38 protein-coding genes and 1 tRNA gene (1 of these 39 only partly in view) are annotated in these 46580 nt (G+C 59.8%); 19 read left to right on the plus strand and 20 right to left on the minus strand.

From position 1 onward, the window contains the following. Positions 1 to 951: the 3' portion of a 4Fe-4S binding protein gene (locus tag QM649_RS06390; RefSeq protein WP_415198186.1), read on the plus strand. Its footprint begins 138 nt before the window's first position; 951 of the gene's 1089 nt are visible here — the last part of the coding sequence; its start codon lies beyond the left edge, outside the window; its stop codon occupies positions 949 to 951. Positions 952 to 957: 6 nt separating this feature from the next. On the opposite strand, the gene QM649_RS06395 is transcribed toward QM649_RS06390, so the two are convergent. Next, positions 958 to 2022 carry an SDR family oxidoreductase gene (locus QM649_RS06395; RefSeq protein WP_415198187.1) on the minus strand — a complete coding sequence of 355 codons (1065 nt, stop codon included), beginning with the start codon at positions 2020 to 2022 and terminating at the stop codon, positions 958 to 960. Positions 2023 to 2270: 248 nt separating this feature from the next. Between QM649_RS06395 and QM649_RS06400 the strand changes: the two genes are divergently transcribed. After that, on the plus strand, positions 2271 to 3725 hold the full coding sequence (locus QM649_RS06400; RefSeq protein ID WP_415198188.1) for an amino acid permease: 1455 nt from the start codon (positions 2271 to 2273) through the stop codon (positions 3723 to 3725). Here the strand turns inward: QM649_RS06400 and QM649_RS06405 are convergent. Both QM649_RS06405 and QM649_RS06410 read right to left on the minus strand, forming a co-directional pair. Then, complete coding sequence (locus QM649_RS06405; protein ID WP_415198189.1) at positions 3722 to 4948, minus strand: Gfo/Idh/MocA family protein; 1227 nt, start codon at positions 4946 to 4948, stop codon at positions 3722 to 3724. The genes QM649_RS06400 and QM649_RS06405 overlap by 4 nt on opposite strands. Positions 4949 to 4993: 45 nt before the next feature. Next, entirely contained in the window at positions 4994 to 6049 is a 1056-nt protein-coding gene (locus QM649_RS06410; protein ID WP_415198190.1) for an FAD:protein FMN transferase, read from the minus strand. A 1100-nt stretch (positions 6050 to 7149) separates the two neighbouring features. Between QM649_RS06410 and QM649_RS06415 the strand changes: the two genes are divergently transcribed. From QM649_RS06415 to QM649_RS06455, 9 genes are all read left to right on the plus strand, one after another. Further along, positions 7150 to 7902: a dienelactone hydrolase family protein gene (locus QM649_RS06415; protein ID WP_415198191.1), complete on the plus strand. Its 753-nt coding sequence runs from the start codon at positions 7150 to 7152 to the stop codon at positions 7900 to 7902. Between the two features lie 74 nt (positions 7903 to 7976). Next, positions 7977 to 9326: an Hsp70 family protein gene (locus QM649_RS06420; RefSeq protein ID WP_415198192.1), complete on the plus strand. Its 1350-nt coding sequence runs from the start codon at positions 7977 to 7979 to the stop codon at positions 9324 to 9326. A 228-nt stretch (positions 9327 to 9554) separates the two neighbouring features. Continuing rightward, complete coding sequence (locus tag QM649_RS06425) at positions 9555 to 10244, plus strand: hypothetical protein (protein WP_415198193.1); 690 nt, start codon at positions 9555 to 9557, stop codon at positions 10242 to 10244. A gap of 442 nt (positions 10245 to 10686) precedes the next feature. Beyond that, positions 10687 to 10980, plus strand: coding sequence for a hypothetical protein (locus QM649_RS06430; RefSeq protein WP_415198194.1), 294 nt, complete (start codon positions 10687 to 10689; stop codon positions 10978 to 10980). Positions 10981 to 11236: 256 nt separating this feature from the next. Continuing rightward, a complete protein-coding gene (locus QM649_RS06435; protein ID WP_415198195.1) occupies positions 11237 to 12559 on the plus strand; it encodes a tyrosine-type recombinase/integrase in 1323 nt (440 codons plus the stop codon). Positions 12560 to 12583: 24 nt separating this feature from the next. Further along, a complete protein-coding gene (locus QM649_RS06440) occupies positions 12584 to 13933 on the plus strand; it encodes a tyrosine-type recombinase/integrase (RefSeq protein ID WP_415198196.1) in 1350 nt (449 codons plus the stop codon). A gap of 110 nt (positions 13934 to 14043) precedes the next feature. Next, a complete protein-coding gene (locus QM649_RS06445) occupies positions 14044 to 14253 on the plus strand; it encodes a hypothetical protein (RefSeq protein ID WP_415198197.1) in 210 nt (69 codons plus the stop codon). Positions 14254 to 14255: 2 nt separating this feature from the next. Continuing rightward, the gene (locus QM649_RS06450; protein WP_415198223.1) at positions 14256 to 14531 is read left to right on the plus strand and encodes an SOS response-associated peptidase family protein; all 276 of its coding nucleotides are present in this window, start codon (positions 14256 to 14258) and stop codon (positions 14529 to 14531) included. 156 nt (positions 14532 to 14687) lie between these two features. Continuing rightward, entirely contained in the window at positions 14688 to 15533 is an 846-nt protein-coding gene (locus QM649_RS06455) for a hypothetical protein (RefSeq protein ID WP_415198198.1), read from the plus strand. A 202-nt stretch (positions 15534 to 15735) separates the two neighbouring features. Here the strand turns inward: QM649_RS06455 and QM649_RS06460 are convergent, their stop codons facing one another. The 7 genes from QM649_RS06460 to QM649_RS06490 form a co-directional block, all read right to left on the minus strand. Continuing rightward, positions 15736 to 15936 (minus strand): hypothetical protein, encoded by a 201-nt coding sequence (locus tag QM649_RS06460; protein WP_415198199.1) that lies wholly within the window; start codon positions 15934 to 15936, stop codon positions 15736 to 15738. A gap of 157 nt (positions 15937 to 16093) precedes the next feature. Further along, positions 16094 to 19312, minus strand: coding sequence for an error-prone DNA polymerase (locus QM649_RS06465; RefSeq protein ID WP_415198200.1), 3219 nt, complete (start codon positions 19310 to 19312; stop codon positions 16094 to 16096). Continuing rightward, on the minus strand, positions 19305 to 20819 hold the full coding sequence (locus tag QM649_RS06470) for a DNA polymerase Y family protein (protein WP_415198201.1): 1515 nt from the start codon (positions 20817 to 20819) through the stop codon (positions 19305 to 19307). Before QM649_RS06470 ends, QM649_RS06465 begins: the two co-directional genes overlap by 8 nt. Continuing rightward, entirely contained in the window at positions 20803 to 21810 is a 1008-nt protein-coding gene (locus QM649_RS06475; protein WP_415198202.1) for a recombinase RecA, read from the minus strand. Before QM649_RS06475 ends, QM649_RS06470 begins: the two co-directional genes overlap by 17 nt. Before the next feature lie 187 nt (positions 21811 to 21997). Next, on the minus strand, positions 21998 to 22513 hold the full coding sequence (locus tag QM649_RS06480; protein ID WP_415198203.1) for a hypothetical protein: 516 nt from the start codon (positions 22511 to 22513) through the stop codon (positions 21998 to 22000). A 263-nt stretch (positions 22514 to 22776) separates the two neighbouring features. Continuing rightward, positions 22777 to 25539, minus strand: coding sequence for an ADOP family duplicated permease (locus QM649_RS06485; RefSeq protein WP_415198204.1), 2763 nt, complete (start codon positions 25537 to 25539; stop codon positions 22777 to 22779). A 32-nt stretch (positions 25540 to 25571) separates the two neighbouring features. Continuing rightward, positions 25572 to 25916 carry a PadR family transcriptional regulator gene (locus QM649_RS06490; RefSeq protein ID WP_415198205.1) on the minus strand — a complete coding sequence of 115 codons (345 nt, stop codon included), beginning with the start codon at positions 25914 to 25916 and terminating at the stop codon, positions 25572 to 25574. Between the two features lie 629 nt (positions 25917 to 26545). On the opposite strand from QM649_RS06490, the gene QM649_RS06495 reads away from it, so the two are divergent. Next, positions 26546 to 27241 (plus strand): DUF4157 domain-containing protein, encoded by a 696-nt coding sequence (locus tag QM649_RS06495; protein ID WP_415198206.1) that lies wholly within the window; start codon positions 26546 to 26548, stop codon positions 27239 to 27241. Positions 27242 to 27607: 366 nt separating this feature from the next. On the opposite strand, the gene QM649_RS06500 is transcribed toward QM649_RS06495, so the two are convergent. Continuing rightward, a complete protein-coding gene (locus QM649_RS06500; RefSeq protein ID WP_415198207.1) occupies positions 27608 to 27802 on the minus strand; it encodes a hypothetical protein in 195 nt (64 codons plus the stop codon). 102 nt (positions 27803 to 27904) lie between these two features. On the opposite strand from QM649_RS06500, the gene QM649_RS06505 reads away from it, so the two are divergent. After that, complete coding sequence (locus QM649_RS06505; RefSeq protein WP_415198224.1) at positions 27905 to 28573, plus strand: FRG domain-containing protein; 669 nt, start codon at positions 27905 to 27907, stop codon at positions 28571 to 28573. Between the two features lie 396 nt (positions 28574 to 28969). On the opposite strand, the gene QM649_RS06510 is transcribed toward QM649_RS06505, so the two are convergent. The 6 genes from QM649_RS06510 to QM649_RS06535 all read right to left on the minus strand — a co-directional run bounded on the left by QM649_RS06510 (position 28970) and on the right by QM649_RS06535 (position 35595). Further along, positions 28970 to 29458, minus strand: a complete 489-nt coding sequence (locus QM649_RS06510; RefSeq protein WP_415198208.1) for a hypothetical protein — start codon at positions 29456 to 29458, stop codon at positions 28970 to 28972. A 3-nt stretch (positions 29459 to 29461) separates the two neighbouring features. Next, positions 29462 to 31243, minus strand: coding sequence for a hypothetical protein (locus tag QM649_RS06515; RefSeq protein WP_415198209.1), 1782 nt, complete (start codon positions 31241 to 31243; stop codon positions 29462 to 29464). Continuing rightward, positions 31243 to 32928 (minus strand): hypothetical protein, encoded by a 1686-nt coding sequence (locus QM649_RS06520; RefSeq protein ID WP_415198210.1) that lies wholly within the window; start codon positions 32926 to 32928, stop codon positions 31243 to 31245. Before QM649_RS06520 ends, QM649_RS06515 begins: the two co-directional genes overlap by 1 nt. 86 nt (positions 32929 to 33014) lie before the next feature. Continuing rightward, positions 33015 to 33410, minus strand: coding sequence for a hypothetical protein (locus tag QM649_RS06525; protein ID WP_415198211.1), 396 nt, complete (start codon positions 33408 to 33410; stop codon positions 33015 to 33017). After that, positions 33398 to 34732, minus strand: coding sequence for a replicative DNA helicase (locus tag QM649_RS06530; RefSeq protein ID WP_415198212.1), 1335 nt, complete (start codon positions 34730 to 34732; stop codon positions 33398 to 33400). Before QM649_RS06530 ends, QM649_RS06525 begins: the two co-directional genes overlap by 13 nt. Next, positions 34729 to 35595 carry a hypothetical protein gene (locus tag QM649_RS06535; RefSeq protein WP_415198213.1) on the minus strand — a complete coding sequence of 289 codons (867 nt, stop codon included), beginning with the start codon at positions 35593 to 35595 and terminating at the stop codon, positions 34729 to 34731. Before QM649_RS06535 ends, QM649_RS06530 begins: the two co-directional genes overlap by 4 nt. Before the next feature lie 562 nt (positions 35596 to 36157). On the opposite strand from QM649_RS06535, the gene QM649_RS06540 reads away from it, so the two are divergent. Together QM649_RS06540 and QM649_RS06545 are read left to right on the plus strand one after the other, a co-directional pair. Beyond that, entirely contained in the window at positions 36158 to 36778 is a 621-nt protein-coding gene (locus tag QM649_RS06540; RefSeq protein ID WP_415198214.1) for a hypothetical protein, read from the plus strand. A 33-nt stretch (positions 36779 to 36811) separates the two neighbouring features. Beyond that, positions 36812 to 37921, plus strand: coding sequence for a tyrosine-type recombinase/integrase (locus QM649_RS06545; protein ID WP_415198215.1), 1110 nt, complete (start codon positions 36812 to 36814; stop codon positions 37919 to 37921). 59 nt (positions 37922 to 37980) lie between these two features. On the opposite strand, the gene QM649_RS06550 is transcribed toward QM649_RS06545, so the two are convergent. The 3 genes from QM649_RS06550 to QM649_RS06560 all read right to left on the minus strand — a co-directional run bounded on the left by QM649_RS06550 (position 37981) and on the right by QM649_RS06560 (position 41706). Next, positions 37981 to 38056, minus strand: a tRNA-Lys gene (locus QM649_RS06550). A 141-nt stretch (positions 38057 to 38197) separates the two neighbouring features. Further along, complete coding sequence (locus QM649_RS06555; protein ID WP_415198216.1) at positions 38198 to 39889, minus strand: carboxypeptidase-like regulatory domain-containing protein; 1692 nt, start codon at positions 39887 to 39889, stop codon at positions 38198 to 38200. Positions 39890 to 39984: 95 nt separating this feature from the next. Further along, positions 39985 to 41706, minus strand: a complete 1722-nt coding sequence (locus QM649_RS06560; RefSeq protein ID WP_415198217.1) for a GWxTD domain-containing protein — start codon at positions 41704 to 41706, stop codon at positions 39985 to 39987. Between the two features lie 374 nt (positions 41707 to 42080). Here QM649_RS06560 and QM649_RS06565 point away from each other — a divergent pair, with 374 nt between their 5' ends. The 4 genes from QM649_RS06565 to QM649_RS06580 all read left to right on the plus strand — a co-directional run. After that, complete coding sequence (locus QM649_RS06565) at positions 42081 to 43460, plus strand: efflux RND transporter periplasmic adaptor subunit (RefSeq protein ID WP_415198218.1); 1380 nt, start codon at positions 42081 to 42083, stop codon at positions 43458 to 43460. Between the two features lie 54 nt (positions 43461 to 43514). Next, complete coding sequence (locus tag QM649_RS06570; RefSeq protein ID WP_415198219.1) at positions 43515 to 44282, plus strand: ABC transporter ATP-binding protein; 768 nt, start codon at positions 43515 to 43517, stop codon at positions 44280 to 44282. Between the two features lie 72 nt (positions 44283 to 44354). Next, the gene (locus tag QM649_RS06575; RefSeq protein WP_415198220.1) at positions 44355 to 45425 is read left to right on the plus strand and encodes a sigma-54-dependent transcriptional regulator; all 1071 of its coding nucleotides are present in this window, start codon (positions 44355 to 44357) and stop codon (positions 45423 to 45425) included. A gap of 306 nt (positions 45426 to 45731) precedes the next feature. Beyond that, a partial coding sequence (locus QM649_RS06580; RefSeq protein WP_415198221.1) for a DUF885 domain-containing protein occupies positions 45732 to 46580 on the plus strand: 849 nt, incomplete at its 3' end.

The raw sequence follows: 46580 nt of genomic DNA on the forward strand, positions 1-46580 counted from the left end.
TTCCTGCTCTGGGTCCGGGCCCATGAGCGTCCGGCGGTGGGATATTCCGTCTCGCGGCCGCCCGGCGTCGAAGGATGGCTCCCAATCGCCGGTCTGATGAACACCAAGTATCTTCTCGCCACCGGCAGAATGCCCGCCATCCACCCCGCGGCCATGTTTCTCTTTATCGCCTTTCTGGCGATGTGCCTGCTGCTCAAAAAGAGCTTCTGCTCATGGCTCTGTCCCGTCGGGACACTCTCGGAGTACCTCTGGAAGGCTGGACAGCGCATCTTCGGGCGCAATCTTCATCTGCCGAAGTGGCTGGATATCCCGCTGCGCGGCGTGAAGTACCTGCTCTTCGGCTTCTTCGCCTTCATCATCGGCACCATGTCGGCGGAGATGCTTGGCGACTTCATGGCCTCGCCTTACGGCATCGTCGCTGATGTGCGGATGCTGAACTTCTTTCGCTACCTCGGCGCCGGAGGAGCCATGGTGCTGATCGGTCTCGCCGTTCTCTCCATGCTCGTACAGAATTTCTGGTGCCGTTATCTCTGCCCCTACGGCGCGCTTCTCGGCCTGGCATCGCTCCTCAGTCCGGTGAGAATCCGGCGCGACGAGGGAACCTGTATTGATTGCGGGAAGTGCGCACGGCAGTGTCCTGCGAATCTTTCCGTCGATACACTGGTGCAGATCCGCTCCGTCGAATGCAGCGCATGCATGGCCTGCATCGCAGTGTGCCCCGCAGAGGACGCGCTGCAATTCGCTCTTCCGGCAAGAGCAGCAGACACCGCGAAAGAGCGGTGGCGCGGACGGGTGCTGAAACCCGCCCGCGTGGTCATCGCACTGGCTCTTCTCTTCGGGGGAGCCGTCTTCTACGCCAGGATCACGCATCACTGGCGGTCGGATATTCCGGAGGAGATGTACCGGCAGCTCATACCGGAGGCAAGCCGCGTCCATCATCCGGGAGTTTAGAGCCTGCTATGGAATCAGCCGCGCCTCACGCAGGCGGCCAAAGAGGGCAAAAAAGGCCTCGTCGGTCGCCTGGTAGGCCGTAAACCCGAGGCGGCGGCTCTTCGACATGTCCGTGACCACCTCGATCGGCCGCCCCAGGTCCGCATCGGTATGCCACGCGGAAATCAGCCGGTCGATGTTGCCCTCCGCCAGCCCATACTTCTCGGCGATCTGCTTCCAGACCGGCGCCGCATCCTGCAGTTGCTCCTCCAGCGGCGTACCTTCTCCGATCAGCTCCTCTGTACGGGCTCCAAACCACTCCGCCAGCCGCGGCCACATCCACTTCCAGCGGAAGACATCGCCATTCACCACGTTGAAAGCCTTATTCCGCGCTCCGGGCGTGGTTGCCGCCCATAGCTGATGCTGCGCCAGCAGGCGGGCGTCGGTCATATCCGTAAGGCCGTTCCACTGCACGGAGGAGCCTGGGAAGCGCATCGGCTGCCCCAACTCCCTGCAGATGCTGGCATAGACCGCCAGCGTCACGCCCATATTCATGGCGTTGCCCACCGCATAGCCGATGATGGTGTGCGGACGATGCACGCTCCATCCGAATCCCTGGCGCTCGGAGGCGGCAAAGACCTCGTCCTCCTGCGCGTAATAAAAGTTCTCGAGATTGAGGCGCGACTGCTCCTCGCGGAAGGGCGTGGGCGGCAGCGTCCCCTTGCCATAGGCCTCGAAGGGCCCGAGATAGTGCTTGAGGCCGGTCACCAGCGCGACGTGCCGGACAGAACTTCCCGGCTCGACGGCATCGAGCACATTCCGCACCATGGCGGCGTTTACGCGGATATTCTCAGCCTCGGTCGGCTGGCGAAGCCAGGTATTGAAGAAAATATGGGTCGGCTTGACCCCGGCCAGCGCCGACTTTACCGCCTCTGCCTCCCGCAGATCGACGGCAATCGGCGTCACCCCAGTCCGCTCTCCCGGATTACGGGCCACTCCGGAGATCTCCCAGCCACCTTCCGCCGTCAAAAGCTCCGCCAGATTCCCGCCTACAATCCCCGATATGCCTACGATCAACGCTCGATTGCTCATGCCCGTCCTTTAGAAAAAGATCGCCGCGCCGGAGCGGCTCCTAGAAAGGATGTCGAAGGAGACAAAAAGGCGCTTCAACTGCATCAGGAAAGCATGCAAAGCGGAACCCCTCCCCTGATAAACTCCCGAAAGAACCCGCCAAGAGGAGTAGGAACCTGCCGCGCCAAGCCTTTGCCTGTAAATCGATCGACAAGCTCATCCGGGAATCGGAAAACCCCGAGAACAGCCTGAAGAAGACGCTGGGACCGGTGTCACTGACCTCTCTCGGCATCGGCGCCGTCATCGGCTCCGGTATCTTCACCGTGGTCGGCACGGCAATCTCCGGCGAGAAGTTCGACACCTCCTCCATCCTCAACACCCCGTTTCTCGACTATCTCGTCCATCACACCGCGCTGGTCGGCCGTCCGGGCGCCGGTCCGGCGCTGGCGCTCTCGCTGATCCTGGTCGCCATCGTCTGCGCCTTCACCGGCCTCTGTTACGCCGAGCTGGCCTCGATGATCCCCATCGCCGGCTCCGCCTACACCTATACCTACGCGACGCTCGGCGAGCTGATCGCCTGGATCATCGGCTGGGATCTCATCCTCGAGTATGCGGTTTCGAACATGGCCGTCTCGGTGGGCTTCGCCGAGCACGCCGTCGGCTTTCTCGACTGGTTCGGCATCCATCCCAGCCTGCGATGGATCTCGCCCGCCTACCTGCCCTCCGGACTGACCGATCTCCAGGGCAACACGCTTTATAACCCGGGCTGGCACTTCGGTTTCAATATTCCGGCCTTCCTCGTCGTCATGCTGCTGACCATGGTGCTGGTGCGCGGCATCCGCGAGTCGGCCAGCACGAACAACGCCATGGTGCTGCTGAAGATCGCCGCCATCCTGGCCTTTGTCTTCGTCGGCGCGCACTTCGTTCACCCCTCGAACTGGAAGCCGTTCTACCCGAATGGCTGGTCCGGCGTGCTCACCGGCGGATCGATCATCTTCTTCACCTACATCGGATTCGATTCGGTCTCAACGGCCGCCGAGGAGTGCAAGAACCCGCAGCGCGATGTACCGATTGGCATCATCGCGACGCTGATCATCTGCACCATCCTCTACATCGGCGTAGCCGTGGTGCTCACCGGACTCATCAAGTGGGACGCGCTGGTCGACGACGCCGCGCCCGTGGTAAACACGCTCAAGAAGGTCTACCTCGCGCATCCCAGCGGAGCGCTCAACTGGACCCGTCTCGCCATCCTCATCGGCGCGATGCTGGGCATGATCTCCTCGATCCTTGTCTTCCAGATCGGCCAGGCGCGTGTCTGGTTCGCCATGTCACGCGACCGCCTGCTGCCCTCGGTCTTCGGCAGGGTGCATCCCCGCTTCAGGACTCCCGCCATCTCCACCTGGGTCGCGGGCATCGTCGTCGGCGTGCCCGCAGGCCTGCTCGACATCGGCACCTTCTCCGATCTCTCGAATATCGGAACGCTCTTCGCCTTCGTGCTGGTCTCGGCCGGCGTGCTGATCCTGCGCTACAAGGAGCCCAACCGCCATCGCAGCTTCCGCTGCCCCGGCGGCCCGGTATTCCCTGTCCTCAGCATCCTCTTCTGCGTGCTGCTGATGGCCGGTCTGCCGATCATGACCTGGCTGCGGTTCTTCGTGTGGCTGGCCATCGGCTTGGTGATCTACTTCTTCTACAGCCGCAAGCGCAGCGAGTTCGCGAAGAGCTAACTCTCCAGCCCCGGAATCGCGTACGACTTCTCCTCGTACAACGCCTGGTTGCCGATCACCGAAGCAATCGCCGCCGCGTATCCCACGCGCACATCGGCAACCGGCTTCTTGCCGTTGCGGATGCAATCGAGAAACGCACGGCAGCAGGCCAGCGTCGGGTCTTCGGCATCCGGCGTCGCCAGCCGCTCGCCTTCCCCGCGATACGGCATCTCTCCGCGCGGCGAATACGATGCCCCCGTCGTGACACCCCGCTCGACGACCTCTGCGCCTGTGGGCACGGCCTTCGGCTTCTTCGGCTCGTAGTAGAAGGTCGCGTCTTCGATGGTGAACTGCGCCGTGCCCTCCGTACCGTAGACCCAGAGCTGGTTGCCCATTTCGGCGTTATCCGTCAGCGAGCTGAAAAACATCCGCCGTCCCTTCGAATAGCTGAAGATCGCCTGCACGTTGTCACCGACGGTGCGTCCGTCATTCCAGCGAACGATGCTGGTCGTGCCGGTGACGCGCGCCGCCTGCTCGCCGAAGACCCAATTCGCGATGTCGATCTGATGTGAGCCCAGTTCGGTAAGCAATCCACCCGAGGTCTCGCGATAAAGCCGCCAGTTGATAAGGTGCTCGAGCTTCTTGTCCGGGTCCGGGCTGGGCACCGGCCTGCGCCAGTCATTATTGCGGTGCCAGTAGGCATAGACGTGCGTTGGCTCGCCGATATGTCCGGCAAGGATGCGCCGCACGCCCTCCTGCACCCAGGCCGCGTAGCGATACTCAAAGCCCATCTGGAAAACATGTCCGCCTGCCTCGGCGGTCTTCACCTGGTCACGGCATTCCTCGGCCGTAAAGGCCAGGGCCTTCTCGCAGTACACCGGACGGCCCGAGCGCACCGCAGCCTGCGCATGCTCGGCGTGCAGTGAGACCGGCGTAGCAATCACGATCGCATCGAGATCGGTGCGCGCCAGCAGCTCGCGGTAATCCCTGTAGTGCGGAACGCTGCGTCCCACCAGCTTGTCCACCTGCGCATAGCGCGGTTCGTAGATATCGGCCACCGCTGCGATCTCATTGCCCGGCAGATGCAGGAGCTGGCGGATCAGTTCCTGCCCGCGGCTACCCGGCCCAATGACGCCGATACGAATGCGATCGTTGGGAGCTGCGTACGCCTTGCGGCCAAGGCTATCGAGAAGCAGGGCCGACGAAGCGGCCGCGGCGGGAACAAACTGCCTGCGATTCAGCAAAAGAAGCACTCCTCAGGGGTTGGAGTTCGAACGGTGTAACTGGATTTACGGTGTAGCCGGATCTACGGTGCAGCGCTTCGTATCGATGGTATCGCGCCAGCGCATGGGATGGCACGCGGCAGTTGCATCCGGAGCAGGCGAGCCCGTGATCACCAGCGCATGATCCTCCGGCAGCCTCTTCAGCAATTGCACGCTCGCCTTCACCGGCTCGACGAACAACACATTCGAGAGCGCGTCGCTATTCGTAGCCGAGGGATCGACGATCGTGACCTGCAGCATGCCTTCGACCGGCCGCAACTTCGCCGGGTCCATGATGTGGCAATAGAGATGGCCTGCAAGGATGAAGTGCTTCTCCGCGCAGCTCGCGCTCGAAAGCGAAGTGTCGCGCAGCGTGATCGTCGAGAGCGTCTCGCCTGCGTGAAGCGGATCGGGCACGATGACCTTCCACCCCTGCTCGCCCCTGGGCGCATCCGGCGGCGTGCCCAGCGCGTAAATCGTGCTCGAGCCCGCAGAGAGCATCGCCGCCTGCACATGCTCGTCGCGCAGGATCGCCACAGCCTTGTCGACCGCAAAGCCCTTGCCGATACCGCCGGGATCGAGCTCGACACCCGGCGCGGTGAAGCGTACGGTGCGGTTCGCGGGATCGAGGATCATCTTCTGCCAGCCCGTCTCGGCTCGTAGCTGATTGAGTTCCACCTCTGACGGGATGCGCCCCTCATGACGAAAAAATCCCCAGCCCTTCATCAGCTTGCCGACAGTGATGTCGAAGGCCCCGTGACTCTCGTCGCTCCAGTGCTGCGCCGCCGCGAGAAACGCAAAAGTCTCTGGATCGGTCGTGACGGGCCCCGCATAAGCCTCACGATTGATCCGCGAAAGCTCGCTCGAAGGCTTGTAGTTGCTCAGCAGATACTCGATGCGATCGATCTCGTCGAAAACAGGCTCGGCCTCGGCCTCAGCCTGCGCGCGATCCGCTGCGTAGATATAGAGCGTGAAGGTCGTGCCCATCGCCGGATGGTCCAGCGTGAAGAGCTGCTGCGCGGTCTCCGCCCACGCAGCGACTGTCGCAAGAAAAGAGAGCACCATCGCGGCGAGAAAACGCATCGCCAACCAGAGTAGAGGCCGTCCGTCGCAAACTGCAAGATAGGATGGCGCGCATTCGGAGGTCAGCCGGAATCCGAAGTCGCGGTTGATGTCATTTGCGCCTCTTGGTTACGAGGCCAAAGAGCGCTCTTCACTCGCATTGCTGGCTATAAGCCGACTTCACGGGAGTGATAAAGTTCTGTCGTGCGCCGCGTCACGTTCTTGAATGTCTTTACGCTCTGCTGGCTGCTGCTGACTTGTGCGATTCACGATCACGCGCAATCAAGAACAGACGGGTTCTATAGCCGTGAAGCCGAGCCGATCTGGGACCGCATCTCAGGTTCGTCCTCGCCCTTGGCCATCCCTTCCCCGGATGGGCAGTCAACCGTGATTGCGAAATACGTGGAGAGAGACGGAGAAGGACGAGTAGTCCTGCAGATTCAGGGTCATTTAGGGGTTGCATCTATCGACCTTGGTGCTGGAGTGGGCTCTGAGCTTCTGTGGGCGCCGGACTCGGACGCGCTCTTCGTGACTAGCAGCGATCAAGGAGCCAACGGCTCTTATCGGGCCCTCGTTATCGCTCGGTTTGCGGGCCAGATCAGATCGCGTGACCTAACGCCTCTCGTGGTGAAAAGCTTCGGTCATCCTGTCCGATGCGAGCTGCCGGAGGATCCCAACGTTGGTGGGGTGTTCTGGAATCCTGATTCGAAGAGCCTCTTTGTGGCAGCGGAAATTGTGAATCACAGCAATTGCGATAGTGCGGGTACATTCCGTCTCTTTCAAGTGGCCCCATGGACAATGACCGTTTCCCGGTCCTTCGGACAACTAGAAGCTAAACGGCGATTTGGCTCCAAGCTGGGCGCTGAGTTGTCCGCCGCGTCTGACGAATGCATCCGTCACCCTGCGAAGTGCCGGGTGGCCAGTCACTAGGCGCACTGTCGATTAGTACCGATAAACGCCGATCGCGGTAGCAATCCCGCAGCGCAGTAGTCACGCATAAGCATGCCCTTTCTCACGCCCCGAAATCGCACTTGAAAATCCATCAAGTGGCTTTCATAAAGAGCTTCGAGGCTATGGGGTTCAACGGCTACTCGACCGCACGCAGTAAGATTTAAGACGCGATGATCATCCTAGACAACGAATTCGTCGACCTGCCTACGCCTTTCGGCCCGATGCGCACCCACATCTTCCGCCCCAAGGCCGGGGGCAAGTATCCGGGCATTGTGTATTACAGCGAGATCTTCCAGGTCACCGCGCCCATCCGCCGCATGGCCTCGCAGCTGGCCGGGCAGGGATACATCGTGGCCGTGCCCGAGGTCTATCACGAGTTCGAGCCCGCGGGCACGGTGCTCGGCTATGACCAGGCTGGATCCGACCGCGGCAACGAGCTCAAGATCACCAAGGAACTCGTCAGCTTCGACGCCGACGCGAAGGTCGCGCTCGACCATCTCGCCTCGCGGCCCGATTGCACCGGCCGCCTCGGCGCCATGGGCATCTGCCTCGGCGGCCATCTCGCCTATCGCGCAGCCATGGATCCCAGGGTGCGCGGCACCGTCTGCTTCTACGCGACCGACATCCACAAGGGCAGCCTGGCCAAGGGCATGCACGACGATTCACTCGCGCGCACCAGCGACATCAAGGGCGAGCTGATGATGGTGTGGGGACGGCAGGATCCGCATATCTCGCTCGAAGGCCGCATGACCGTGCTCAACCGCCTCAACGAAGCTGGTGTCACCTTCAACTGGCACGAGGTCAACGGAGCTCATGCCTTCCTGCGCGACGAAGGCCCGCGCTACGATCCGCAGCTCGCGCACTCGCTGCTCGGCCTCGCCTACACCTTCTTCCATCGCCGCCTGGGCCAGGGCGACGAGTAGATATTTCACTTGTTCACAGAAACGGGCATCTCCACAGATGCCCGTCTGGCCCTCCTCTTGCGACAATAGAAAGAGTGCAGAACGAAACACGCGACATTATCGGCATCGACTTTGGCACCACGAACAGCTCGGTAGCGTTCGCCGCTCCGCAAAGCCAGGGCGGCCAGGTTCAAATGGTGTCCTTCCCTCTTGCGGCAGGCGGCGATACCTTCTCTTCGCGCTCGCTCCTCTACCTCGAGCGGCAGATGCACGCAGCCCGCAAGCCCGTCTCTGCCTGGACCGGGCCGCAGGGCATTGAGAAATATCTCGCGCACGACAGCTTCAGCGACGAGACGCAGGGCCGTCTCATCCAGTCGCTCAAGAGCTACCTCTCCGCGCGCACGCTCACCGGCACCGAGATCTTCGGCAAGCAGTATCGCTTCGAGGATCTTGTCGCCCGCATCCTCACCAATCTTCGCCTGCGCGCCAGCGAGGCCCTCGGCTTCGAGGTAAAGCGCGCCATCGCCGGACGCCCCGTCATGTTCGTCGGCGCGGACAATGACGACGACAACGCCTTCGCGGAAAATCGTCTGCGCGCGGCCTTCGAACAGGCCGGATTCACGGACGTGACCTTCGCCATGGAGCCGGTCGCCGCGGCCTATGCCTACGAGTCCACCGTGCAGCGCGACGAGCTCGTTCTGATCGGCGACTTCGGCGGCGGCACCACGGATTTTTCACTCCTGCGGGTCGGCCCCTCGGCACGCAACTGGAATACGAATAGGGGCGAATTGCAGGTGCTGGGCAACAGCGGTGTCGGCATCGCCGGGGACGCCTTCGACGCGCGCATCGTCCGCCGACTCATCTCACCCGCGCTCGGCTCGGAGTCAGTCGCCATCTCTGCCGGCAAGAAGCTGCCCGTGCTACCCGCCTGGGTCTACGCCAACCTCGAGCGCTGGCACACGCTCTCCTTCCTGCGCACGCACACCACCATGGACATGCTGCGCATGGCGGAAAAACGCGCCGCCGCCAAGAAAGCGCCGGAGCGCGAACAGATCGCCTCGCTCATTACCATCGTCGAGCACGATCTCGGCTATCGTCTCCACCAGGCCGTGCAGCGCGTCAAGGTCGAGCTCTCGCACCACGATCAGGCAGAGTTCGTCCTCAATGCCGATATGCTCCATCTTCGCGCCGCCGTCACCCGCGCCCAGTTTGAAGAATGGATCTCGCCCGAGCTCGAACGCATGTCCGAAAGCCTCGACGGTCTGCTCCGCGATACCGGCATCGCCGCAAATCAGGTCGACCGCGTCTTCCTCACCGGAGGCACCTCTCTCGTACCCGCGGTGCGGCGCATCTTTACCTCAAGGTTTGGGGGAAACCGCGTGCAGAGCGGCGAAGCCTTCACATCCGTAGCGTATGGACTGGCGCTGATGGCGGCCGGTAAGTAGCGCGTCACCCGAGTTAGCGCCGAGATACAGTATCCCGCAGCAAGTTATCTGCGGCAGGATGACGGCCCTGTTTTCCCATTACGGAACAGCGACGATCGCAAGCGAGAGATATTTCACAAAGCAATTGCGTAAGCGGCAATAACCCTTTAGATTCAACTTCATAACACCTACAAAAACTTGTTTTGGTCGCACCCCCAGCGGCCTTCGAACCTCCCGGAGGAGAGTACGTTGCGCCTTCTGAGTTCCTTGTCGCGTGCCATCTTTTTGGCCGCCGTCTTCATTCTGTCTATCCAGTCCCAACTTTACGGACAAGCCACTTCGGCTCCGAACCCACAGTTCCCACCCGCATCCCGCCTGGACGTCGATCTGCTCTATAGCTATCTCGGCATCCATTCGGCGATCACCACAAAATACCCCTACGGCGTCACTGAGCACTTTGCCCGCATCCCCTACGGAGCAGTGCTCGGCGTCAGTTACTACCTCACCCAGAACTGGGGTATCGCCGCGGAATACGGCAACCATCCCGACGGTTCCAATGATGGCCTGCAGACGCTGGAAGCAGGCATAAATTACCGTCGGCCCAGCATCCACTGGACCCCGTTTGCTCACGCGCTGGGCGGGCGCACCCGCATGGGAGGCCCCAATGTCCCGTCCCAGACTGCGGGCACTTACAGCCTCTATCACGACTACACCTGGGGCCCTGCCGCGACCCTCGGCGGAGGGCTGGACTATAAGCCTTACCCCAGCCGTTGTTTCGGGGTGCGCATCATCCAGGTGGATTACGAGTACCTGCGGGCGGTTTACCCCTACGACGCAGGACAGCTCAGTGGCGGTACGGCGAACGTGAACACTTACCGCATCAGCAGCGGTATCAACTTTACCTTCAGCCACATTCCTATTCCGCAGCCGCATATTTAGCTGGTAAAACCAGCAAGGCCGGGCGCCCTCAGGGTGCCCGGCCTTGCTCATTTCGCAGCAAAAATGAAGCATGAATTGCTCGCGCCTCAGGACGGGCCGAAGCTATGTCATGGTCAGAATTTTGAAGGGAAGAGTATCAAGGACATGGTGGACGCGGAAGGAATCGAACCTTCAACCTGTCGATTAAGAGTCGTAGAAATCCTATTTACCTCAATTACCACTCCGTACCACACAACGCCATAATCCCTATAAACACTGGGAAAAACAGAATTCAAGCGTTACCCCCAATTTCCCCCACCGAACCTATAGCCTCCCCACAAATATCCCCACACTACCCCGAATTTCCTTGACCTGCCGGTTTCATTCGGTAGATAGTAAAACGCGTCGGCCCGGTGCTACCAACACCGAACCGACGCTGACCAAATCGCCTGTATTGGAGGCAATGATGGCTAATCGCCACAATAGCACCCCTGCGCTTATTTTCTTGGAGACCGGGAGCATTCCGACATGCGCTCCCGTCTCAACTCTCCATAGACGCACCCGAGATTCGGGCGTCCTCACCTCGGGCGAACAACTGCTGGAGCTCTGCCAGCAGGCGCGCCGCATCGCCGATCGCCTGGTCGGCCCCAATCAAAATCCGCAACTCTGGGACGCGACCTATCGCAGCACTCGCGACGAGATCATCGCGTTTCACTGCAAGTCGGAAACGGTCGGAGGTGCGGCATGGAAGCACTAACGACTGGTTCTGTAGCTCTTCATGGCCAGCTCTCACTCCTCGACGACCAAGACCCAGAACTGCAACGAGCCAAATTCCACGAGCGCGTCCCGGCCCACATTCAGCGAATCGGCCTGCCTCCGCCCAATGCTCATCCCGACTGCAGTAGCGAACTGCGCAGCTAGGGCACACCTTGACGCGCAATCGCTCGATAGATGGCGTCGTTGCCAGCTTGGCGGTGCATGCAGTTCCGCAATAAACCCAAGAGGAGATGGAAATGGAGAGCACTTCCCTGCGTCCCGAAATGACTTTCGCCGAGGCAGCACGAATTTGGATTGAGATCAAAGCCCCCATGGTCAATGGGCAGATCTTGCCCGGGCACATCCGTCGCCAAACCAGGCGGGGATATGTGAACGGCCTCAAAAGCGCGGCCCTGTTCTTCGGAGATATCCGGCTTTGCGATATCAGGCTGGACCAGCTCAAGCGATATCAGCGCCTCCGAGTCTCCGGAGAAGAACCGTTCGTGCGGTATCGGCGCCCTCAAGACGCCATGCCTAGAAAAAACAGAGCTGGAGAGATCATCGCTCCCGCGAAAGGCAAAACTCCTTGCCCGGTAAAGCCGATGCAGGTAAATCAGGAGCTCATGCTGGTCACCACGATTCTCCGCGATGTGGGTCTTTGGCCAGAGGAGAGGAGTAGGCTCTACGAACCGTTAATCCTGTCGATATCTGAGATGCCGAGGGCGCTAAGCCGGCAAGAACAGCAACGCTGGCTTAATACTGCACGAAGCCAAACTCGCTGGCATCTGGTCTATTGGTATTCACTTTTAGCCTTCGACACCTGCATGGGCACCAACGAGATTCGCGGGCTGCGCCTCGGGGACCTTGACCTGCAACGGTATTCGATTCGGGTCCCGATCGGAGCTGCAAAGAACGTCCACAGGCATCGCGATATCGCCATAGCCAATCCAGATGCAAAATGGGCTCTGGATCGGCTTATTGAAAGAGCAGCGGGCCTCGGTGTATGTGAGCCGCAGCACTACCTCTTCCCGTTTGGTAAACGCGGAGGCCATAGCTATGTGCTGAATCAGCCTATGACTCAGACGGGCTTAGTGAAATCCTGGAACGAGGTCCGTGAAGCATCAGGACTAGGCTGGTTCCGAATGTACGATACCCGCCACACTGCTATCACGCGTCTTGCCGAAGGTGGAGCTCCCATCATGATCATCATGAAGCGTGCAGGCCATGTCTCGCTGAAGATGTCGGAACACTACACCCACATCTCAGAGGGGACCGAGGTTGATGCTGTAAGGCACGCACAGCAGGGCTACTTTGAACGGTCCATGGATGAGGTTTCATTCGTGCGCAGGAGGCGCACGCAGTTCACACCTTCCTCCAGCCAAACAGCTCCTCAGGCAGATCAAAGCGCCATGACTGAGCTGCTGATGTCTTTACTGCAGCGGCAGCTGGGCTTGACGTCGCCTCCTCCCGCTATACCACCTCCAATACAGCCTGAGCCGGCCGATAAAGCGGCAGCCCTTACGGACGCTCTCCGCGTGTTACAGCAGCATGGTATCGACACGACGACGCTCGCTATCTAGTGGCAGACCTGAGAGGAGAAAAAGATGCATTCGACTAACGAAACAATTCCTGCTCATGAGTGGCTGCAGCCTGGCCGCAAGCTGGCCATCGAGCCCGGTATGAAGTTCGAAGAGGCCGCGGATCTGTGGATTGAGTCCCGCACGCTTGGGAACCGCAATCATCATGGCGCTGGCTTCATCCGCAAGAACACCGAAGAGAGCTATCGGCAGTATCTCGAATCCCTAAAGCTGTTCTTCACGGGCGTGCGACTGGTCGACATCCGGCTTGATCACATCCGCGGGTACCAGCTGGCGCGTGTCGCTGGCTCTGCGCCATTCATTCGATATCGTCGGCCTCAGGATGCGCTATCGCGAAAGGTGGGCGATCAGGTGACCCCACCAAAGGGCAAGACCCCGTGCCCAGCCAAGCCGAAGAAGGTCAACCAGGAGATTATGGCGCTGATCCTGATCCTCAAGAGAGCGAAGCTCTGGGGTGAAGACCAGCAGGCTTACTATGAGCCACTGCTCGAGGAGCAAAGCGATGTCCAGCGCGCGTTGACACCCGAAGAGCAAAGCCGATGGCTCGGCGTAGCGCGGAGCACTGCGCGATGGGAACAGGTGTATTGGTACTCTCTGCTCGCATTTCAGACCTGCATGTCGACGAACGAGATCCGCTCGCTTCGCATCGGCGACATCAACCTCCAGGCAGCAATGCTGCGGATCCCGCTGGCGGGAGCCAAGAACCAGTATCGGGCGCGGCCGGTGCATCTCAGCACGACCGAAGCACAGTACGCGATGAGCTGGCTGCTCCAGCGCGCCCAGAAGCTGGGTGCTACCAAGCTCGATCATTACCTCTTCCCCTCCCGAATCGGTCCAGGAAACTGGAACCCTGAAGCGCCCATGAGCGAGAGCGGAATCAAGAAGCAGTGGGAGGAAGTCCGGAAGGCCTCAGGATTGAACTGGTTCCGGCAGTACGACTGCCGCCACACGGCGATTACCCGCTGTGTGGAGTCAGGAATGTCGCTTGGGTTGGTGATGAAGATGGCCGGCCACATTTCATCCAAGATGACCGCTCACTACACCCACATCTCCGAGGTCGTTCAGGCTCGCGCCATGCAGAATGTCTTCTCTGGTCTGAATGCGCCATTGCCTGGAGGCTGGAATCCACCCGCGTCATTCCTACCGCCGTGCGCGGCGCCCGCAGCAACTTTCGCGCCTACGCCGACCTACTCCGCTCCAGTTGCGTCGGTCATTGACCGATCAACAACGATCGCGGAGGTTCTGCGTCTGCTGCAGCAACTCGGCGTGGCTCCGGAGGAATTGAGCGCCTCTCTCGGATACCCTATGGGCCCTGAATCGAGTCCGAGAGAAGGCGCAGATTCGGTTTTTTTTTAGCGCTGGGTTAACCTGTCCGCGAAATGGGCCGACTCTTCTCCGGAGGCGGGGGAGCCAAGGCGCACCCCAGTTCTTGAGTCGCCTCCTTCTCACAAAAAGGAGAAACAATTATGGCGGAACGCTTTTCAGGCTTGATAGAGATATGGCAGAAGAAGATCGATGATCTAAGCGAGCGAATCGAGTTCAACGAGAGGCTCGCCAGAGAACACAACCCTGATCACGAAGGCGTATTTGCGGCTATCGAAGTGATGAAGTCAGAACGCAATATCTGGCAGACCGCGATAGATCAAGTCAAGGCCGCCCTAGTTGAACGAGCGTAGGGATTCAGCCTGCGCCCGCCGCAGTCCCGTCAGCCGGTAGTTCGCCTCTATCCGACGGCCGGCGCGAGCTCGCGATCATGCGCTGGGGCCTGGTGCCGTACTGGTCGAAGGATGCGAAGCCGTCCTACAAGACGATCAACGCTCAGGCCGAGACGGTGGCAACAGGCGGCTCTTATCGCGAGCCATTCAAGCGCCGGCTCCACTTCATCGATCGTTGCGGACATTCCCTGCGAAGAAGATGGCGCGGTGGCCGGCCAATCGCGATTCGGGGAACGTGAGGAATAAGCGGACAGAGCTAATCAAAGAAGTCAAGGATACAAGATCGCATCGAGACGCGGGTCGCTGCTAAAGCAAATTTGAATCAAAAAAACCTATTCAACGAGTCCATGTTTCAGTAGTGTGTTGCGTGAACCCGACTACTGAGGCAAAAATCGTTGAGCGTTTGCGTAGCCTGCAATATATCTGACGGCGTGATCATTGGTGTCGATAGCGCCACTACAATTGGTGATCCTCGTAACCCGATTAAGATTTACGACGGTGTAGACAAAGTGTTCGCTTTAGGAGACTACCCGGTCGGGTTAGCGACTTATGGACTCGCCGCGATCGGTGGTCGAACAATAGCGAGCTGGGTAGCAGAGTTAGTTACACTGCTCCCCAGCTGCGTTCCTGCCGATTACGGCATGGAGGATCTTGTTGAGGCGATTCGCGACTTCTTCTGGAAGCAATATGAATTGATAGTACTGCAATCCGCTACACCTGTTGCTGAAGGAAACGCTTCGCCTGCGCTTCCTGAAATGCTTCCGCCGATACTCGGATTTGTGATCGGGGGATTCGGCAAGAATTCTTTTCAAAGCGAAGTATGGAACATCCAGTTGCCGTATCACAGCACAGTAAATTCGGCCTTATGCCAAATTGGCACCGGAATCTCAGGCTCAGCTTGGTTCGCTTCCATGTCCCCTATTCACAGATACATAAAGGGCTTTGATCAAGGAGCTCTTCAGTCAATCTGTGCTTATATCAATGAGATTCGCAACCTCCTTACGCCCGAGGAAATGGGTGAAATTGCACGACGGGCTCAGCAAGCCGAATTTCAATTCGTTTTTCCTGGCATGCCGATTGCAAAAGGGATCGAGTATGTGCGCTTTCTAATAGATCTGGTCATTGGGCATCATAAATTTGCGGCAGGTGATCCAATAGTTGGTGGCACCGCCAACGTGGGCTTCGTGAGTTTCAGGAAAGAGCCGTTCCAAATTGTGAAAGAATGGAGGCACCCGTCATGAGCAGCAAACCCGAAACACCTACCGCCCCACTTCCCTTGCGCTGGCACCGTGAATCCGTTGAAGAACTCAGCAAGGTGGAAGTCCAGAAAGTTCCAACCGAGAGAACCGAACAAGCCGTGTCCCAGGATCTGAAGCGAGATTCTGTTCTACGGGGCGCCCATACTTTCAATCACGTTGGCTTTGGTCGATAGTCGATCGAGATTCAGGCCCTAGCTTCCATCTTTGAAAATTCTGTAGTATCTGCGATCCCCTGCTGGTAGGCCGCTGCTTGCGTGCCGCAGACAGCGGCGGCAGGTCCATTCTGTTCCTGTGCCAACAGGAAGTACTTCCACGATGCGAGGTACCACCCGTCTACGAACTGGTTGAAGCGCTCGGCCTGATCGGGAGCCTCGAGTTCACTCACTTCCAGCCACCTTCTTCATGCGCTTGACCGGGTACATTAGCAAAAGCATCTGGTTCTGGGCAGCTGTTCATCTGCTTGCTCCGACTGTTTTTTCAATAATTTACGAAAGCCACTCGCTGGTGGTTTTCGGAACATGCAAGAGATTCGGCTGAACCGGCTAGTGAAAGTCATGCGATGAGACATGGATCGAAGCCATGTCCAGCGGGCGCAGTTCCGTGGCCTTGATATGTACCACGCCGTCCTGGTTCTGCAGCGTTCCCTCCGCAACCAGGAACTTGCTCCGCGTCACGACCAGCCGTTGTCGTTCGAAGAGATCGGGCGTCACGATCACGTTGGCGATACCGCTCTCATCTTCAAGCGAAAGAAAGACGAACCCGTGCGCCGTGCCTGGTCGCTGTCGCGCGATTACGCATCCTGCGGCCCGCACCGGCTCGCCATCCGTGCGCTGGCGCAGTTGCCCGGCGGTGAGAATATGCTCGCGTCGCAGCTGCTCGCGCCGGTAGGACATGGGATGCCGTCCCACGGTCAATCCCGTGCCCGCATAATCCGCTACCAGCCGCTCATCGGTATCCATCCTCCGCAATGGCGTGGCCATGGACTCTTCGCGCAGCGTCTCGATGCGATCGCGCAGCAGAGGCCCCTCGAGTCTGCCTGCACGCTCCACCTGCCACAACGCGTCTCTTCGGTGCACGATGCCCTCCACGCGATTGAGCGCTCCAATGGCCGCCAGCCGCGTCAGATCTTTGCGCTGCAGCAGCGGCACACGACAGGCAAGGTCGTCTACCGAGTCAAAAAGGCCGGCTTCGTCTCGGCTTGCAACCAGCGCCTCTCCCGCCTGCTTTCGCAAGCCTCGCGCGTAGCCTAGCCCCATGCGCAGCGAGACGGCGCCATCCGGCTCGTGCTCTAGCGTGCAGGCCCAATCGGAGATCTGCACATCGATGGGTTTCACTTTTAGCCCATGCCGCTGCGCATCTTTCACGATCACCCCCGGCATGTAGAAACCCATCGGCTGATTGTTGAGTAGCGCACAGGTGAATGCCGCCAGGTACTTCACTTTGAAATACGCCGACGCATAGGCAAGAAGCGCAAAGCTTGCCGCGTGTGACTCGGGAAAGCCATAGAGCGCGAATGAGCTGATGTTCTGCACGATGAGGTCCTGGGTCGCCTCGTCGAGACGATTTGCCGTCATCCCCGCGCGAAGCCTGCCTTCGAGGTTTTTCATCCGCTCCCAGCTGCGGCGCATGCCCACGGCACGCCGCAACTCTTCTGCCTCAGAGCCGGTGAAGTTCGCGACCACCATCGCCATGCGCAGCAGCTGCTCCTGAAAGAGTGGCACGCCCAGCGTGCGCTCCAGCGTCTCCTTCAACGAGTCATGCGGATAGGTGACCTCTTCCTTCTTCTGCCGCCGCCTCATGTACGGATGCATCATCTTGCCGACGATGGGCCCGGGACGGATGATCGCCACCTGTACCACGAGGTCATAAAACTTCTCCGGCTTATTGCGCGGCAGGGATGCCATCTGCGCGCGGCTTTCCACCTGAAACATGCCTATAGTGTCTGCGCGCTGCAGCGTGCGATATACCTCGTTATCCTCCGGGAGGTGGGCGAGATCGACCCTGTCGCCGTAGTGCTCCGGGATCAGCTCAAGGCAATCCTTGAGCACGGCCATCATGCCCAGGCCCAGCAGGTCCACCTTGATGATGCCAAGGGCTGCACAGTCTTCCTTGTCCCACTGCACCACCGTACGACCGGGCATGGACGCGCGCTCCAGCGGCACCACGCTGTCGAGCTGCCCCTGGCAGACGACCATACCGCCCGAGTGCTGACCGAGATGACGTGGCAGATCCTGGATGCGCATGCAAAGCTCGAGATACTTCGCGATGCGCGGATGTGCCGTGTCGAAACCGGCGTGGCGGAAGGAATGCGCGATCGTATCGTTTGGCCCCTTCCACTCAAAGTTCGCAATCAGCCCGGAGAGCCGCTGCAGAGAATCCGCATCGAAGCCCAGAGCCTTACCCACTTCGCGCGCTGCGGATTTGCCGCGATAACTGATAACGTTCGCCGTCATCGCCGCACCCAATTCGCCATAGCGCGTGTACACGTACTGAATCGCCTGCTCACGCTTCTCTTCCGATGGCAGGTCAAGATCGATATCCGGCCACTCACCACGGCTCTCGGAGAGAAAGCGCTCGAAGAGCAGCTTCATCTGCACCGGATCGACGGCGGTGATCTCGAGCACATAGCAGACGGCCGAATTCGCCGCGCTTCCTCTGCCCTGCACCAGGATGCCGTTACGCTTGCAGTACTGCACGATGTCCCAAACGATAAGAAAATAGCCGGCGAAGCCCAGCCTGCCAATCAGCGCCAGCTCGCGCTCGACCTGCTGTTTCGCTCGTTCCAGAAATTCCTTTTTGTCCGGCGATCCATAGCGGCGTGCGACGCCTTCTTCCACGCGCTTGCGTAGAAAGCTGTCCATTGTCTCGTCTTCCGGCACCGGATAGCGTGGAAACTCGTAACCGAGGTCGGAAAGCACAAAGCCCAGGCGCGTAGACAATTCCACGCTGCGCTCCACCGCGCCCTTCACATCGCGAAAGAGCTCGGCCATCTTCGCAGCCGTGCGCAGATGGCGCTGGTTGTTCAACGTGAGGAGACGCCCGGCGCGATCAAGCTCGGTATGGTTGCGAATTGCCGTGAAGAGATCGAGGACCTCACGATCGTACTTCGTCGCATAGCGCACACCATTGGTGGCCAGGACCGGCAGGTGCAAGGACTCTGCAATGCGCAGAGCAGCCTGGTTGCGCCACTCCTCATCGCGCTCGCTGTGCCGCTGCACTTCGACATACACCTGCTCGTGCCCGAAGATGCGCACCAGTCGCTCCACTACCTTTCGGCCTTCGTCCTCGCCACCGCGCGCCAGAGCTGCAGCCAGCGGGCCTTCCTCTCCTCCGGTAAGGCACACCAGCCCCTGCGCATACTCTTCAAGATCGCGCAGACGTGAGGTGCCTTCATGCTTCTTAGCCTCGCGCATCTTCTGCCGCGTGAGCATGCGGCATAAGTTCTGGTACCCCTCGCGCGTCTCGCACAGCAGCGGTAGGCGCACAGGCTCAACCGCATGCCGATGCGGAAGCCACAGCGGCGGCGCAAGCCTGTTGCCCAACTCGGCCACAGAGACTTCCGCGCCTACATGGGCACGCACGCCGGTCTCCTCCGCACGCTTGTGGCATCGCGCCGAACCGTAGACGCCATTGCGATCGAGCAGGGCGACGGCCGGCATGGAGATCTCCGCCGCACGATCGATCAGCGACTCCGGCAGCGAACCGCCTTCGAGAAACGAGAAGGCACTGGAAGCGTGCAACTCGATGTAGGCATCAGTCATAGAGCGCGGTTACCTTCCATCCCGCTTCCATAAAGTCATGCGTTACGCAGCAGCAGAGCTGCGCCCCATCCCCGGAACGCGCAACCAGATCCCACTGCCGCTGCCCCCACGTCTCGTCACTCCACCACACTCCCCCAGCGAGCCAGGGCCCGTATGCCTGCTCCACGATGTACCGGCGCTCACGAAACGTAAGCGAGCGCGGGCGGCCTTCTGTGAAGACAACCGCGCTGCGCTCCGGTGGACGAAGCCTGCGCAGGCTCATACGCGCCGCGGGCAGTTCGCGCTGCAAGCTTTTTTCCGGCAGAACGCGAAACGGTTCGAGATGAAAGCCCTCCGGTGCGTGGGTGTCTTCGAGCACGATGCGCCCCACGTTCGCCTCACCCACCAGCGCCGCGATCCGCGCCAGCGTCACATCCAGCCGTCCGGGCTCAGGCGCCTGCGGAGAGAAGAGCCCGAGCTGTACCTTGCCCGCGATTCCCGGCTCCGCGTGCAGCGTCACGCCCGTAATCGGCGCAGGCGGCGGATGCGCCTCGAGCTCCAGCTGCAGCAGCTTCAGCCATAGCCGGCGGTCGCTGCCCGGCACGCGCGGATTAACGATCCGCGTATGCTCTCCACCGCCTTCGAGGCGCAGCGTGACCGTGACGGAGGCCAGCGCCACCAGCCGTGACTGCGCACGCACCACAAGCTGTTCCAGCATCGCCGAGAGACCGAAGAGCAGCGGCTCCAGTTCTTCGAGCGGCGCATCCAGATCCGCTCGCTCTTCGAGTACGAACGGCGTCTCCTGCGGTTCGAGCAGGTGTTCGCTCTCACCGCACGCCAGCAGGCGCAGCCGCCTTCCCGCCTGCCCGATGCGGGCTACCAGCGCATCCTCAGGCAGCGCGGCAAGCATGCCGAGCGTCGCAATGCCCCATGCCGCGAAGATCTCCGCGTGGCGTTCTTCTATCTGCAACACCGCAATCGGCAGCGCTGACAGCGCCACGGCCTCCCTGCCCGGCGCGATGACCCGCACCGCGATATTCGCCGGCAGTCCTCGCGCCACGCACAACGCGGTGAGAAAGTTGCGGCTCACGGCCACCTGTGCGGAGATTGCCAGCCTGCGCACACGTTCACGGAGATCCGCAGCCAGTTTCTCTGGGGTACCTAGCAACCGTTCTGTCCCGGCAATATCCAGCCCGCACAGCCATGCTGTGCCTTCGCGTCGGGGTTCGATACGCGGAGAGAATGCACCCGCGCATTCCACCAGCACATCCGAGACAACGCGCTCCATCTCCGTCGAACGCTCCAGAACCACGGCATCGGAGAAAGTAGCCACCTCGGTCGCTGTCATCCCATGCTCGATTCCCCGCAGGCGCGCTCGGGTGTTCAACGAGCAAACCTGTTGCAGCGGCGGCAGTCCCTCCAGGACCACGCACGGTCTCTCCCGCAGCTCCGGCCTCAGACGCAACAGTGCCTGGGCAGGAAACTCGCGCACCAGCAGACAGGCATAAAGCTCACCGGGATCCGTCATCGCAGTTCCGTCCTCGATGTACCGCCCACTCCGCGCGGCTCTGCCACGCGACCGAGTCGATGCCACGTGGCGATTTGCGCAGCGGCACCACGTTGCTGTGCAGCTGGCTTTCCTGCGTGGCGAAACGCCGCCGCGTCACCTGCACTTGCGGCCGCATGCCGGAGAAGACCGTCGTCTCGTCGGCACTCCCCTCGGAGCCGCTGAAGACCAGCTGCACCTCTGAGCTGCTGCGCGCGCAGGCGTACTGGCTCAGCAGCAGCACACTGGCCTGCGTCCGCTCCGCTGCGGCGCGATACCGGTACCAGGTGGAAAGCTCGATACGCGCCGCATGCGCCGGGGCAACACCTGCAAGGTCCAGCACAATCGCGGAGAAGCCGCCGCCCTGCATCAGCAGGTCCGCCGAGCGCAGCCCCTGCTCGATCGCGTCATAGGCGCGGGACCGCCGCCAGCGGTTGCCCGGCAACGTAACCGGCGCAAGGTTCTGCTCTGCCGTCTCTGGAATGCGGCGTTCTTTCTGCTGCGGCTCAGCGCAACGAGGCCCCAGGTAAGCTCGCGCGGTATCAGCCTCCAGCAGGCTCCCCACTGCATCCGCCAGCCCGCGCACCTCGCTGCGGGGATGCTGCCCGAATCTTCCACCATGCAATCCTTTTTTCGGAGCAGGCGCAGGGGCGAGGCACGTTTCCGGCAAACGGAAGCTCCGCCCGGACCGCTCCGTCTTCACCGCCTCCGCGCCGCACCGCACCCACAGCAGCCGCTCCAGATCCACGCCTGCCGCGGCGGCCGAAGCTGGCTCAAGCGCATTCGATACATCGATCCACGCGCAGACCTTGCCTGCTGCCGTCATCCGCGCCAGAAAGGACAGCGCCACCGAGGTCCGTCCCGAGCACTCCGGCCCGGTCAGTTCGCACAGAGCTCCTACCGGCAGTCCGCCACCCAGCAGGTGATCGAGAGAGGCGATCCCAGTAGCCGCGAGTGGCCGCTCACTCCGCATTGCAGGCGTCAGCGCGGAGGGAATTCGCTCGGAAAGGGAGGCTTCAATTTGTCGACGGAGTGAAGAGGCAGAGCGCATAGGGCTTTCGCCTTATATTCGCTTTACCCTGAATTACCTGCAAGCCCCCGAGTGCCCTGAAACCGGGGCAGATAGATGCCAAACCCCTCAATCTAAAGGCCTAGTATTTTCAGAAATATTGACCTTTGCGGCAGCCGAACTGCCTAGCCCCGCCATCTACCACTTGAGTCATTCCGGCGCACCCGCGCTCCTCCGCGACAGGGCCGCCAGAGTAGATCTGACAGCCTTTGCTGAAGCCGTACTTGTTGTTGCCATCAAGACCTGGGGCGCGGTCATCTATAACGGCTTGGTGGAAAACGGCTTGATGGAACTCCAGCCAATTTGCGAGGCTATCTCTGGAGAGACATCGACAGCTTCTAGGAGGAGAGACATCGACAGCTTCTAGGAGATGGCTCCTGCCGTCGTTCAAGCTGATCAAAGCCTTTTCCTGCCGAGGCGCGGAAATCTTCAGAGTATTGAGGACCTGTTGTATTTCGACATAGGTATAGCCATGGGACACCAATGCAGCATTTGATCGAGTTGGGCGGTCAGCAGCATTGCCAGACACCGGGGCATGAATCTCTATCCGATAGCGGGAATGATTCGATGGAGTGGGCGGGATGAAATTGAGATCGTACTTGGGCATGATTCTCACCTTTGCCACGAGCGTACCCGCATCGCGCCATGCCTTCAAATACTTGCAACTCATGATTCTGCGGATTTCGAGATAATCCCCGCAGCCCAATTGCGGCCATCCGAAGCTTCCGCCCCATACTGGTATTCATGCAGCCCGCGCGTGGCCAGTTAGGGCACAGCGTAAGGCTCTTCATCCTCTGCAAGCTTCCCAATGAAGGTAAGGGCTTCTTCCCCTCAGGTGAAGCCGGGAGTCGATTCATACGATGTCTTACTCTATTCGTGCCGCAGTGCCCTCATGGGGTCCACCTTGGACGCTCTCCTGGCCGGCATCAATGCCGCAGCGAGCGCCACTAGGCACAGCAGCGCCGCCGAGCCGGCCAGCGTCACCGGATCGTACGTCTTCACGCCGTAGAGCATCTCCTTCACCAGCCGCGTGAGACCGAAGGCCGCGCCCAGCCCCACGATGACGCCGAGGATCGTCATCCGCGACGTCTCGCCCAGCACCATGTTCAGGATCTGCCCAGCGCGCGCGCCTAGAGCCACGCGAATACCGATTTCCTGCGTGCGCCGCGCCACCGTGTAGGCCATCACGCCATAGATGCCGATCGAGGCCAGCACCAGCGCCAGCAGCCCGAAGGCCGCCGTGAGCGTGGCGAACATGCGCTCGTCGCCCAGCGTCGCGTTGATCTGCTCCTGCTGCGTGCGCACCGCACTCAAAGGCAGATTGGGATCGATGCCGGCCACGGCTTTCTGCAGAGCGGGCGCGAGACTTGCCGCGCCCATGTGAGTGCGCACCTCATAGGTAAGGCCATCGAAGCCCACCTGCCGGTAGGCGAAGAAGAACTGCCCCTGTGGAGCCTTACGCAGGCTGTCGTAGGCCGCATTCTTCACCACGCCCACAATCGTAAACACCTTGTTGCCCACCTTGAGGTGCCGCCCCAGCACATCCGCCCGGCCCCACACCGCATGCGCCATTTGCTGGTTCACCACTACGGCGGTCTCCGCAGTCTTCGAGTCCTGCGGTCCAAGCTCGCGGCCCGCGATCATCGGCATGCCCATGGTGGAGAGGAAGTGATCGCCCACCACGTTCATCAGCCCCGCGTCCTGCGGCTGCGCCACGGGATTGTCGAGCGCCGTCCACGAGTTCATCATTCGTGCATTCGCGATCAGAGGCAGTTCCGAGGCGCTCACCGACTCCACACCCGGCACTGCCGCCAGCCGCCGCATAATCTCCGTATGCAGCAGGACGGCCTTTTCATCCGGATACTGCGCCTCCGGAGGATTGATGTCGAAAAGCAGCAGGTGATCCACGCGGAAGCCGGGATCGACGTGGTCCAGATTGCCGATGGTGCGCAGAAAGAGCCCCGCGCCCACCACCAGCAGCGTCGAGAGCGCCACCTGGAAGACCACGATTCCCTTACCCGCGTAGCCCGTGCGCCGCCGCGTGACTGTGGCCGCGTTGTCCTTAAGGCCGGAGCTGGCCTGCGCGCGTGTCGCCTTGAGCGCCGGCGCCACGCCAAAAATCAGCCCCGTGACCAGCGAGAGCCCGACGGTAAAGACGAGCACACCCCAGTCCAGCCGCCCGGAGAGCTGCGTGGGGTCCCACGGATCGCTCATCAGCTTCGGGATCACATCGCGGCTCACCCAGCCCAGCGCAAAGCCCGCCGTGCCGCCCGCAAAGGAGAGCATCAGGCTCTCCGTAAGCACCTGCCGTACCACGCGCGCGCGGCCTGCGCCAAGCGCCAGCCGCACCGCCATCTCCCGCTCACGCGCAGAGGCTCGCGCCAGCAGCAGGTTCGCCAAGTTTGCACAGGCCAGCAATAGCACCAGGCCCGCAACCGCCAGCAGCACCATCACCGGCTGCCTGTACATCTGCGCCGCCTCGTTCTCGCCACGGCTGCCATCTCTGAGCAGAACCTGCGGAATCTTCTCGCCGGGCTTCGCCGTGTGCTCGCTTGCCACCGCGGCAGCCAGCGCGGCGGACATGGCCGCCTCCGCGCGCGCCTGCGTTACGCCTGCCTTCGGACGCACCATCACCTGCATCCACCAGAGAGACGTATCTTCGAGGAGCGAGCCCTTCCCCTGCGGAACCACCACCGGCTGCATGCTGAACGGCACGAAGACCTGCGGCGACTCATGCGCGCTCGAAGCCCCGGTGAATTCGGGCGGATTCACGCCGATCACGGTGAAGGGTTTGCCATTCACAGCGATTACCTTGCCGATGGCGCTGGGCGATGCAGCGAAGGCGCGCCGCCAGAAGCCATCGCTGATGGTGACGACAGCGCCAGCGCCAGCGGTGGAATCATCGGCGGGCGCAATACCGCGCCCCAGCTCCGGCTTTACGCCGAGCCCGCTATAGTAGTCGCCGGAGACCATCTCCCCGCGCACCACCTGCGCCCGGCTATCCACCGTCGTCGTGACATTGCCGATGCTCTTGAATGCGAATAGCGCATCGAAGAGGTCCTGCTTCCGGCTCTGTTCCTGCAAATTGCGATAGACCGGGTAGCTGAACGAGCTGCTGATCGTCTGCCCGTTCTCCGGCATCAGGCTTCCCCAGACGCCGTGCACAATGTTGTCCTGCGGCCCGCGCCACCATAGCAGGCGCAGCTGCTCCGACTGCGGTACATTCAGCCGGTCCAGCAGCATCTCCTTGGCCAGCGTGAAGATCGCCGTATTCGCGCCGATGCCCAGCGCCAGCGACGCAATCGCGATCGCCGTAAACACCGGGCTCTTCGCCAGCATCCGCCACGCATAGCGGATATCCGCGCGCAAGTCATCCCACAACCGCAGCCCCAGCGAGGCCCGCATCTCTTCCTTGTGCATCGTCACGCCTCCAAATTCGATCCGCGCCTGCCGCGCCGCGGCCTCCGGCGACATCCCGCGCTCCACCAGGTCCGCTACACGGCATTCCAGATGGAAGGCTAGCTCCTCATCCATCTCGCGCTCCAGGCGCCGCCGGCCCGCAGCCGCGCGCAGCCACGAACCTGCCTGCGAACTCAGCCGCATCACCCACCCACGAAGATTTGCCTGCCGCATCGTTCTCTCCAATAAGTTCGCTACCGTAGCTGTTACAGATCGCCTGGGGCGGTCTTCAAAACCCCTGCGATCACGCCCGCCATGCGGTTCCACTTCTCCGCCTCATCCTTCAGCAGGGCTTTCCCCGCGGCCGTGAGCTGGTAGAACTTCGCACGCCGATTGTTTTCCGACTCTCCCCACTCGCTTGAAATCGCACCCTGGCTCTCAAGCCGGTACAGCGCCGGGTACAGTGATCCCTGCTGAATCTCCAGCTGCTCGCCAGAGATCTGTTGAATGCGCAACAGCACCCCGTAACCATGTAACGGCCCCAGCGAGACCGCCTTCAGGATCAACATGTCGAGTGTGCCCTGCAGCAGCTCCAGCTGCTTCTTTCCCATCCGATACCCCTCGGCTGCTCTCCTAGATAGACGAGGAGAGAAGCTGAGACAGAATCTACCCTCCCTCTCCTAGACGGTCAAGGAAAGAATGCAGACTGAGAAACAGGTAGATCTAATCCTGGACATCATCGCTCATCGAGACCGTCAGCAAGTAGAAGTCTGCGACCCCAATGGGCACGCGGAGCAGTATCACGCACTGAGCCAGGTTCAGGCCTGGGTCTGGCCTCCTTACATTCTTTCCTTAGCAGTCAAATCTGCTCGAGTGAGATTCGATAGAGTTGCCACCGTTCGCTTTTCATTCGCTATACTCGCGATATGTTTCCAGGACCGGCCGCGGCAAAGTACTCCTTCGTGATTGCCTGCAAAGGCTGCCGTGAGAATATTCCTGCGCCTGCGCTCAAGATGCCCACATCTTGGATCCTCGCCGAGTGCCCTCTTTGCAAGAGACAGGAGCAATACCTACCTTCCGAGATATCTCAAGGTGGCTTGTCTCACCGTTTCGCCCCGAAGAATTATCGATCCTGACATAGCTCGATGACTGGCTGCTATAAAGGTCGTGCGCTGGAATGAGAGATGAAGGAGTGCTCCGTTTCGCAGGCAGCATGGATCTCACAGCACAAAGGTGAAAGATGAAGAAGCGACTTAGCACTGACTATTTCAGGTCGAAGCTTGGAGTTTCACTGCATCTTCATCCCCATCCTGCTATAGCCCACGCATTGGCAGTAGCGGAAGGCGACCATGTCTTTCTCAATCTGCGGGATGACTTTCTAGGATCAGCACGATCACTCCGCATGCTGCGGCACGAACTGTGTCACGTTCTCCAGCAACGCCAGGGCCGGGTGACATGCATAGGACTTGAGTCTTTTCCGGTGAACTGTGATCCGGCGCTTGAGCTCGAGGCAGAGATAGCCGCAGAAGCTGAGGTTTCGGACAAGCTTTTTCTCGAGCTCATGGCAACTCGAGGAACTCAGCCTGGGGTTTGGGTACTGCAATGCCTTACCCGTATAGCGGACAAGAAAATCGCCGATCCGCAGGACCTTTCTGTAAAGGCGCGGGACATCCTCAGCCTTATCCCATCGGGCGATTTGTGGACTCGCCGGATAGGCGCTGCCCGTCAAAGCTATGCGTTCGGTACGGAGGCCGAGTTTCTTCTAGCAGTTCAGCAGAGATTGCACAGCTCGCAAGTCCTCGTATTGCCCAGGCTCGAGCTCACTGTCAGCCCTCGTGCCTTATGTGACATGCATCTGGATGAAGTGAAGCAGATTCTAGAGATCGAGAAACAGCGAGGCGACCAAGAGCTTGAACGGAAGTCCGAGCAAGCCTAATCCGAGAAAAGCTGCGGTCCGAACCAGAACTGATTCTTGGTGACGCCTTTCTCAAGCGCTGTGGGGTCATCCAACATCCCGTGCTTGCTGGGCGCAACCTGGACGATCGCATCGCCATTTTCGAGCTCCAAAATAGCGCGGCAACCGAAATCGACCTCAACATAAAGCTACAACGAGAGGCAGCCGCTTTTGCTGCAAGCCAAGCACAAGCACCGATGGAGTTCGTCGACTATTACAAGGTTTTCATGGCGCAGATAAAAGGCTCAAAGCCGGCACCCAAGGATACGACGATACGTCTGCGTGCCGTGCAAGCTCTGTCCTCTGGGCTCATGCCGTTTCTGCTTGAATACCTCGAGTGTCCCCAGTTTAGTTCGCCGCCAAGACCGACGGAATTACCGCAGCTTTTGAGTTCATGGACATCACGGGGATACCGTCTTGGGTTTCCGAGAATCTCAGCTGCTCTTGCCACAGCTGCGGCGACTGCAACGCCCATTCAAGCCCCTTGGATTTCACCAGAACTTCAAGCCAACGGGCCACACTGAAGAACAACATTTTGCCCAAACTAAGATTTCATGGTCTTAACGTTAAGAGCGAGGAATCAGAATATTGAGCGACAGGGTTAGGGTTCAGTCAGTCCAACAGTTCCTCGAGCAAGTTTGGAAAGTGCCATCACAGGCCAATACCGCAGTCACGCTATTTCGTGGGCAGATGCATGGTCATCCTCTTCTGCCTAAGTTGTTCCGTGGAAACACTCCTGAAATAGTGCTAAAGAACGAAGTGCCTATGCTTGATTACCTCAAATCTCAAGCTCGATACCTGCATCCCTCAACACCTGATAACGATTGGAACTGGATTAGTTTAGGACAGCACTACGGCATGTCTACAAGAATGTCTGACTGGAGCGAAAACCCGCTTGTCGCTCTATTTTTTGCCGTAGAAGAGGATCGGCAAAAGAACAATCAGCCACTGGTTTTTCATTATCCGGTCCACGAAAATTCTATGCTCAAGAACGAGGATTTCCAAAAGATATCGCCGTTCGGAATTCCGCATACTCGGGTTATTAAAGTGGGCCACCACAGCCATCGTTCTGAAGCTCAGGCCGCATGGCAGGTGGTTCACGCCATTCACAATCTCGATAAGGGATCGCCGAAATTCTATGCCTTAGAAAATATGGATCCCCACAACGTTCGAATCACCAAAATTTTTATTGATCCTGAACGCGTAGCTTTCATCCGTGAAGAGCTTTCTCGCTGGGGTATCAGGCATTCCACAATTTATGGTGATTTCGGCTGGGTGTGTCGATCAATAGCGCCTACATTCGGACTCTCTTAGAGACTATTCGAGCAGCAACTGCAGCCATATTGCCAGCCCACCTAGACAAAAGAAGAAGACGAAATTGAAGAGAAAGAAATTCAGGGTTCCTTGATTGGATTCGGCTGCACTATGCATTCTGAAAAATTCAAATTACAAGGCGCTTAAGACCGGCGCCTTTTGTCACGAGAAATTAAGCTACTCAGCCGAGCACGTTCCTCCAGGTTGACTACAGATCCATCGATAACCGATCTCACGACAAAGCGAAGCTCCCCAGCTTCGTCGTTGGTCTTTCGCTCTTCAAGCAGGGAGCGCGCCGCGGCCCGCGACTGCGGAGATCCGAGCGGAAAGCCCCCGAGATTCTTGCCAGACGCTGTTGCGGGCAAGAGCGTCTGTTGTCCCTGATTTGAGCGCGATTCACTCATATTCACCATCCTCCGTTGTTGCGGTTAGTGCGGCTCCGCGTTTTGTGTATGTCTCGAACCAAACGGGTAGCGTTCCATGCTGCGCGTAGGCCTCGAGTTCCTGGGTACTCATGCGGTCAAAGAGGTCATTCAGGTTGACCTGCTCGCTCCGATCGACCCACTGACCGGCAGCATTGATCTTGGTATAGGCCTGGATCGCCGCAACAACGGCGCTGGCCGTTACGTCGACCTCGCCGGCCTTCTCGATGATTCGCTCGAGCGCCGCCCGCACGTTCCTCTGGCGCTTCGAGAAGAGGTCAAAGGCATGGGCATGCCGGTAGACACTCGAGCGATCGGCGAGGCTGAATTCTTCGGCAATTGCCTTAGGACTTTTCCACGCGATAAAGGCGTCTTCAATCTCTGGACACTGGCTGTGAGCACAGATGCCACAAGCACGCTGATGCCGTCCAAGGTTCACTGCTTTGGATGTCGATCTCGTCATACGCTACTGTTGTCCAGTTCTCCGGCTATAAAGCTTGTCCCTGTCTCTATCCACGACCTGAAGCGCCGCGCCCGATAAGCCGCGCAGCAGGCCTCTAGGAGCATTTGCGGTCCGGGCCATGGCCATGCCAACTGTTGGAGACCCGAGCACCTCTGGAGCAACCAGCCCAATCGTCGCTCCTTTGACTGCACCGGGAATTCCGCCGTCATGGTTGTAGCCGTAAACACCACCTAAAGCTGCGCCAGTCAATGCACCGGTATGAGCTTTGAACCTACCTGCGATTCTTTGCGCGATCGGTGCATTCAGGTCCGTACTTTCAGCACGCTTGGCAACCGGGATGAGGCCGCCGATTCTGCGATCGAGATCCGCAGTCCCTGGGGCCACATTGTGAAACTCGTCCGTAAGTGCGCCGTAGGCTCTTCTGGCCGTGCCGGTCACGCCTGGCGATACCTCCGGATTCCAGTTGTGCACAAACTCGCTGCCAAAGCCGCGGCGCAGATCCAGAAGCTGACGAGGAGTGACATTCTCCGGGATGGCTTCGCCGGTATTGAACCGGGTATGCAGAAACCGGTCCATTGGCTGCAGTTGGCCGGCTTCCTTCTCCGCATTCTGAGCTGCTGCTCGACTGATCGACGAACCGATGATTGCGCGCGCCGGTCCAAGTGATCCAATGCGATTCGGTTCGGTCGTCAAGATATCGCCCGTCACACGAGGTGGTGTCGTCATGCGGCCAAACTCATCAAGCACCGGTGCACTCATCCCTTCCCGCGTTCTCAACACGCCTGAAGGAGGTGCGAAGCGTCCAGAGATTTCGGGATGCTCAGAGCCGCTAAGGTAATGAGGGCTCTCGACGTCGGCATTTACGCCCGATGGTGCCATCTGGTATTCGGACGGAAACAGGCGCCCCTCGGTCGATCCTTGCGCCACGCCGTTATTCAGAGGAATATCGCGTTGCGGTGCCTGGAGTAGGCCACGTGTCTGCGGACGAGGACGAATGCTAAGCCTGTCTGCCGCCTGATTAAGCTGAGGATTCAACTGATCGAGCGTTCCCTGTGCACTATTTGCGACCGCGCGCGGAGTAAGGCCCTTTGTCTCATCGAGAATCATGCGCCCGGGCGTCTTTCCATAGGCTCGGTCAGCCTTTCGGATCCCGATCGCTGATTCAGCCAGAGCCGGCGCAATTGCGCGCATGCCTTCGCCGATAGTGCCCCCCACTGCGCCTATGAGAGCGCCCGAGCTGAATCCTCCGCCCTGCGCAGCATTCACTGCACCGGAGGTAAGAGCGTTGTAGCCAATTCGCGCCGCCGGCTTTAGGACGCCGGCCAGACGGGGAGCCATCTCTGCGACCTTACCGGCAGCGGCTTCTTCTCCAAAACCAGGAATCAGAAACTCTCCGGCCTGGGCGATGCCCTGACCAATTTTCTGCGCATTCCCATTTGCTGTACCGGCCGCCCGCATCTGATCGCGCGCCTGCTGCGATGATGCACCGCCGGTCAATGGCGTGGTAAGCCAGTTGCCAATGTGAGGAATTCGGGCCATAGCATCGTCAGCCGCGGAGATCTGCTTAGGAATTTCCTTCGCGAAGCCGATGCCCGCATTCTTCAGACCGTTAGCAGCCCATCGTCCGTATCCCAGCAGGCTGTCAGCTGTGCTGGGCTCAGGCTGGCTTGTTGCGCCCCATACCTTCCATGCGTCATTGGGCGACGCTTGGGCAGGCGTACTGTTGCCCTGCCCCTGAGAGGTTTTGTACTGTGCCGCTGCTGCTTCCCATGGATCCTGTGCCATTACTTCACCGTCCATCCGTCTTGAGCTGCTAACTGCTTCGCCTTCGCTGCGTCACCACCGGCCATGTGAATGTACTGATTGATCACCGAGCTGTTCGGTGTGCGCGCCGGCCCGTCATCCGTTGCCCCCAGATACTGGGACTCATTGCGCGCCTTGGTCACATCCTCTGTATAGCGCTCACGGCCAAGGTCCACCATCTGGTGCATTTGTTCCGGGCTCAAGGTGACACCCTGCAGATATCCATCCTTGTCGAACTTCGCTTTGAGCCCTTGAAGGTAAGGCATCGACTGCTGCGCTTCCTGGATGATGTCGCGGCTGAGGCGGGCGCCCTTTTGTAGGCCCATCGTCATGCCGAGATGATTCGCAAGCAGCGACAGCATGGCCTGCTGATTGTGGTCATTGACCGCATCCTCGTAGTTCTTGGCCATGACATTCAAGCGTTCAGCTGAATCGAGCACCGGCTGATATGCCTTGAAAACGGCCTGACGCGCGGAGAGATCCTGCTTCCCCTGGTCACGCTGATTGGCGTAGAAGTTTGTGACCTGCTGCCCGAGCGTCTTTCTGTCGCGATACGCTTTGACGAAGGCACGATCCTCAGGAGACAGCTGTTGCCCCTCGATGGACTTCGCCACCAGGGCCTCGTACTTCTGATCATCCTGTGCCGCGGATTCTCCCGGCTGCTTCAGCGGTTGAACCTGCCCGATTCCCGGCGCCGCGCGGTACATGCCAGTCTGTTTGTTGTACTCGAGCGGTTCACCATTCATGCTTAGCATCCCGGGAACTGCTTCCCACTGGCCGGCGAGTTTGGCGCGCAACTCCGGGGTGAGCTGATCCTCGGACAGCGGAGATACCCTTCCGGAAGCATCCAGGCCGAGTCCATGCTCAGCCAGGTCTGCGGCGAGTTGCTGTTGCTGCAACTGCATATTTCCTGGAACAGCTGCGATTCGAGTATTTGCTTCTGCCGTAAGAGCCCGCTGCTGCTGTGCCTCCGCTTGTTTCTCATCGTTCGCCACGTCCTGCGAAATCTGAGCACTACCGCGATTCAGGTCAAGGGCATGCTTCACCGTCGTCCCCGGAACCACCCGGCCTGCACCAGGAAATGCGCCCGACAAAACCACGTCGGCAGCGGTGGCAGGAATTTGCCCGAGAGCACCAAGCACGCGACCCATGATTGGGTGATCCTGGCCAAACTTCGAACCCGTGATTCCGCCGTAGACACTTTCGAGCGCAGGCTTCTTGTCGAGTTGCTGGGAGTAATATTCTGAGTCCCCCTGCAAGGTGCCGCGCGGTGCTTTGATCGATGGCATGTTTGCCGCAGGCATTCCGATGCTTGCCACTGAGGCATCCGGAATCCTCATTGTTGCTGGAGCATCTTCCAATCCCTGAAGATAAGTGGCGTTCCGTGCACTAGGAATGCTGTCGGGAATCTTCAACGCCTGAGGCGGCGCAGACTGGCTGCCTGGGGTCATTCTGAGCGAACCCTGAGGAGTCGGCGCAGCACTTTTCGGAGCCAGCCCGATTGCTGGAGCAGCGGGTGGTGCACCTGCAGCAGGCATTCCCAACGGAGCTGCAGGTGCACCCTGGGCAGCAGCCTGGCTTGTGCCCGTTTGATGAGCGTTTGCGAGCGCAGCTTTTGCGCCCGGGCTGAGACTATTCAGTTCAGAGAGAATTGGATTGGTCGCCATTTACCACTTCACATTCGGGTTCGATAACGCCTGGCCTGCGCCACTCGCCATTGATCCAAGCATGCTGTACATCGGGTTGTATTCCGTCACGCCAAGGGCTTGATTGCTGAGCCCCAGCGCGCTATCGGCTGCGCCTTCATCCTCCCGTTCCGAAACAGAATCCTTACGTTCTCAACCAACGAAAAAACGCCTTGACAACCTGGTACGGTGACAACTTCCAGCCAACAACAGACCTCACCGCGCGCTCCAGAATCCAAGGAGCCCAGCCGCGATCCACGCTTCTTTCCCATCTTTTTGTCCGGCTTCGGATCGAGCTTTTCCAGGATCCACAGGTGTGTATCGATCTGCAGTTTTACCCGCTGTCGTGCAGCACCTCGTAAGCTCTCATCCTTTAGTTGCTGACGGAGATCTGCCACCTCTCTGGTCAGCCTGGCAATTCGCGCCTGATCGTTTTCATGCTGCGGTACCATCACGCTCTCCATGGAAGAGCCTCCTGCTCTGCGGACCTTTCAGCTTCGCGCTGCTCACGGAACATCAGCGTCCGGCGGTCAAACAAGAGCGGAAAAATGCCAGTCTCGCCGCTGCGTTGCTTCGCAATGATGAGTTCCGCATTTGACGACAGGCGCCCCTCATCCGCATCCCAGGGCCGATGCAAGAGCGCAATAACGTGCGCGTCGTTCTCGAGCTGTGAGCTTTCGCGCAGGTCGCTGATCGTCGGCCTACGATTGACATTCGAGCGATCCGCACGAGCTAGCTGAGAGAGCACCATCAACGCAACCTGTTCATCCTTCGCGAGGCGCGTAAGCCCACGCGATACTGAAGCCACGCGCAAACGCTCATCACGGCCTTCAGCACTCACGATCTGCGCATAGTCCACACAGACGAGCTTCACACCATCGCGGCGGACTGCCAGCCTCGCTGTAGCAACCAGCTTCTCTATGCGAATGCCTGATGCGTCGACAACATGGAGCGGCCAATCTGCGATCTTCTCCGCGGCGTACTGAATAGCATCCATGTCCGACTGGGAAGCCCACTTGGGATCACGCACCCGAGGAAATGGCACACCGGAGATCGCTGAAATCATGCGCCGCAGGATCTGCTCGCGCGTCATCTCAAGCGAGAAGAGCAGCACAGGCACTCCCTGGCGGCAGTTCTCGATCGCGGCCTGGATCATTACTGCCGACTTGCCGCCGCCCGACTGCGAGCCTATCTGCGTGATCTCTCCAGCGTGGAGACCGCGCGTAACCAAATCGAAGCTCGGGATACCTGTGGGCAATCCCAGCAAGTCACTGGTTCGAGTCCGCTCCTGATGCAGACGATTCAGTAGCGGCACTACCGCGCCGGCGATGATGGTCTGCTGCTTTGCCATCGCACCCGCGCGCAATTCCATCAACAGCCTCTCGGCCGTACCGCTCAGCTCCTCAGGATCAGCTCCAGGATCTTCGGCACCAGTGACCAGAGCACTGCCGGCCAGGTAGAGCTTCCGCAGCAGCGACTTGTCGAGCACGATGCGGCAGTACGATGCGATGTTCAGGCGTCGAGGCAGGCCCTCGGTCAGCGAGGCCAGGTATGAGGCACCGCCCACAACAGAGAGTTCGCTCTTCGCGTTGAGCGCTTCCGTAAGCGTGACCAGGTCAATCGGCTGCCCAAGGCTCGTGAGCCCGGACATGCAGGCAAAGATGCGCCTGTGCGAGTCCAACGCGAAGTCATCTGCGGTCAGCTGCTCGGCCGCAACGTCATATGCCTCGCTTTCAAGCATGATGCCGCCTAGGATTGCCTTCTCGGAATCTTCGCAGTAAATCATGCCGGCCTCCGATCGGCCGCGTACTCGGGGCCGCTGTAGAGCGAGGCGGGATCCCGGTAGCGGAAGCTGGCAGGCTGCTCCGATGGCTGCGACTGAGTGAGTTCCTCGTCGTCGTAGCGTTCCTGGTTGAACCAGGTGGCGGGCAGGGGAATGAATTTCGGGTCCGTCGCTTTCTTCTGCTCAAGCTTCGCGAAGAGCTCGACCCGTGACTTCAGCCAGACAAGCGCATCTGCCACTGAACTGCCGTTCCGTTTGGCGACCCGGACCACGGCTTTCTGAATTGCTTTGAGCGCAGCGCCTTTCGCTTTGCGAAGCGGATAGGTTTTGTAGACCTCGAAAAGTTCACTATCCGCGAGGATATATACCGAAGTAGAAGAAGAAGAAGAAGGGGACCCCCCAAAGGACCCCTCGAAGGATATCCTTCCACCCATCCTTTGGACGTCCTCGGAGTCTGACTTTTTCTTAGGCACATTGGGGTTCTTAGAGCTCTGAAACCCGCCACTGGCGCGGCTTTGACGCACTTTCTCGTCTTTCACCATGCGCCGGCTGAAGATGAATCCTTCCGGAGTGCGGCTGAACACGCCGAATGACTCAAGTTCAGCGAGAGAAGTGCATACATCAGATTCGCTTGCACCAACCATTCGGGCAAGGACACTCGGAAGGATAGGAGTAAGGATATCCTTCGCACCATCCTCCACGCCGTCCTTGCGAGCGACGAAGACGAGGTGTCCATAGGGTTCTTCGACCTGGCTCATGATGGCAATCATGTCCATCCAAAGACCGCGGGCAGCGAGCGAACAGGCACGCAGCCCTGGGTCCTTGAGCCAGTCGCCGCCATAGAACTGAAAAGCAGGACGCTTCAAGCTGCGGACCTCGCCTCGTTCGCTTGGCAAAGCGCGCAAGATCCCTCATGAGCGTGCCGCCGCTTCTGCTGCTCCAGCGCTTGAGCGGCCAACTGGATGGCCCTGCGCTGATCAGGAGCAAGATTCACTGCCGCCCTGAGTTCCTGCTCGGCCTTCATCATCTGTTCCTGTCGACTGCATATACGCGTGCTATGATTTCGCTTGTTCAAGAGCTCCACCCTTCCTAAGCCCGGTCTACGCCGGGCTTTTGTTTTGCCATCCCTTGATCCCTACGCCACTTCTAGGGCTGGAATCGTTCTGGACTCCAGATAGTGCTCTGCGGCCGCCAGAGACACCTTTCTCAGCCGGCCGACCTTTACCGACTCCACGTCCCGGGCGTAAATACGCTTCCACCAGAACCTCTCGCTCGTTCCGTAAATGGCAGCCAGTTCTCTCGTATTCAGTAAGCGCTTTTGCCCTAACGCTGGATTGCTCATGTCATCTCCTGAGTGCCGATCTCGGCATAGATTGACCTGATTTTGCTTGCCAGTGTCTGACATGTCACGTATTTTGTAATCTACACATGAGCGCACATAAACGTCAGTTACGAAATAAGCGTCTTCAGGATGATCTAAAGGATTGGTATGAGTTCCATCTGCTGAATGGATTGAATGGCCAAGCGGCGGATTGGTGGAAGCCGATGAATGAGAGTTCGGTTTTGCCACGCGACCGCAAGAGTGTTTCTCGGATTGAAATTTTTCTGAAGAGCCTTCACGCGACAGTCAACGAGGAGGATTCAGGCCTTGGCTTATCACCGGCGGCCTTAGGGGTAGAAATCCCCAATTTTGTCGAGTATGCCAACGCTGATCTCAAGAGATACGTGCAATTCCCTGCTATTGTTCGGGATCCGGCGTCGTCCGAATGGACCGTGGAAATGCAATATAAAGGCGGCGATAAATGGGAAAACGGAGCGATCGCCGCATTACTGCAGCTTCTCCGTGATAAGGAACTCTGGAGGATCAGGCAGTGTAGTTCATGCGGGAAATGGATATACGTATCAAAGGCAAATCAAAAATTTTGCAGCGGGACAGCGTGCAGGCAGAAAAATCACAGCCAAAGCGAATCTTTCAAGGAGAAGCGAGCAGATTACATGAAGAAATACCGCGCTTCTGGCCATGAAACACGTGCTAAGAGCAGAAACTAGATACTGCCAGAAGTGATCTAGAAGGAATAAGGAATGGCCATCTATAAGCGCGGTGACATCTGGTGGTACGAGTTCGTATTCCAGGGTCAACGAATTCGCGAGAGCACGAACACATCCAACAAAGAGATAGCTGGACGAGCGGAACGTGAGCGGCGCCGCGCTCTCGAACTCGGTGCCTCAGGTCTAACAGAGAAGAAACAGCCTCAGCTTTTCTCCGTGGCAGCAAAGCGCTGGCTTGAGACAAACAGCGCACACTGGAGTGCCAGCAACACCCGGATCGAAAAGTACAACGTCGAACACCTGCTTCCTCACTTTGGCAAACTCCTGCTCACCGACGTCTCGGCCGACTCGATCAGCCGCTACCAGGCAAAGCGGAAGAAGGACGAGGCGAGCAATCGCACAATTAACATGGAAGTGGGGACGCTTCGCGCCATCATGCGCAAGCATCGCTTGTGGGCGAATATCCAGCCCGACGTACGAATGTTGAAGGCTCGGCAGGATATCGGCCGGGCTCTGAGCGAAGATGAGCAGCATCGTCTCTTGACGGCTTGCAAGAAGAGCCGCTCTCGCTCTCTCTACCCCGCGGTGCTATTGAGCCTTCACACTGGCCTTCGCAATGGCGAGCTGAGGCTCCTGCGCTGGCGCCAGATCGATTTGATCGAGCGCACCCTCGAAGTCGGCAAGAGTAAGACGGTTGGCGGCGAAGGAAGGCTGGTGCCACTCAGCCAGGCGGCGACATTGTGCCTGCAGGAGTGGCGAAGCCAGTTTCCAGATGTAGAGCCAGCGCACTATGTGTTCCCATCGGAACGCTACGGCCTGGACAGTTTCGAAGACGGCCAGTGCTTACCCTACGAGATCCAACCCGATAAGCCGATCGGCTCATGGAAGGTCGCCTGGACCGCCGCGCGGACTACGGCTAAGGTCTCCTGCCGCTGGCATGACATGCGTCATACGTTTGTCAGCGCGATGGCCGAGGGACAGGCGTCAGACGCGACCATCATGGCACTAGCCGGCCATTTGAGCCGGAAGATGATGGAAAAGTACAGCCACACCCGGAATGAGGCTAAGAGGGCCGCGATCGCGATTCTCGATCAAGGGAAAGAAAAAAATCCGGCAGGGTCCCCACAAAATCCCCCACAATAAACGAAAACGCCTTCCTTGCGGAGGCGTCAATTTTGCAACTAAGTCTTTTATTTTGAATATGGTGGACGCGGAAGGAATCGAACCTTCAACCTGTCGATTAAGAGTCGAATGCTCTGCCAGTTGAGCTACGCGTCCATATTGCCAGAAAAGCTCGCCGAAGCGGCGAAGACTTTCACTCAGCGGGAGTCATTCGCATGACTCAACCACCTTGATTAATATAGCACAAACTTCAGATTGCGCTAGTTGTGTGGTGGAAAAGCGGGCACCCAAAAGATTTTAAAAATTGAAGGCCAGCCCCGCCTCGATCGCGCGCGACGCCTGCGCAAAATAGAGCAAGCTGCCGTCGCTGGTGAGCACAGGGCGATATCCCTGGGCCAGCAGGTTGCGCACGTCGATCATCGCCTCCATGCCGTTCGGCAGGATGCAGCGATAGTGGAACGGCTGGCGAACGTAGAAGCTGAGGTACGGATCGGCGAGGCTGCGGTTGTACGTGTCCACAGGCGTCAGCGAGCCCTTCGTCTGCCAGCGATAGGAAGCCTGCAGCTGCGTCTTCGAATTGGCGAGCTTCCCGCCGAAGGAGGCGGAGAGCATCTCCGCGCGCTCGGGATGGATCGAAGCGAGATTCTGCTGCAGTGTCTCCGGCTGTGTCGTGGCTGCGTCCATCGTCATGGCGTTGCCCATCGCCGCGGCGACGGTGAGCCACATATCCTGCGGCAGCACATCGTGCAGCTCGGCAAGGACGCCATTAGTCGAATAGCCGGCCCCGGCTACCCGCAGCGTATCGGTCGAGGCGTCATAGAGCAGGTCGCCCGCCTTCCAGTCGGCCGCGTTCACACTGCCGCCGCCCTCGATCATCGGGTGCTCGTCGCGGTCGTGGTAGACAGCCATCGTCCAGCGGACATTGCCGTCGGTATGGCTCAGAGCCAGTTCCTGGTGCAGTCCGTGCTCGAGCAGCAGGCGGCCATCGGCCTCACCGACTGCGGGCACCAGCGTGCTCTCGCGATCCAGTTCGCCGCTGCCTTCGAGGCCCGGCGTTGTCGTGACGCGATAGGTCAGCGCCGTATCCCCGGCCTGCACCTTCACCGCGCCGAAGGGATGGCTCGCGAGCAGGGTTTCGCCAAGGTGTACCGCTTCAAACTCGCTGCCGCCCTCGAGGTGAATCATCGGGGTAAGATCCAGCGCCTCGGCCGAGCGGAAGACCATCGCCTCAAAACCCTGGCTATCCGGACCACCGGCAATCTCCGGCCGGTCGACGAACGCGGCTACCGTCTTGATCGTGCTATTCGGGGAGACCTGCTGCTCGTAGCCGACCACGGTGTTCAGCGCCGGATCTCCGGCCTGGCTTAGATCCGCGCGCACCAGCAGCTGCTTCCGGTCATCGTTGGTCCGGCGCACTTCAAAGTCATTGTGCACGCCGCCATCGCCGAATCCGCTCTCGCCGCCGCGCACGGTCACGCGCGCCTTGAGCGCCTGGCTCTGGCCGTCGGCCTCTTGCATCACCACCAGCGGGCCATCCCCGAGCATGCGCAGAAGGGGGCGGTTGGCGGAGAGGCGGAGGGTCCAGGTCCAGTCATCCTGCGGCTCATCCACCTGGCGCGGCTGCGCAGGAAGCCAGCGGAAGGCTTCATAGATGGTCGTGAGCGTGAGGTTGACCACCAGCTTCGAGCTGGGCGCCACATGCAGGTTTTCGCGGAGGGTCGGAAGGAAAAGCGAAGCGGTTGCCTTTACGCCGTAGACACCGGGCACAACACGGGGCAGGGTGTAATGCCCATGATCGTCGGTAAATGTCTGAGAAATAACGCTGAGGTCCGGGCGAACAAGCTCGATGAGAGTGCCGATCTGCGGCGAACCGCCTGCATCGCGCACCACACCTGAGACCGTGCCATCGCTCAGTCCCCAGGCAGGAAGCTGCAGGGCCGCGCAGAGCAGCACGAAGATCGGGGCGTAGATGGAAAGCCTTCTCGTCACAGGTTCAACTTGTTCGATTGCTCCTGGCCGCCAGCTCCGAAACATTGCAAACAGGCAGGGCGGCTCTATGGCCGCCTCTGCAGACTTCTATCGGGCTAATCCACCGTGAAGGGCACCGATTGGGCGATCTCCTGGCGGGAGACGCTATCGTTAACCAGCACCTTCACCATGTACTTCCCAGGCTGGAGGCTTGTGAGGGGGAGACTCTTCTCGACGGTAAGCTGATCGGAATTGGCGCTCAACTTCCTGGAATCCTCCTGCGTATCCAGCAGCGCCTTATTGGACGCAACGTCGATGATTTGGTAAGTAATCGTCGCGCTATTTTGTTTGCTCTTTTCGTCGATGCCCAGGTTGTACACCTGCATCCAGAAGTTCAGCTTCTGGTCGCGGTGGAAGATCACCGGGTCCATCGGGCCAGCGGCCACGCGCGGACGAATAAATGTGTTGCTGATAATGAAGTTACCGGTGCCGATTTCCTTCGACGGCACGCGCTCCATCTTGTCAGCCAGAATCAGCGAGGAAGCCGAGAGCTTGTCGTCGTCGAACTTCGGCACGGTGATGCCCTGCGCCCAGGTTCCCACGTGATCCGGATTGTTGACGTCTTTGATCACGATATCGACGCGGTAGCGGCCCGGACGAAGCGGAACGGCCTTCCAGTACAGATTCGAGGTCTCGAGGGTCTTCGCCAGAAGTTCCTGGGGCTGCGTGACCTCGACCGGCTCCTCGAAGGTGTAGACGACGTGGTCGGTGATCGTCGAAACGCGGCCGAAGATGTTCACAACACCCTTCGAAACGCCCTCCTTGGTCTGGAAGGTGATGTCGCGATTCTTGATCTGCAGCGTGATCGGCACCAGCACCGTGTCATCGGTCACGCGCACATAGTCGGTGCGGACCTCAAACGGGAAGATGGGACCGGTCAGCAGCTTGTGATCGGTGATGAAGGCTTCAAGATCCTTGAACTTGACCGGCGGCGGAGCCTGCAGCTTCGCATACTGCTCGAGGCGGTCGAATTCCTTGCTCTGCTGCTGGGAGCTCATCGGACCGGTGCCCAGATTCTCGAGACCGCCCTTGAAGCGATCCGCCTGCTTGGCCATGCCCATCTGCTCATAGAGCGTCGCGCCGGCGCCAGGGACGTGCAACAGAGCGTCCTTCTCCGAACGGTCGATGGTCATGTGATAGTCGCCGCACATGCAGGTGTCGACGAACTCGATATCGATGTTTTCACCGATGCCTTCGAGGTAGCGGTAATGCCACACTTCAAAGGGATAGGTCGAGGTCTGGCCGCCGCCTTCTTCGATCGGACGATCGTACATACCACCCGAAGGATGCGAGTCGGTCGAGTCCGGGGGACCGAAGGCGATGTACATGTGGCCGCGATCGGTCTTCCAGCCGGGCTTGCCGGCGGCATAATGCTCGTTCGCGTAGGCGATACGGCGATAGTGCTCTTCGCGGAACTCGTTCTCGGGCGAATCCGGGTTCGGATTGCGGCGCTGCCAGAAGGCTTCGATGAAGGAGTCGCGTTCCTCGTCGTTGCTGAGGCTCTTAAAGGCCTTCAGCTCCTGGTCGGTAATGATCCAGTGGACGTCTTCGTCGACCCACTTCTTGTAAATACCGTGAAGCTCCTGCTTCAGTTCCTTCTGCTGCTTGAACTTTTCCTTGTCGGAAAGCTGGCGCTTGAGCGGATCCTGCTGATCCTGAGTCTGGCTCTGGCTGTCAGTGGACGCCTGGGAGTCGGCCTGCTGGGCGCGAACGGAAGGAAGAAACAGGAACGCACCAATGGCGATCGCAAAAATGGCTGAAGCACGACCCTTTGACATACGCCGTCTGACTGCTCCTCTACAGCTATCCGATTTTACGGGCTTGAAACTAGAGATTCAAGCACGCGAGCCCCTTCCGTCAACTTGCCGGGCAACCCCGGCCCCCTGTGGAAATCCGTTCTGTCCGGTAGCTGAGCCGACAACGCAGATCTCAATGGATCTCCGGGGCGGCACTGCTATCATGGCTGACGCGGAAAGGGAGCTACTCCTGTCGAAGTAGCTTGAGGTTTAAGACTGGAAGCGCGGTAAAAGGACAGCGACTCTCTTGTGGATTTTTCCATTCCTTCCATCGCCGATTCACGGAACTCCGGCAGGCTCCATTGCGTATGCTTGCCGAGAGGCGGCGCGCGAGCGTCAGATTACGGGATAAAAGCTTGAAAAAGATCATTCTTAGCATTCTTGCGGTCGTCGTTGTGGCGGGTATTGTGGCTCTGACGATCGTCCGGGCTCAGTCCGGGTATACAAAGGTGTACACCGGCAAAGTAGTGCGCCAGGACCTGGTGGCTACTGTAAGCGGCACCGGCCAGATCAAGCCGAAAACCTATGTGAACCTGGGCGCGACCTCTTTCGGGCGCATCACGCATCTCTATGTAAAGGAAGGCGATAAGGTCCACAGGGGCGAGATGGTTGCCTCCATCGAGAGCGTGCAGCAGGAAGCGAACGTAGGCGGACAGAAGGCGGCCATCGCCGCTGCGCAGACCGACATCGAGTCTTATGTGGCCGCCGAGAAGACGCAGCAGGCCAATATCGACCACGCCCAGGCCGATCTCGAGCAGAAAAAGCTGGACTACGAGCGCGCCCAGGCGCTCTACAAGGACGGCATCATGGCGAAACAGGATTTCGACGCCAAGAAAGCCGCCTTCGACCTCGACGTGGCCACGCTGGCCCAGGCGCAGGCCTCTCTGGCGCAGGCCAAGGCGCAGACCGACTCCGCCCGCGGCCACCTGACCACGCAGGAAGCGACCCTGCGCGCGAACGTCGACCTCCTCGGCAAGACGGTCGCCTCGGCTCCTTTTGACGGTATTGTGACCAACCTGCCGGTGCGCGAGGGCGAGACGGTGGTCGAAGGCATTCAGAATGCCGAAGGCTCGACGCTGATGACCCTCGCCGACATGTCCGTCATCACCGCCGAGGTCAAGGTGGATGAGACCGACATCGTCAACGTCGCGATTGGCCAGGAGGCCGATGTGACCGTGGACGCGCTGCCGGGCAAGGTCTTCAAAGGGCACGTCACGCTGGTAGGCGACCAGGCGCTGCTGCGTTCGACTGGCCAGGCGACCAGCACCTCGACCAGCGGCCAGGAAGAGGCTAAGGACTTCAAGGTGGTCGTAACGCTCGACCAGCCCTCGGACGATCTCCGCCCAGGCCTTTCGACGACAGCCAAGATCGTAACCGCGCACAAGAAGGACGTGCTGAGCATTCCTATCCAGGCGCTGACCATGCGCGCTCCCGATGCGGGCAAGGCCGGAGCAGGCACCGTGCAGGCTGCCTCCGGCGACGGCGCCCAGAAGCAGCAGCAGGGCGTGTTTGTCGTGCGCAATGAGGCCGGCAAGCTCCGCGCGCACTTCGTGCCCGTTTCTACCGGCGTCACCGGCACCACCGATATCGAGGTGCTGAACGGTCTGCAGTCCGGCGATGAGATCGTTACCGGCAGCTTCCGCGTGCTGCGCGACCTTAAGGACGATGCGCTGGTGAAGCGCGACACCACCCCGCAGACCACCACCACATCCAGCAGTGACGGATCGGGTTCGTGATCCTCTGCCGCACACCGAGCGAGTAGTCTTAAGCTTAAGGATGAGGGACAGAGGATGACGACCGGAACGACCAACGAAGCAGACCAGAGAGCCACAGCAGGCGTGGAGCCGGGCGATGTCATCGTTGTCGACGATATCTGGAAGACCTATGACATGGGCTCCGAGCAGCAGGTGCATGCCCTGCAGGGCGTCACGCTGCGCATCAAGCACAACGAATACGTCGCCATCATGGGACCATCGGGCTCCGGCAAATCAACGCTGATGAATCTCATCGGCTGCCTCGACTCGCCGAGCAAAGGACAGTACTGGCTCAACGGCCACCTGGTCAGCGAGCTCAACGATGACGAACTCGCCCGCATCCGCAACAAGGAGATCGGCTTCGTCTTTCAGACCTTCAACCTGCTGGCGCGCGCCACGGCTCTGCAGAATGTGGAACTGCCACTGATCTATAACGGGACATCGGCATCCGAGCGTATCGAGCGTGCGGAAAATGCGCTCAAGGCCGTGAACCTCGGCACCCGCATGCACCACAAGCCGAACGAGCTCTCCGGCGGTCAGCGTCAGCGCGTAGCCATTGCGCGCGCGCTCATCAATAGGCCATCGATCATCCTTGCCGACGAGCCCACCGGCAACCTCGACTCGAAGACAGGCGACGAGATCATGGCGCTTTTCGATGAGCTGCACTCCCGCGGAAACACCATCGTCCTCGTCACCCACGAGCCCGATATCGCGGAGTATGCACATCGCGTCGTTCACATCCGCGACGGCCGGATCTTCTCCGATCAGCCATCATCGCGCATGAAGCGCCCCGAGCAGGAATAAGACCTTCCCTGATCCCACCCCTCTGAAGTGATCCTCACCCGTGGCCGATATGGCCCGTGAGGATCACACGCCTTGGAGTTCCTAAAACACTTCGAAGAGGAACACGCGGAAGAGCTTGCGACGGACGCGGCCATGACCGCGTTCTCCGAGCATCCCGAGTGGACGCTGGGCTTCCTGAGCGGACGCAGCGCCATCATGCAACGGCTCTTTTCGCAGATGCGCTCCACCGCCACGCATCTGCGTATTGCCACGCTCGAAGGAGAGAGCGGCACCGGCAAGACCAGCGCGGCACGCACGCTGCACGCCATGGGACCAGCCGCCGGCCATGCCTTTCTGCCTTGCCCAGCCGCACAGTTCTTCGAACAGATTCCCGCGGTCATCCGCGAGGCACGCGACGGCACGCTGCTGCTCACCCACATCGAGGATCTGACCTCACCGCAGCAGATGCGGCTCATCGAATTTCTGCAATGGCTCGATCACCAGCATGCGCGGCATCTGCCCGAGTCAGCCCCGCGCCAGGTTTTCTTTTCCAGCAGCGTCTCCGTGCGCCGGCTTGTCTCCTCAGCTGCGCTGCGCATCGATCTGGCCAACCGCCTCACCGTCATTCGTTTTCTCATTCCGCCGCTGCGTGAGCGCCGCGAGGATGTAGCCCTGCTGGCCACCGAGCTGGCGCAGCGCTTCGGCACCACGCAGGGGCGCGTCATCCGTGGCCTCCATCCGCAAACGCTCTCGCGCCTGCTCACCTATCGCTGGCCGGACAATGTACGCGAACTGGAAACCGTGATTCACGCCGCGGCGCTTAGCTGCCAGGGGCAGTGGATTCGCCCCATCGACATTCCCCCACTCGGTCCCGATCCCATTCCCGGTGCTGTCCCGGGCTCCGAGTCCGCAACCGTGGCGAACAGCCACCACACGGCGCGTATTGCAGCGATCGATTCCGAGGACGATCCGAATCTTGATCGCGCGATTCACCGCCATGTGCACCGCGTGCTGGCGCGCGCAGAGGGCAATAAGCTGCGCGCCGCCCGCATGCTCGGCATCAGCCGTTCCACGCTCTACCGCCTGCTCGACGCCGAAGAGGCCGCGCAGCAAGGCAAGAGCCAGAGTCCGAGCCAGACTACGCCGACAAGCCAGGCTTCCTAGACCGCGCAGACAGACTTGTGTTGCGGCTGTATTTTTGGCCCGACGTTGTCATTCCGATCGAAGCGACCGCAGGGAGCGCAGCGGAGGAACCCGTGGTGGGGCTGCTCACGCCAGAACGCCCTCAATGTGCGAGCTGAACCGCAGGTTCCTCCACTGCGCGAGACGATAAGACTGTCCCATTTCGGTCGGAATGACAGCTCAGGGTTTATCTCTCATCCCCCGTCCAAGCGAGAGAACTCCAGCGCGACCAAAGGGAGTGAGGCCGAAGGCGAAAAGCCAGTCCGGCAGTACACTGCTTCTGAGCCTATGAATCGACTGCTTCCCGCTGCCCTTCTCGCGCTGGCCATTCCCGCATCCGCGCAAAGCTTCCCTAAAACGGTGCAACAGGAAGCTGCGCAACACGCCGCCGAACAAAAGCAGACGGGCACGGCCACAGCCGCGACTCCCACGATCGCGCCCGCATCCAGCGCTCTCGAAGACCGCCGCAAGGCTCTCAATTCCCTCTTCGATCAGATCTGGCAGGATCGCCTCAAGCATGATCCCGAGTTCGCCTCGACCATTGGCGACAAGCGCTATAACGACCAGCTCACCGATTACTCCGTCGATGCCTACAACGACGAGCTGGCGCGCGGCCGCGACTACATCGTGCAGCTCGGCTCCATCGATACCACCGGCATGAGCGACCAGGAGATTCTCAGCCGCGATCTGCTCGTCCGCCAGCTCGTCGATCAGCAGGAAGGCGCAGAGTTCAAGCCCTGGGAAACGCCGGTCGATCAGTTTAACGGCATTCATAGCGAACTGCCGCAGCTGGTTTCGCGCCTCAGCTTCCAGACGACGAAGGACTACGACGACTACACCGCACGGCTCAACAAGATCCCCACCGCCTTCGAGCAGGTAAGCGCCAACATGAGCACCGGCATCGAAGACGGCCGCGTGCCGCCGAAGTATCTCCTTGAAAAGGTGCTGGTGCAGGTAAACGCCATCGCGACGGCCAAGCCGGCCGACACCCCCTTCGCGCGTCCGTTGCAGAAATTCCCCGCGTCCATCCCCGCCGCCGACCAGGAGCGCATCAAGGGCGAGGTGCTCACCGCGATCGAGAAACAGGTGATTCCCGCCTACCAGCAGTTCGCGCGTTTCCTGAAAGCGACCTACATC

The sequence above is a fragment of the Silvibacterium sp. genome (assembly GCF_047605705.1).
Taxonomy (GTDB): domain Bacteria; phylum Acidobacteriota; class Terriglobia; order Terriglobales; family Acidobacteriaceae; genus Silvibacterium.

Excerpts from the sequence above, each read along its gene's own strand:
- QM649_RS06530 (WP_415198212.1), bottom strand. The coding sequence starts at position 34,732 with ATGATTTACTGCGAAGATTCCGAGAAGGCAATCCTAGGCGGCATCATG.
- QM649_RS06520 (WP_415198210.1), bottom strand. The coding sequence starts at position 32,928 with ATGGCGACCAATCCAATTCTCTCTGAACTGAATAGTCTCAGCCCGGGC.
- QM649_RS06540 (WP_415198214.1), top strand. The coding sequence starts at position 36,158 with ATGAGCGCACATAAACGTCAGTTACGAAATAAGCGTCTTCAGGATGAT.
- QM649_RS06570 (WP_415198219.1), top strand. The coding sequence starts at position 43,515 with ATGACGACCGGAACGACCAACGAAGCAGACCAGAGAGCCACAGCAGGC.
- QM649_RS06485 (WP_415198204.1), bottom strand. The coding sequence starts at position 25,539 with ATGCGGCAGGCAAATCTTCGTGGGTGGGTGATGCGGCTGAGTTCGCAG.
- QM649_RS06495 (WP_415198206.1), top strand. The coding sequence starts at position 26,546 with ATGAAGAAGCGACTTAGCACTGACTATTTCAGGTCGAAGCTTGGAGTT.
- QM649_RS06560 (WP_415198217.1), bottom strand. The coding sequence starts at position 41,706 with ATGTCAAAGGGTCGTGCTTCAGCCATTTTTGCGATCGCCATTGGTGCG.
- QM649_RS06465 (WP_415198200.1), bottom strand. The coding sequence starts at position 19,312 with ATGACTGATGCCTACATCGAGTTGCACGCTTCCAGTGCCTTCTCGTTT.
- QM649_RS06415 (WP_415198191.1), top strand. The coding sequence starts at position 7,150 with ATGATCATCCTAGACAACGAATTCGTCGACCTGCCTACGCCTTTCGGC.
- QM649_RS06470 (WP_415198201.1), bottom strand. The coding sequence starts at position 20,819 with ATGACGGATCCCGGTGAGCTTTATGCCTGTCTGCTGGTGCGCGAGTTT.
- QM649_RS06545 (WP_415198215.1), top strand. The coding sequence starts at position 36,812 with ATGGCCATCTATAAGCGCGGTGACATCTGGTGGTACGAGTTCGTATTC.
- QM649_RS06525 (WP_415198211.1), bottom strand. The coding sequence starts at position 33,410 with ATGGAGAGCGTGATGGTACCGCAGCATGAAAACGATCAGGCGCGAATT.
- QM649_RS06515 (WP_415198209.1), bottom strand. The coding sequence starts at position 31,243 with ATGGCACAGGATCCATGGGAAGCAGCAGCGGCACAGTACAAAACCTCT.
- QM649_RS06435 (WP_415198195.1), top strand. The coding sequence starts at position 11,237 with ATGGAGAGCACTTCCCTGCGTCCCGAAATGACTTTCGCCGAGGCAGCA.
- QM649_RS06475 (WP_415198202.1), bottom strand. The coding sequence starts at position 21,810 with ATGCGGAGTGAGCGGCCACTCGCGGCTACTGGGATCGCCTCTCTCGAT.
- QM649_RS06480 (WP_415198203.1), bottom strand. The coding sequence starts at position 22,513 with ATGCCCAAGTACGATCTCAATTTCATCCCGCCCACTCCATCGAATCAT.
- QM649_RS06430 (WP_415198194.1), top strand. The coding sequence starts at position 10,687 with ATGATGGCTAATCGCCACAATAGCACCCCTGCGCTTATTTTCTTGGAG.
- QM649_RS06510 (WP_415198208.1), bottom strand. The coding sequence starts at position 29,458 with ATGACGAGATCGACATCCAAAGCAGTGAACCTTGGACGGCATCAGCGT.
- QM649_RS06395 (WP_415198187.1), bottom strand. The coding sequence starts at position 2,022 with ATGAGCAATCGAGCGTTGATCGTAGGCATATCGGGGATTGTAGGCGGG.
- QM649_RS06440 (WP_415198196.1), top strand. The coding sequence starts at position 12,584 with ATGCATTCGACTAACGAAACAATTCCTGCTCATGAGTGGCTGCAGCCT.
- QM649_RS06490 (WP_415198205.1), bottom strand. The coding sequence starts at position 25,916 with ATGGGAAAGAAGCAGCTGGAGCTGCTGCAGGGCACACTCGACATGTTG.
- QM649_RS06410 (WP_415198190.1), bottom strand. The coding sequence starts at position 6,049 with ATGCGTTTTCTCGCCGCGATGGTGCTCTCTTTTCTTGCGACAGTCGCT.
- QM649_RS06445 (WP_415198197.1), top strand. The coding sequence starts at position 14,044 with ATGGCGGAACGCTTTTCAGGCTTGATAGAGATATGGCAGAAGAAGATC.